53 protein-coding genes (2 of these 53 cut by a window edge) are annotated in these 57,534 nt (G+C 60.8%); 20 read left to right on the top strand and 33 right to left on the bottom strand.

Going from position 1 to position 57,534, the window contains the following annotated elements:
- A protein-coding gene (gene ctrA / locus J5278_RS06405; protein WP_111222509.1) for a response regulator transcription factor CtrA crosses the window boundary here: on the top strand, positions 1-280 show its end. Its footprint begins 422 nt before the window's first position; only the last 280 of its 702 coding nucleotides appear in the window; the start codon falls outside the window, past its left edge; its stop codon occupies positions 278-280.
- Between the two features lie 117 nt (positions 281-397).
- Here the strand turns inward: ctrA and J5278_RS06400 are convergent, their stop codons facing one another.
- Complete coding sequence (locus J5278_RS06400; protein ID WP_209184479.1) at positions 398-760, bottom strand: PleD family two-component system response regulator; 363 nt, start codon at positions 758-760, stop codon at positions 398-400.
- 110 nt (positions 761-870) lie between these two features.
- On the bottom strand, positions 871-1,518 hold the full coding sequence (gene chpT, locus J5278_RS06395) for a histidine phosphotransferase ChpT (protein ID WP_209184480.1): 648 nt from the start codon (positions 1,516-1,518) through the stop codon (positions 871-873).
- 278 nt (positions 1,519-1,796) lie between these two features.
- Between chpT and J5278_RS06390 the strand changes: the two genes are divergently transcribed.
- The gene (locus tag J5278_RS06390; RefSeq protein ID WP_224127810.1) at positions 1,797-2,309 is read left to right on the top strand and encodes a DUF1134 domain-containing protein; all 513 of its coding nucleotides are present in this window, start codon (positions 1,797-1,799) and stop codon (positions 2,307-2,309) included.
- Positions 2,310-2,425: 116 nt separating this feature from the next.
- Entirely contained in the window at positions 2,426-3,616 is a 1,191-nt protein-coding gene (locus tag J5278_RS06385) for a hypothetical protein (RefSeq protein WP_209184481.1), read from the top strand.
- Here J5278_RS06385 and J5278_RS06380 read toward each other — a convergent pair.
- Positions 3,613-4,443, bottom strand: coding sequence for an RNA methyltransferase (locus J5278_RS06380; RefSeq protein ID WP_209184482.1), 831 nt, complete (start codon positions 4,441-4,443; stop codon positions 3,613-3,615). The two genes, J5278_RS06385 and J5278_RS06380, sit on opposite strands and share 4 nt — an antisense overlap.
- A gap of 11 nt (positions 4,444-4,454) precedes the next feature.
- Entirely contained in the window at positions 4,455-4,829 is a 375-nt protein-coding gene (locus J5278_RS06375; RefSeq protein ID WP_142823525.1) for a hypothetical protein, read from the bottom strand.
- 38 nt (positions 4,830-4,867) lie between these two features.
- On the opposite strand from J5278_RS06375, the gene J5278_RS06370 reads away from it, so the two are divergent.
- Complete coding sequence (locus J5278_RS06370) at positions 4,868-5,893, top strand: RluA family pseudouridine synthase (protein ID WP_209184483.1); 1,026 nt, start codon at positions 4,868-4,870, stop codon at positions 5,891-5,893.
- A 292-nt stretch (positions 5,894-6,185) separates the two neighbouring features.
- Positions 6,186-7,094 (top strand): RNA polymerase sigma factor RpoH, encoded by a 909-nt coding sequence (gene rpoH, locus J5278_RS06365; protein WP_111222501.1) that lies wholly within the window; start codon positions 6,186-6,188, stop codon positions 7,092-7,094.
- A gap of 88 nt (positions 7,095-7,182) precedes the next feature.
- On the opposite strand, the gene J5278_RS06360 is transcribed toward rpoH, so the two are convergent.
- The 7 genes from J5278_RS06360 to J5278_RS06330 all read right to left on the bottom strand — a co-directional run bounded on the left by J5278_RS06360 (position 7,183) and on the right by J5278_RS06330 (position 16,152).
- A complete protein-coding gene (locus J5278_RS06360) occupies positions 7,183-9,558 on the bottom strand; it encodes a hypothetical protein (protein ID WP_209184484.1) in 2,376 nt (791 codons plus the stop codon).
- 60 nt (positions 9,559-9,618) lie between these two features.
- Positions 9,619-10,917, bottom strand: coding sequence for an adenylosuccinate synthase (locus tag J5278_RS06355; RefSeq protein WP_142823528.1), 1,299 nt, complete (start codon positions 10,915-10,917; stop codon positions 9,619-9,621).
- Positions 10,918-11,148: 231 nt separating this feature from the next.
- Entirely contained in the window at positions 11,149-11,841 is a 693-nt protein-coding gene (locus J5278_RS06350) for an aspartate/glutamate racemase family protein (RefSeq protein WP_209184485.1), read from the bottom strand.
- Positions 11,842-11,845: 4 nt separating this feature from the next.
- On the bottom strand, positions 11,846-12,688 hold the full coding sequence (locus J5278_RS06345) for an ABC transporter permease (protein ID WP_142823530.1): 843 nt from the start codon (positions 12,686-12,688) through the stop codon (positions 11,846-11,848).
- A gap of 1 nt (position 12,689) precedes the next feature.
- On the bottom strand, positions 12,690-13,589 hold the full coding sequence (locus J5278_RS06340; RefSeq protein WP_209184486.1) for an ABC transporter permease: 900 nt from the start codon (positions 13,587-13,589) through the stop codon (positions 12,690-12,692).
- A gap of 158 nt (positions 13,590-13,747) precedes the next feature.
- Positions 13,748-15,046 carry a PotD/PotF family extracellular solute-binding protein gene (locus tag J5278_RS06335; RefSeq protein ID WP_209184487.1) on the bottom strand — a complete coding sequence of 433 codons (1,299 nt, stop codon included), beginning with the start codon at positions 15,044-15,046 and terminating at the stop codon, positions 13,748-13,750.
- A 29-nt stretch (positions 15,047-15,075) separates the two neighbouring features.
- Entirely contained in the window at positions 15,076-16,152 is a 1,077-nt protein-coding gene (locus J5278_RS06330; protein WP_209184488.1) for an ABC transporter ATP-binding protein, read from the bottom strand.
- A 264-nt stretch (positions 16,153-16,416) separates the two neighbouring features.
- Here J5278_RS06330 and J5278_RS06325 point away from each other — a divergent pair, with 264 nt between their 5' ends.
- A complete protein-coding gene (locus J5278_RS06325) occupies positions 16,417-17,124 on the top strand; it encodes a GntR family transcriptional regulator (protein ID WP_209184489.1) in 708 nt (235 codons plus the stop codon).
- 16 nt (positions 17,125-17,140) lie between these two features.
- Here J5278_RS06325 and J5278_RS06320 read toward each other — a convergent pair whose 3' ends face one another.
- Positions 17,141-18,439, bottom strand: coding sequence for an amidohydrolase family protein (locus tag J5278_RS06320; RefSeq protein WP_209184490.1), 1,299 nt, complete (start codon positions 18,437-18,439; stop codon positions 17,141-17,143).
- A gap of 274 nt (positions 18,440-18,713) precedes the next feature.
- On the opposite strand from J5278_RS06320, the gene J5278_RS06315 reads away from it, so the two are divergent.
- A complete protein-coding gene (locus tag J5278_RS06315) occupies positions 18,714-19,718 on the top strand; it encodes an NAD-dependent epimerase (RefSeq protein ID WP_209184491.1) in 1,005 nt (334 codons plus the stop codon).
- 4 nt (positions 19,719-19,722) lie between these two features.
- Here the strand turns inward: J5278_RS06315 and rutF are convergent, their stop codons facing one another.
- Both rutF and J5278_RS06305 read right to left on the bottom strand, forming a co-directional pair.
- Positions 19,723-20,262, bottom strand: a complete 540-nt coding sequence (gene rutF, locus J5278_RS06310) for an NADH-dependent FMN reductase RutF (RefSeq protein ID WP_374108276.1) — start codon at positions 20,260-20,262, stop codon at positions 19,723-19,725.
- 185 nt (positions 20,263-20,447) lie between these two features.
- The gene (locus J5278_RS06305) at positions 20,448-21,344 is read right to left on the bottom strand and encodes a DMT family transporter (RefSeq protein WP_209184492.1); all 897 of its coding nucleotides are present in this window, start codon (positions 21,342-21,344) and stop codon (positions 20,448-20,450) included.
- A gap of 193 nt (positions 21,345-21,537) precedes the next feature.
- On the opposite strand from J5278_RS06305, the gene J5278_RS06300 reads away from it, so the two are divergent.
- Positions 21,538-21,966 carry a hypothetical protein gene (locus J5278_RS06300; protein ID WP_209184493.1) on the top strand — a complete coding sequence of 143 codons (429 nt, stop codon included), beginning with the start codon at positions 21,538-21,540 and terminating at the stop codon, positions 21,964-21,966.
- A gap of 58 nt (positions 21,967-22,024) precedes the next feature.
- Here the strand turns inward: J5278_RS06300 and J5278_RS06295 are convergent, their stop codons facing one another.
- The 3 genes from J5278_RS06295 to J5278_RS06285 form a co-directional block, all read right to left on the bottom strand.
- The gene (locus tag J5278_RS06295; RefSeq protein ID WP_247749168.1) at positions 22,025-22,633 is read right to left on the bottom strand and encodes an alpha/beta hydrolase; all 609 of its coding nucleotides are present in this window, start codon (positions 22,631-22,633) and stop codon (positions 22,025-22,027) included.
- 14 nt (positions 22,634-22,647) lie between these two features.
- Positions 22,648-23,580: a VOC family protein gene (locus tag J5278_RS06290; RefSeq protein ID WP_209184494.1), complete on the bottom strand. Its 933-nt coding sequence runs from the start codon at positions 23,578-23,580 to the stop codon at positions 22,648-22,650.
- A 249-nt stretch (positions 23,581-23,829) separates the two neighbouring features.
- Positions 23,830-24,132, bottom strand: coding sequence for a helix-turn-helix transcriptional regulator (locus J5278_RS06285; protein WP_209184495.1), 303 nt, complete (start codon positions 24,130-24,132; stop codon positions 23,830-23,832).
- 291 nt (positions 24,133-24,423) lie between these two features.
- Here J5278_RS06285 and J5278_RS06280 point away from each other — a divergent pair, with 291 nt between their 5' ends.
- A complete protein-coding gene (locus tag J5278_RS06280) occupies positions 24,424-25,503 on the top strand; it encodes an IS630 family transposase (protein ID WP_111223089.1) in 1,080 nt (359 codons plus the stop codon).
- Here the strand turns inward: J5278_RS06280 and J5278_RS06275 are convergent.
- The 5 genes from J5278_RS06275 to J5278_RS06255 all read right to left on the bottom strand — a co-directional run bounded on the left by J5278_RS06275 (position 25,500) and on the right by J5278_RS06255 (position 31,521).
- Positions 25,500-25,796 (bottom strand): helix-turn-helix transcriptional regulator, encoded by a 297-nt coding sequence (locus J5278_RS06275; protein WP_209184496.1) that lies wholly within the window; start codon positions 25,794-25,796, stop codon positions 25,500-25,502. The genes J5278_RS06280 and J5278_RS06275 overlap by 4 nt on opposite strands.
- Before the next feature lie 170 nt (positions 25,797-25,966).
- Entirely contained in the window at positions 25,967-26,986 is a 1,020-nt protein-coding gene (locus J5278_RS06270; protein WP_142823542.1) for a porin, read from the bottom strand.
- 448 nt (positions 26,987-27,434) lie between these two features.
- Complete coding sequence (gene ung, locus J5278_RS06265) at positions 27,435-28,142, bottom strand: uracil-DNA glycosylase (RefSeq protein ID WP_142823543.1); 708 nt, start codon at positions 28,140-28,142, stop codon at positions 27,435-27,437.
- 92 nt (positions 28,143-28,234) lie between these two features.
- Entirely contained in the window at positions 28,235-30,676 is a 2,442-nt protein-coding gene (locus J5278_RS06260) for an FAD-dependent oxidoreductase (protein ID WP_209184497.1), read from the bottom strand.
- Positions 30,673-31,521 (bottom strand): choline kinase family protein, encoded by an 849-nt coding sequence (locus J5278_RS06255; RefSeq protein ID WP_257623400.1) that lies wholly within the window; start codon positions 31,519-31,521, stop codon positions 30,673-30,675. Before J5278_RS06255 ends, J5278_RS06260 begins: the two co-directional genes overlap by 4 nt.
- Here J5278_RS06255 and J5278_RS30890 point away from each other — a divergent pair.
- Positions 31,402-31,650, top strand: coding sequence for a hypothetical protein (locus J5278_RS30890; RefSeq protein WP_244615303.1), 249 nt, complete (start codon positions 31,402-31,404; stop codon positions 31,648-31,650). The two genes, J5278_RS06255 and J5278_RS30890, sit on opposite strands and share 120 nt — an antisense overlap.
- A 27-nt stretch (positions 31,651-31,677) precedes the next feature.
- On the opposite strand, the gene J5278_RS06250 is transcribed toward J5278_RS30890, so the two are convergent.
- Positions 31,678-32,583 carry a LysR substrate-binding domain-containing protein gene (locus J5278_RS06250; RefSeq protein ID WP_209184498.1) on the bottom strand — a complete coding sequence of 302 codons (906 nt, stop codon included), beginning with the start codon at positions 32,581-32,583 and terminating at the stop codon, positions 31,678-31,680.
- Between the two features lie 104 nt (positions 32,584-32,687).
- On the opposite strand from J5278_RS06250, the gene J5278_RS06245 reads away from it, so the two are divergent.
- The gene (locus J5278_RS06245; RefSeq protein ID WP_209184499.1) at positions 32,688-33,701 is read left to right on the top strand and encodes a YeiH family protein; all 1,014 of its coding nucleotides are present in this window, start codon (positions 32,688-32,690) and stop codon (positions 33,699-33,701) included.
- Positions 33,702-33,724: 23 nt separating this feature from the next.
- On the opposite strand, the gene J5278_RS06240 is transcribed toward J5278_RS06245, so the two are convergent.
- The 4 genes from J5278_RS06240 to J5278_RS06225 all read right to left on the bottom strand — a co-directional run bounded on the left by J5278_RS06240 (position 33,725) and on the right by J5278_RS06225 (position 41,136).
- Positions 33,725-35,515, bottom strand: coding sequence for a putative bifunctional diguanylate cyclase/phosphodiesterase (locus tag J5278_RS06240; RefSeq protein WP_374108262.1), 1,791 nt, complete (start codon positions 35,513-35,515; stop codon positions 33,725-33,727).
- A 237-nt stretch (positions 35,516-35,752) separates the two neighbouring features.
- Positions 35,753-38,938: an efflux RND transporter permease subunit gene (locus tag J5278_RS06235; RefSeq protein ID WP_142823548.1), complete on the bottom strand. Its 3,186-nt coding sequence runs from the start codon at positions 38,936-38,938 to the stop codon at positions 35,753-35,755.
- Positions 38,939-39,064: 126 nt separating this feature from the next.
- Positions 39,065-40,267: an efflux RND transporter periplasmic adaptor subunit gene (locus J5278_RS06230; protein ID WP_209184500.1), complete on the bottom strand. Its 1,203-nt coding sequence runs from the start codon at positions 40,265-40,267 to the stop codon at positions 39,065-39,067.
- Between the two features lie 59 nt (positions 40,268-40,326).
- A complete protein-coding gene (locus J5278_RS06225; protein WP_209184501.1) occupies positions 40,327-41,136 on the bottom strand; it encodes an alpha/beta hydrolase fold domain-containing protein in 810 nt (269 codons plus the stop codon).
- Between the two features lie 171 nt (positions 41,137-41,307).
- Here J5278_RS06225 and J5278_RS06220 point away from each other — a divergent pair, with 171 nt between their 5' ends.
- Entirely contained in the window at positions 41,308-42,219 is a 912-nt protein-coding gene (locus tag J5278_RS06220) for a LysR family transcriptional regulator (protein WP_209184502.1), read from the top strand.
- An 18-nt stretch (positions 42,220-42,237) separates the two neighbouring features.
- Here J5278_RS06220 and J5278_RS06215 read toward each other — a convergent pair whose 3' ends face one another.
- Positions 42,238-43,005, bottom strand: a complete 768-nt coding sequence (locus J5278_RS06215; RefSeq protein WP_209184503.1) for a helix-turn-helix transcriptional regulator — start codon at positions 43,003-43,005, stop codon at positions 42,238-42,240.
- A 111-nt stretch (positions 43,006-43,116) separates the two neighbouring features.
- Here J5278_RS06215 and J5278_RS06210 point away from each other — a divergent pair, with 111 nt between their 5' ends.
- Both J5278_RS06210 and J5278_RS06205 read left to right on the top strand, forming a co-directional pair.
- The gene (locus J5278_RS06210; protein ID WP_209184504.1) at positions 43,117-44,073 is read left to right on the top strand and encodes a DMT family transporter; all 957 of its coding nucleotides are present in this window, start codon (positions 43,117-43,119) and stop codon (positions 44,071-44,073) included.
- A 480-nt stretch (positions 44,074-44,553) separates the two neighbouring features.
- A complete protein-coding gene (locus tag J5278_RS06205) occupies positions 44,554-45,834 on the top strand; it encodes a cysteine desulfurase-like protein (protein ID WP_209184505.1) in 1,281 nt (426 codons plus the stop codon).
- Positions 45,835-45,843: 9 nt separating this feature from the next.
- Here J5278_RS06205 and J5278_RS06200 read toward each other — a convergent pair whose 3' ends face one another.
- Positions 45,844-46,935, bottom strand: coding sequence for an LLM class flavin-dependent oxidoreductase (locus J5278_RS06200; protein WP_209184506.1), 1,092 nt, complete (start codon positions 46,933-46,935; stop codon positions 45,844-45,846).
- 134 nt (positions 46,936-47,069) lie between these two features.
- On the opposite strand from J5278_RS06200, the gene J5278_RS06195 reads away from it, so the two are divergent.
- The 4 genes from J5278_RS06195 (at position 47,070) to J5278_RS06180 (ending at position 50,882) form a co-directional block, all read left to right on the top strand.
- Positions 47,070-47,831, top strand: coding sequence for an HpcH/HpaI aldolase/citrate lyase family protein (locus J5278_RS06195; protein ID WP_209184507.1), 762 nt, complete (start codon positions 47,070-47,072; stop codon positions 47,829-47,831).
- A gap of 152 nt (positions 47,832-47,983) precedes the next feature.
- Positions 47,984-49,240 carry a pyridoxal phosphate-dependent aminotransferase gene (locus J5278_RS06190; protein WP_209184508.1) on the top strand — a complete coding sequence of 419 codons (1,257 nt, stop codon included), beginning with the start codon at positions 47,984-47,986 and terminating at the stop codon, positions 49,238-49,240.
- 80 nt (positions 49,241-49,320) lie between these two features.
- A complete protein-coding gene (locus tag J5278_RS06185) occupies positions 49,321-50,118 on the top strand; it encodes an ABC transporter substrate-binding protein (RefSeq protein WP_209184509.1) in 798 nt (265 codons plus the stop codon).
- An 89-nt stretch (positions 50,119-50,207) separates the two neighbouring features.
- Positions 50,208-50,882 carry an amino acid ABC transporter permease gene (locus J5278_RS06180; protein ID WP_209184510.1) on the top strand — a complete coding sequence of 225 codons (675 nt, stop codon included), beginning with the start codon at positions 50,208-50,210 and terminating at the stop codon, positions 50,880-50,882.
- Positions 50,883-50,990: 108 nt separating this feature from the next.
- Here J5278_RS06180 and J5278_RS06175 read toward each other — a convergent pair whose 3' ends face one another.
- The 4 genes from J5278_RS06175 to J5278_RS06160 form a co-directional block, all read right to left on the bottom strand.
- The gene (locus J5278_RS06175) at positions 50,991-52,274 is read right to left on the bottom strand and encodes an MFS transporter (RefSeq protein ID WP_209184511.1); all 1,284 of its coding nucleotides are present in this window, start codon (positions 52,272-52,274) and stop codon (positions 50,991-50,993) included.
- 237 nt (positions 52,275-52,511) lie between these two features.
- The gene (locus J5278_RS06170; RefSeq protein ID WP_209184512.1) at positions 52,512-52,709 is read right to left on the bottom strand and encodes a hypothetical protein; all 198 of its coding nucleotides are present in this window, start codon (positions 52,707-52,709) and stop codon (positions 52,512-52,514) included.
- Between the two features lie 381 nt (positions 52,710-53,090).
- Complete coding sequence (locus tag J5278_RS06165; RefSeq protein ID WP_111222465.1) at positions 53,091-53,606, bottom strand: MarR family winged helix-turn-helix transcriptional regulator; 516 nt, start codon at positions 53,604-53,606, stop codon at positions 53,091-53,093.
- 110 nt (positions 53,607-53,716) lie between these two features.
- Positions 53,717-55,288 (bottom strand): NAD(P)/FAD-dependent oxidoreductase, encoded by a 1,572-nt coding sequence (locus tag J5278_RS06160; protein WP_209184602.1) that lies wholly within the window; start codon positions 55,286-55,288, stop codon positions 53,717-53,719.
- 335 nt (positions 55,289-55,623) lie between these two features.
- Here J5278_RS06160 and J5278_RS06155 point away from each other — a divergent pair, with 335 nt between their 5' ends.
- Positions 55,624-56,409 carry a cyclase family protein gene (locus tag J5278_RS06155; protein ID WP_209184513.1) on the top strand — a complete coding sequence of 262 codons (786 nt, stop codon included), beginning with the start codon at positions 55,624-55,626 and terminating at the stop codon, positions 56,407-56,409.
- 698 nt (positions 56,410-57,107) lie between these two features.
- Positions 57,108-57,534, top strand: the 5' end (the start) of a protein-coding gene (locus J5278_RS06150; RefSeq protein ID WP_209184514.1) for an NAD(P)/FAD-dependent oxidoreductase. It continues 1,163 nt past the right edge of the window; the window shows 427 of its 1,590 coding nt (coding positions 1-427); the start codon lies at positions 57,108-57,110; its stop codon lies off the right edge, out of view.

Genomic DNA, 57,534 nt, shown 5'->3' with positions numbered 1-57,534 from the left:
CGAAGTCGGCGGCCAGCGTGTCCACCTGACCGGCAAGGAATACCAGATGCTGGAGTTGCTTTCGCTCCGCAAGGGTACGACCCTCACCAAGGAAATGTTCCTGAACCACCTTTATGGCGGCATGGACGAACCGGAACTGAAGATCATCGACGTCTTCATCTGCAAGCTTCGCAAGAAGCTCGCCAATGCGGCCGGCGGTGCGAACTACATCGAAACAGTCTGGGGCCGCGGCTATGTGCTGCGCGAACCGGAAAGCAGCAGCTACGCCGAAAGCGCCTGAGCTACCCGACGGAACCCGACCACTGCCACATATCAAAAATCCCGCCTCGGCAACGAAGCGGGATTTTTAGTGGCAATCGTTGGGGTGAAGGAGATCGGAAACTTGCCTGCTTGATCCTCAGGCGGCGATGGCGCGGTTGCCGAACACGGCCGTCAGGATCTTGCGGTCGAATGGCTTCAGCAGGAAATCTGTCGCCCCTGCCCGCTTGCCGGCCATCAGCTTCTTGAGATCGGCTTCGACGACGCAATAGTAGATCTTGACGTCCTTGCCCTCAGGCATGGCGCGGATCGCGGCGATAAGCTCGAGCACGCCGTCCATGCCGGCATCGACGATCATGTAATGCGGAATACCGGATTCGAAGCGGCTTAGCGCCTCGTGCGCGTTCGATGCCTCGCTGACAAGGAAATCGAGCTCGGACAGGATGCGCATGCCGACCTTGCGCACGACGTCGGATGTGTCGGCTATCATGAACCGCTGCATGGGCAACTCCTTTGCATCGAACCACCGTCCAAGGAACGCGTCTTCGCGAAAGACGATAGTGGCTCGACGCTAAAGAAATCGTTACTTTTCCCCGTCAGCGCAACGCAGGGTTAAGCCGTCCGCATCTCTGCGACGTAGGTTATCTCTTCGGCCGTTGCGGTGTAGGTGATGTCCATCCCGCTCTCGTCGGCCAGCAGCACCGTGTAATAGGGCTGCACGGAATGGGCATCGATCGCTTCCTCGATGACACCATTGCAGATCTCGGCGAATTTCGCCGGAACGCGCATTAGCTTGCCCTTGACGACAAGTGTGAACTTCGCGTCGAATTCTGGATTTTCGAGCGTCACGTCGATAGTGCCGCCGCGCGGGATGGACGCATAGGCGACCAGGAACAGGTTGAGAAGCAGCTTGACGCGATTCTTGGCGACAATCGCCCGCGGTCCGTTCCAGACGACGGTTGCCTTCTTCTCGGCCTCGGCGAAATCCTTGGCGGCGCGCTCGGCTTCGCCCGTATCGATGGAAGCACCGACAGACCCGGATGCACCGAAGGCGATGCGCGCAAACTTCAGCCGTACCGAGGCATTCAGCGCGCTCGTGCGGATGAGATCCATGGCATCCGCGTCAGCGCCGCCCTCGTCCAGCAGTTCCAGTCCGTTGTTGATGGCGCCGACGGGCGAAATGACATCGTGGCAAACGCGGCTGCACAGGAGCGCGGCCAGATCCGTCCCATTCAAAGTCAGATTCGGATTTCTTGACATTCATTGTCTCCTGTATGCCGGGCGAGGTTTCGTGACCTGAGATTGCCACGGCAAGTTTGCACGGGGATTACCAGTTTCGGCATCTGTTGCGCCATAAAGACACCATATTTGGTAAACCGATTGTTAAGAGGATCAACGCAAAATGCGGCCATCGTCGGGCGCATGCTTTGCGCCCACTGAGATGAACGGATGAGCCTATGCGCAATCAAATCCTACGCAGACTATTCGGCCTCGGAATGGTGGCTGCGTTCGCCGCCCTCGTCAGTGTTTCCTTGCCCATGCGCGCGGCGGAAGCAGCGCCCAACAGCGGCCAGTACACCGTTCAGGAGATCATCGACGCGGGCCATTCTTTCTTCGGCTCCACCAGCGGCGGCCTTGCCAAGGTTGTCGAGACCGCCTTTGAGCGCTACGGCCTGCCGAACGGCTACATTCTCGGACAGGAGGGCTCCGGCGCCTTTATCGCCGGCCTGACCTATGGCGAGGGCCAGCTCAATACCAAGAACGCAGGCGAGCACCCGCTCTACTGGCAGGGTCCATCGCTCGGCTTCGATTATGGCGGCCAGGGCACTCGCGTCATGATGCTGGTCTACAACCTTGCCAACACCGAAGCGATCTACACGCGCTTCGGAGGCATCAGCGGCCAGGCATTCGTGATCGCCGGCGTCGGCATGACCGCGCTGAAAAACAACAACATCGTCGTCGTGCCGATCCGCACCGGTATCGGTGCCCGTCTCGGCCTCAACCTCGGCTATCTCAAGGTCACGCCGCAACCGACCTGGAACCCGTTCTGACCGGGCGATCCCTACCGCGATATTAACTGCGCACAGACATGAAGCTTGCCCAATGGCAGGCTTCCTGCTTAATTTCCACCTCCGCTCTATGCCCAAGTACAGGTGATTGCCGCGCCGTGATACAATTTGCGCTACTGTTCGGTTTAGGCTTTCTGACGGCGGTGATCCTCGTATGCATGGTGGCGCCCGCCATCCATCGCCGCATCGTCCACTTCACGGAAAAGCGCCTGCGCGCCACGATGCCCCTCAGCGCCCAGGAGGTGCGTGCCCAGAAAGACATGGCACGGGCCCTCTATGCCGCAGAAAATGCCAAGACCGAGCAGGCCCTCTCCCGTCAGCGGGAAAAGAGCATCGCTCTTCAAATCGCGCAGGAAGTTGTGAAAAAGGAAGCCGGGCGTCTGGCGACGGAAAACGAACAGCTGCATGCCCAGATAAACGATATGAGCGTGGAGGCCAGCGACTTGCGCGCGCGCCTGCGCCGCGAGGAGAGCAACATCAGCCAGTTGCGGTCGGCCCTGCGCGTTTCCGAGCTGGCCCATGCGGAGAAGGAAGCGGATCTCGACAGCCTGCGTAAACGCATCGACAGGATGGCGGTCGATGCCGACAACACGAAGATCGACCTTGCCGCGCGCGAAGCAGAGATCGAGAACCTGCGTGTCCGCTTCAACGGTCTTCGCACCGAAAGGGATGCGGCGCGCAGTGAGCTCGAGACCTTTACGAGGCGCGCAACCGAAGCCGAGATGCGTCTCGGCGAGGAGCAGAACAAGGTAACCCGGCTCGAGGAAAAACTGAGCCGCGAAGTCGCATCCAACGCCGACCAGCAAAACCTTATCGCGCGCCGGGTCGAAGAAGTGACGCGCCTCAAACAGAAACTGAAGATGGCAACGATCGACGCCAGGGAAGCCGCGAAGTCGTCGAGACGTGCGGCAGGACCTGTGAAGGTGACCGCAGCCGATGGGACGAAAAACGTGAAATCCACCAGTAACGCACCGGCTGACACTGACACCGTTGCTGATGACGCCGAACCCGCTTTGGGAGCCGACATCGCGGTGCTCGCCGACGACGCCCGCAATCGCAGCACGGCCCTCTCGGACAGGCTGCTCAAATCCCGCTCGACCGCCCAGGATGGGGCTCTGCGCGAAGAGATCGCCACCATCGCCGCCAGCATGGTGGCGCTTACGGCGCTTACCGAGGGCAAGCAGTCGCCCATCCATGCCTTGCTTGAGAAAAATGGAGAGAGCGACTGCGGCGACCGCAGGAGCCTTGCCGATCGCGCCTCCGAACTGCTCGAGAAACCGTCGGCCTAGATCCTCCCGGCAGACGATGCCATGGCAAACAGCGCAATGCCGGTGGCCGTCGCCACGTTGAGGCTGTCCAGCCCCGGCGCCTGCGGAATGCGCGCGGTCCGGAAGCGCGAAAGGATGGAGCGGGGCAATCCCTCCCCTTCCGTGCCCACCACCAAGGCCAGCCGATCCGATGGCGGCACAACGGCAATCGACGTTTCGCCGCGTGGCGAAAGCCCCCAGATGGCAAAGCCACGGGCATCGAGCGCGTCGAGAATGGCAAGATCGGAGCCGGCCCGACAATAGGGCAAGGTCAGCACCGAGCCGACCGAGACCCGCACTGCCTTGCGATAAAGCGGGTCGCAACTCGTCTCGTCGAGAAGAATACCGTCGGCACCAAAGGCCGCAGCATTGCGAAACATCGAACCGACATTGTCATGATTGGAAATGCCGCACCCGACCAGCAGCAGGGCCGATTTCGGCAGACTGTCGATGAAGGCAAGCGGATCGTCCGTGACTACACGGCGCCCGAGTGCAAGCACGCCACGATGCAGATGGAAGCCGACGATGGCATCGAGCACCGGCGCCTCCGCCACATAGACCGGCACATCACGCGGCAGCGCCGCGATGATGTCGGCAAGTCCCGCCGCACGGTTGCACAGCAACAGCACCTTTTCAGCGACAAAGCCGCGCTCGGCCCGGTGCGCGTCGGCCAGAAGCCGCAACACCACTGTTCCCTCGGCAATGAAGCGGCTTTCACGGCCGGTCAGGTCGCGCTCGCGGATATCGCGGAATTCGGCGATGCGCGGATCGTCGGCATCCGCGATGATGGTCAACCGGTCCTCGCTCATCGGGCTATCCGTCAGGGCGTCGGCAGCGAGACCGTCGAGACGATGCGGCCAACGCCATAGTCGAACACGATCGCCTGTCGCTGGCCGGATATGGTCACGCCGTAAAACAGCATCTGGTTGCCGGAGAGACTGACCGACTGCACCGAAAAGCCCGCCGGCAGCGCCACGGAGGACGAAACCGGAGCATCCGAAGGCACGCCGCTCGTCGCAACACCCTTGGCCGCCGGCCGCATCGCCTTGTAGACAATGGCACCGAACACCGCCATAAGGCTCACCACCATGACGGCACCCGAGACGATCATCAGCCGTACCATCTTGCGCCGCACATTTTCCATTGCCGGATCGAGAGGCTTTTCGTCCTGGTCGTCTGGCTTGAGACTTGTCATGAATACGTCCTGTTCTTGATCTCGCCGGAGAGAAGCGTTTGAACGACCCCTTTAAAGAAGCCGATGCCATTAGCAAAGTGCTGATCGCCGACGAAGCCGCAGAAGGCCGCCTCGATGCCTGGTTGACCGCGCAACTCGGCGACGACATTTCGCGCAGTCGCGTCAAGGTGCTGATCAAGGAAGGTGCGGTACTGCGCAACGGCGAACCGATGACCGATCCGCAGCGCAAGGTCCGGCCGGGCGAGCGTTTCGAGATCACCATGCCGGAACCGGAAGATCCGACACCCCAGGGCGAGGACATTCCGCTCGACGTGCTCTACGAAGACAGCGACCTCATCGTCATCTCCAAGCCCGCCGGCCTCGTCGTTCATCCCGGCGCCGGCAACTGGACGGGGACGTTGGTCAATGCCCTCATTCATCACTGCGGCGACACCCTGTCTGGCATCGGCGGCGTCCGCCGTCCCGGCATCGTCCACCGGCTCGACAAGGACACCACCGGCGTCATGGTCGTCGCCAAGAACGACATCGCCCACCGCCACCTGTCGGCACAGTTTGCCGATCACGGTCGGACCATGCCACTGGAACGGGCCTACCGCGCCATCGTCTGGGGCCGGCCGCGCCAGCTCAACGGAACGATCGATGCGCCGCTTGGCCGCTCGACCGGCGACCGGACGAAACGCGCCGTGCAAAAGCCCGACCGCGATGATTCGGACGAGGCGATCACCCATTACACGGTGCTCGAACGCTTCCACGAGCAGCCGGATGCAACAGCGCTTGCCGCACTGGTCGACTGCCGCCTCGAAACCGGCCGCACCCACCAGATCCGCGTTCACATGGCCCATATCGGTCACCCGCTGCTCGGCGACACCGTGTATGGCGCCGGCTTCCGGACCAAGGCGAACCTTTTGGCGGATGAACGCAAGGACATCGTCAGCCGCTTCCCGCGCCAGGCGCTGCATGCCTACCTGCTGCAGTTCGAACATCCGCGCACCGGCGAAATCCTGCATTTCGAAGCCGCTCTGCCCGACGATATGCTGGAGCTGGCCGAGGCTCTGCGCAAATAGTGGGTGGATCTGGACATCTGAGCGCGAAGAGCTTATAAAAGCGCTGATTGTTCAGGATCTTCGCCAGCATGCCGGTTATGCGCTGGATAATTTCGATATCGCCGATAATAATTGGCCTTTGGTGCATCTCACCGGTCACACATGCGTGACACAGTTCTTGAATCCCAGTTTCGTCATACTTATTTATAACTAGACTTAGTGCGGGGTCTGCCAGAACCGCACGTGCTGGCCCGCTTTTCGCCATGTTGAATGGCGTCTCGAAGGGGCTGGTTTCCAACAAGGAGGGTGCTTCATGGCCCGCAATAACTTGCCATCCATTACCGCCGGCGAGACCGGCCTCAATCGCTATCTTGACGAGATCCGCAAGTTCCCAATGCTGGAACCGCAGGAAGAGTACATGCTCGCCAAGCGTTATGCCGAGCACGCCGACCGTCAGGCAGCCCATAGACTTGTCACAAGCCATCTCCGTCTGGTGGCAAAGATCGCCATGGGCTATCGCGGCTACGGCTTGCCGATCGGCGAAGTCGTGTCCGAAGGCAATGTCGGCCTTATGCAAGCCGTCAAGAAGTTCGATCCGGAACGTGGCTTCCGTCTGGCCACCTACGCCATGTGGTGGATCAAGGCCTCGATCCAGGAGTACATTCTGCGCTCGTGGTCGCTGGTGAAGATGGGGACGACCGCCAACCAGAAGCGGCTGTTCTTCAACCTTCGCCGCCTCAAGGGCAAGATCCAGGCAATCGACGAAGGCGACCTCAAGCCTCACCAGGTGACCGAGATTGCCACGACGCTGAAGGTATCCGAGGAGGAGGTCATTTCGATGAACCGCCGCCTTTCGGGCGACGCATCGCTGAATGCGCCGATCAAGGCTGCGGAAGGCGAAGGCGGCCAGTGGCAGGATTGGCTGGTGGACAACCACGAGAGCCAGGAAGCGGTTCTGATCGAACAGGACGAACTCGAGACACGTCGCAACATGCTGGCCCGCGCAATGAGCGTGCTCAACGACCGCGAACGCCGTATCTTCGAGGCTCGCCGCCTGTCGGAGGATGCCGTGACCTTGGAAGACCTGTCGTCCGAATTCGATATCAGCCGCGAACGTGTCCGCCAGATCGAAGTGCGCGCCTTTGAAAAGGTCCAGGAGGCTGTCCGCAAGGACGCCCTCGACCGCGCCAAGGGCCTGCGCGTCGTGGAAGCAACTGCATAAGCATCCGGTCCACAGACCGGATGTGTTGAACTGAAAAAGGCGGGCCCGTTCGGACCCGCCTTTTCTGTGTGGCTTGGAAATCCGCTCGTTACTGGCCGCTAGGACCGGCGATAGCGGCCCATTCGCCAATAACCTTGTTGAAGGCGTCGGTGCCGGTCGTGCCCTTGTCCATGGTCAAGAGGGCGCGACGGCCGTTACGGTAGGTGATCGGAATGTCGATCCAGTTGCGGTTGCGCAAGAGGTCCAAATTGGTCTTGCGAGCATCCGGGAAGTCGTTCAGCGCCACCATGTGGAAATCGTCTGTGATCTTGGCCGGCACACCGATCAGCGCATCGCCACGATCCTGCTCGGTCGCCTTCATCGCAACGCGCTGGACGCTGTCGATGGCACCGCCTTCGAAATTCGGCGGCAGCGAGAATACCAGTTCGATCAGATGGCTTGCCGGCAGCGACGGGTCGCTGTTGCGCTTGAAGGTCACCAGCGCGGTCATGCCACGTTCGGGCACGTTGATGCTGCCCTGGACAGTCGGAGATGGCTTGCCATCGTCGCCCTTGTCCTCATGGACGCTCCAAGTCACCGTACCCTCGATCGCGGTCGGCGACGTCTGGCCAAGACGTTCTTCGTACAGGAACATCTTCTCACCCGTGCCGACAGTCGCCGTCTGCGTCGCTGCCGGCGGCGTAGCCGACGGAACCATTGCGGTCGGCTGTGCGGGAGCCGGCGTCGGTGCAGCAGCTGTCGGCGCAGGCGTTGGAGCCTGTGCCGGCGGCGCGGATGCGGGAGCCGGTACGGATGGATTGGCAGCAGCCGCAGCGGGTGGCGGCGTCGCGGCTGCGACATTCTGCTGGGCGATGGACTTGCCCTCGGCAGCGACCGGTCCACCTGGGACAGGAGGCACGCCTGCATCCACCTCGCTGCCATCCGCCATCAGGCGCTGGGTAAATTTGCTGTTGACGGTGTTGCCGTCGTCAACCGGTGGAGTTTCCGGCGTCGTCGGCTTCGTGGCGACAGGCGTGGTTGCTGCCGGTGTTGCGGTCTTGTCTGCGACCGTTGCATTTTTCGGTGCGGAACTCACCAGTCCGGCGACCATCTCGTTGAGCGCGGTGCGGTTCATCCAGGCGGCATAACCACCGCCGGCGACAACAGCGACACCAGCCAGAGTAAGGAGGATACCTGCGACGCCAAAGCGGCGGCGCTTCGGCTCCATGCGGTAGCTCTTGCCCTGAAGCCCGGCGACACTGACCTGCCCCAGATCCGACGGTACCGAATCGCTGAAATCGGTCTCGGCGGCGAATTTCTCGTAGCCGGAAAGCTCCTTGATCTCGTTCCAGCCGTCCGACTGCCCGGATTGAACGGCAGGTTTGGCAGCATTACCGTGAACATCGGCAAACAGGTCGACATCGTCGAAGTCACCGGCAGGCGTCGGCGCGGCCTGCTTGACAGGCGCAGGCTCTGCGACGGGACCGGATTTTACCGGCGGCAGATCGTCGAACGTCGCAGCTTCCCAGGCGACGTGTTCGCCAGCATCCGGCATGCGGGCGGAGGGATGTTCCTCAGCCGCAAAGCCGGCATCCGGTGGATAGTGAACGGGAATGGCCGTCGGTGCCGGCTGTCCGCCCGGTGCCGCCGTTGGCCACTCATGATGCGGCGAGCCAGCATCCTCTGGTTCCGGGGTTGCGGTTTTCGCCCAGACGTCGTCGAAATGGCCGGCATTGTCCGAATGAGCGGGATCGCTATGCGTCTCGGTGATGCCGTAGCCGGCGTGGTCGGCGGCATCCAGTTCCGGCGCCGGCTCGTGGACCTCGCGTGGGACCTCGTCGACGGAAGAGGAGTGATATGCCTCCGGCTCCGGCTGCCATTCGGCATGCACGGGCTCAACTGCAACCGGCTCGACCTGCTCACGATAGTGCTCGTGCTCGGGCGCTTCGTAAACGGCCTCCAGCGCTTCCAGAGGCTGCGGTTCCCTGTCCGCCTGCCAGTCATCTTCGGCGCGCCAATTATCGTCGACGGTCGGAGCGGTGTCCGGATGTGCACTCTCTTCTGCGTGGTGCACCTCGGCAGGCGCCACGGGCGCGGGTTCCTCGATATGTGTCGGTTCTTCCTGTGCCGCTGCCGGCTCTGACTGCACCGCCGGCTCTGGCTCCGGCTCTGGAACATGCTCCGCCACCGGTTCCGGCTGATGATATGCCTCGTCCGGCTGGGCGTGGAACTCCTCCGCGGCGGCTTCCTCTGCGATTGCAGGCGGCACTCCGGCTTCGGCATGCTCGGCCTCGACGTCGCGAATGGCGGCTTCGAGCTTCTCGAGCTGGCGCTGCAGCATCGTCTCCGGCGGTCGCGGCTTCATGCTTTCCAGCTGGCGCTGTACGGCACCGCGAGCGCGGGCATAAACTTTCACCCGCATTTCGGGTGTATTGTCGGACAAGCCATCTACGGCACGTCGGATGACTGCTACAAAATCCGCCATCAGTACTTTCTCGTGATGTCCAGCAGTAAGGCCGAACAGCGTTTTATCGTTGGCGCGACATTAATCCTCAAACGGATCAGTCACAAGTATGGTGTCGTCGCGCTCCGGGCTGGTCGAAAGAAGCGCTACCGGGGCACCGATCAGCTCTTCCACCTGTCGCACATATTTGATTGCCTGAGCTGGCAGGTCGGCCCATTTGCGGGCGCCGACGGTCGATTCTTTCCAACCCTCAAGCGTAATATAAACCGGCTCGACCCGGGCTTGCGCACCCTGGCTAGCCGGCAGGTGGTCGATCTGTACGCCGTCGAGCATGTAGCCCACGCAGATCTTCAGTTCTTCCAGTCCGTCCAGCACGTCGAGCTTGGTCAGCGCGATGCCGGTAATGCCGTTGGTGGCGACCGACTGGCGCACCAACGCCGCATCGAACCAGCCACATCGACGTTTACGCCCGGTAACTGTGCCGAATTCATGACCTTTCTCGCCGAGAAACTGGCCAATCTCGTCTGTCAGCTCTGTGGGGAACGGCCCTTCGCCAACGCGGGTGGTGTAGGCCTTGGTGATGCCGAGGATGTAACCGAGCGATCCCGGCCCCATGCCGGAACCGGCCGACGCCTGCCCTGCAACGGTGTTCGACGAGGTAACGAACGGATAGGTGCCGTGGTCGATGTCGAGCAGCGACCCCTGCGCGCCCTCGAATAGGATGCGCGCACCGCGACGGCGCTCCTTGTCGAGAAGAAGCCAGACGGTCTCGCGGAATGGCAGCACGCGGTCGGCGACCGACGTCAGTTCTTCCATGATGGTTTCGTGGCTGACCTCGGCAACGCCGAGACCGCGACGCAGCGCATTGTGGTGCGTAAGGATGCGGTCGACCTTGGCGGGCAGGGTTTCGAGATCGGCAAGATCCATGAAGCGGATCGACCGACGGCCGACCTTGTCTTCGTAGGCAGGGCCGATGCCGCGACGTGTGGTCCCGATCTTGGTGCCGCTGTTGCTCGCAGCATCTTCGCGCAGTGCATCGAGTTCACGGTGCAGCGACAGGATCAGCGTGGCATTGTCGGCAACGCGCAGGTTTTCAGGTGTGATCTTGACGCCCTGGACCGCGAGCCTGTCGATTTCGGCCAGCAGCGCATGCGGATCGACGACCACGCCGTTGCCGATGACGCCCATCTTACCCGGCCGCACGACGCCGGAAGGCAGCAGCGACAGCTTGTAGCTGATGCCGTCGATGACGAGTGTGTGGCCGGCATTGTGGCCGCCCTGGAAGCGGACAACGATGTCCGCGCGCTCCGAAAGCCAGTCAACAATCTTGCCCTTGCCTTCGTCACCCCATTGCGAACCGATCACGACCACGTTCGTCATTTGTCTCTTCCTGCTTCCTGCGCAAAGATGCGCCTTGCCCAAACCCGCGCATCTATAAAGCGTTGCTTTTCGGAAAGCGACCCCGTTGTCGGCGGAGATCGCGCTTTTGCAGGGCAAATCAAGAGGAACGACAACAGCCGGCTAGCGACTTCGCCGTGTCTTTGGCCAGTGAGGGGGATGACGGGACCGACGGAACTCTGGAACAGGGCTTGGAGCCTGGCAGGGTCCGGGTCACGCAACCTTGCGAAACGGACCAGCCTGCGAGGTCTGCAGTCCCAGCGCATGCAGCATTTCGGCAAGTTTTACCGCCGCAGCCACACCGTCGATCACGGGCACGCCGTGTTCGAGGCTAAGCTGCCGGGCAAGATCCGCCATGCCGGCGCAACCAAGCACGATGGCATCGGCATCGTCCTTCGCCAATGCGGTTGCAATCTCGAGCGAGATGGTGCGGCAGGCATCGGAGCCTTCACGCTCGAGTTCCAGCACCGGTACTTCGGAAGCCCTCACCCGGGCACATCGGAGACTGAAACCGTAGGCACGAACATTGTCCTCGATGACAGGCACCGACACGGACAGCGTCGTCACGACGCTAAATCTCGACGCAACCAGCGTGGCTGCATGAAAGGCCGCCTCGCCGATGCCGATCACGGGCCGCGCAGTTCGCCCGCGCGCCTCGTAGAGCCCGGTATCGTCGAAGCAGGCGATGATGACGGCGTCGAAATCCTCGACATTGGACCGCTCGATTTCATACAGCAGCCCAGGCAAGGCCGCCTCGCCGTCCTCGGGTCCCTGAATGCTGACGGGGCCGATAACGGGATTGCGGGCAACGACTTCCGTCCCCGGGCTTGCAACCGCCCGCGCCGCGATGCCGATCTTGTCCGTCATCGACGCCGTCGTGTTGGGGTTGATCACCAGGATCCGCATGCGCTCAGACCCCCTTGCCGGCATCCGAACCCACGGCAGCGCGCCGCCGGCTGACATACATGCCGATGCCGACGCAGGAGAGGATGATGGTGAAGGAGAACAGCGTCGTCACCGTGCCGAGCGCATAAAGAACCGGCGTGGTGACATTGGTGGTCATCCCATAGATCTCCAGCGGCAGCGTATTGAACGAGCCCGACGTCATCAGCGTCCGGGCAAACTCGTCGTAGGAGAGCGAAAAGCCGAACAGCCCGACGCCGATCAGGCTCGGCGCGATCATCGGCAGCACGACGTGGCGGAACGTCTGCCACGAACTCGCACCGAGGTCGCGCGCCGCTTCCTCATACGATGGCGAAAAACGGTTGAAGACGGCAAACATGATCAGCACGCCGAACGGCAGTGTCCAGGTCAGGTGGGCGCCGAAGGCCGAGGAGTACCAGGCCGGCGCAAATCCGAGCTGCTGGAAGACGACGCCGATGCCGAGCGAGATGATAATCGACGGCACCACGAGGCTGGCGACCGTTCCGTAGAAGACCAGCGATGCGCCACGGAACTTGCGCCGGAAGGCAAGACCAGCCAGCAGCGACACCACGACGGTCACGACCATCACCATAAGGCCGAGAAAGAAGGAGCGCTGGAAAGCCGCACCGAAATCACCGACCGACTGCTTTTCGAACAGGTTTGCGAACCAGTGGAACGATACGCCGTTGAGCGGAAACGTCAGCCCGCCGTCAGGCCCCTGGAAAGACAGGATGAAGATCGCCGAAAACGGCCCGTACAGGAACAGCACGAACAGGATGAAGAAGGCGGTGAGCACGTAGAACTCGAGAGGGCGTTTGTCGGCGTTCATCTCAAAGCTCCTTGCGGATGTCGACGACGCGCAGGATGGCGGCAACCATCAGCAGCACGAGGACCAGCAGCACCACGGCGTTGGCGGCAGCGGCCGGATATTGCAGCAGCGACATCTGGTTCTTCATCATCAGCGCCACCGAGGCACTCTGGCCTCCGGACATCACCTGCACGGTGGAGAAGTCCGCCATGACAAGCGTCACCACGAAAATCGAGCCGATGGCGATGCCGGGCTTGGCAAGCGGGATCACCACGTTCCAGAGGATCTGCCAACCGGTCGCCCCGGCATCGCGGGCCGCTTCGAACAGCGAGCGATCGATGCGCATCAGCGTGTTGAAGATCGGCGTCACCATGAACAGCGTGTAGAGATGGACCATGGCGAGTACCACGGCGAAATCGGAATAGAGCAGCCACTCGATGGGCTTTGGAATGATACCGGCACTGATCAGCGCAGAGTTGATCAGCCCGTTTCGCCCCAGCACCGGGATCCAGGAGATCATGCGGATGATGTTCGATGTCAGGAAAGGCACCGTGCAGATGAGAAACAGCACCATCTGCGTGGACGGCTTGCGGATGTGGAAGGCGAGGTAATAGGCAACCCAGAACCCGATGAACAGGGTGATCGCCCAGACGATCAGCATGAATTCTATGGTGTGGAGATAGGTCTTCCAGGTAACCCACGATTCAAGGCTGTCCGAATAGTTGGTGAGCAGCATCGCCGGATAGATGCCGGCAAAATCATAGTCCCAGAAGCTGACGACAGCGATCATCAGGATCGGCAGGATGAAGAAGAAGCCGAGAATTGCAAGCAGCGGCAGCGCCTGAAGATAGGACACGAGACCGAGCGGAACCGTCAAGTTGCGCTTCTGAGGCCTGTCCGTCGATGTCGTTGCTAATGCCATTATTCGGTGTCTCCGATTTTTCCTGATCTCCCCCCTTGTGGGGAAGATGTCGGCAGAGCCGACAGAGGGGTGATGGCCGCAGATCTGGAGTTTGCCGCACCGCCCCCCTTTGTCACTTCGTGACATCTCCCCCACAAGGAGGGAGATGAAAAGGTGCCTTAGGCAGCGATGAATTCGTTCCAGCGCTTTACCATGTAGCGGTCCTCGTCCATGACCGAGTTCCAGCAGGCGACGTGGCCCATGCGCTCTTCGAACGAGCCGCCGTCGCGGACTGCTCCGGCCTTCTCCATGACCTTGCCTTCAGGCGACATGATATCGCCCTGTGCCGGCTTGCCCTCGATCCAGTAGCCCCACTCGTCGGCCGTCATGAAGTTCTTGGCGGTGTCCATGCAGGCAGAGTAATAGCCCTGGCGGTTGAGGTAGCCGCCGACCCAGCCGGACGTGTACCAGTTGATGTACTCGTAGGCCGCGTCGAGTTCGGCGCCCTTCAGGTGCTTGGCAAGGCCGAGACCGCCACCCCACGAGCGATAGCCTTCCTTCAGCGGCTGGAACTTGCAGGCGATGCCCTTGGAGCGCACAGCGGCAACGGCCGGCGACCACATCGACTGGATGACGACTTCGCCCGAGGCCATCAGGTTAACGCTCTCGTCGAAGGACTTCCAGAAAGCGCGGAACTGGCCGGCCTGCTTGGTCTTGATCAGGAAGTCGATCGTCTTGTCGATCTCCGCCTTGGTCATGTTGCCCTTGTCGGCATATTTCAGCTGACCGGAGGCTTCCATGATCATGGCAGCGTCCATGATGCCGATCGACGGAATGTTGAGGATCGCCGTCTTGCCCTTGAAGGCAGGGTCGAGGATGTCGGCCCAGGAGGTGATATCGCGACCGACGAGGTCCGGCCGGATGCCCAGCGTGTCGGCGTTGTAGATGGTCGGGACCATCGTCATCCATTCGGTCGGTGTCTTCGAGAACTTCTTGGAGTCCGGGCCGTCGACGAAGCCGACAGTGTGCGGCGCCGTGCCCTGTGCGATGACGCTGTCGGGCTTCAGCTTGCCGGTGATGAAGAGCGGCACGATCTTGTCGAAGTATTTGAGCTTCTTGGTGTTCATCGGCTGCATCACGCCGGCTGGGTAGACCTTCTTGGCGATCCAGTATTCGATATCGGCGATGTCGTAGGAGTTCGGCTGGGTGACGGCGCGCTGGGCGGCAGCGTCCGAATCCGTTGCCGTCATCTGCAGCGTGATGCCGAGGTCGGCCTTGCACTTGTCGGCGATGGCATTGAGGTTCGACACGCCGGTGCCGAACTGGCGCAGCGTGATCGGGTTCTGAGCCCAGATGGTCGGGAAGCCGGTGACGAGGCCGGAGCCGACGACGGCGCCGAGCCCGGCAGCGCCGGTCTTCAGGAGATTACGGCGGGAAATACCCTTGGCCGGCTTGGTAGACTTTGTGTCCTTGGTCATGCTCAGTTCCCCTTCAGGTGGTTGATGGATCAGCCGCGGCCGAGGAGGACTGCGTCCTCCAGGGCCCAGCTCAGTGACAGTGCATCGCCGACCGAAACCGGCTTGGCGAAATAATCGGTGTCGCGAATGATCGCCGTGAAGTCCTCGCTACCGGCGCCGATGACGGTGATTTTCACGGTGGCGCCGCGATATTCGACGTTGGAAACGATGCCGTTGAAGCCGAGGCCCTTCTGCGATGGCTCGGCGAGGCGAACCCGGTCTGTGCGGATACCGATATCCACGGGCGCGCCGACTTCCGTCTGGCCGCGAACGGAAAATGTCTGGCCCTCAGGCGCTTCCAGCGTCACGACCCCGTCCTGGCTGTGGGTCGCGCGACCGGAGAGAACATTGTGATCGCCCATGAAACGGGCGACGAAGGCGGTGGCAGGCCGCTCGAAGACCTCGCGCGCAGAGGCTGCCTGCTCGATGCGGCCGTTGTTCATCACCACGATCAGGTCCGACAACGCCATCGCCTCTTCCTGACTATGGGTGACGTGGACGAAGGTGATGCCCAGCGTCTTCTGCAGCTTCTTCAACTCGGCACGCATGCGAATCTTCAGGAACGGATCGAGCGCCGACAGCGGCTCGTCGAGCAGCAACGCTTCCGGATCGGTGATCAATGCGCGAGCCAGCGCCACGCGTTGCTGCTGGCCGCCGGAGAGTTGCGCCGGACGCCGGGTGGCATAGGGCTCCATCTGCATCAGCGTCAGCATCTCGAGCGCCTTGGCCTGGCGCGCCTGCTTGTCGACGCCCTTCATCTTCAGGCTGAAGGCGACGTTGTCGATGAGATCGAGATGCGGAAACAGTGCGTAGCTCTGGAACATCATAGCCGTCCCGCGCTCCGCCGGACGGGCGTGGGTGATCTGGCTTTCGGAGAGAACGACATCGCCGCCGGAGACACTTTCATGGCCGGCCGCCATGCGAAGCGTCGAAGACTTGCCGCAGCCGGACGGGCCCAGCAAGCAGCAATAGGTGCCGGCTGGCACTTTCAGATCGATCGCGTCGACGGCAACCGTGCCACCGTAACGCTTGGTCAGCCTGATAAGTTCTAGATCGCCCTTAGCCATCGGCCCCTCTTCCGCTTCTTCACAGGAAAGAGGGATTGCAAGGCCCATGCCAAATCTTAAATATTAATTAACATACTGAAATCGTTGACTTCGAAGATAGGTAGCCAACCATAGCATAAAGAATATGCCCATTTATTAGATGCGGCAAATTCAGCAGATGCACACAACGTAAGCAAATATTGTATACAAAACTCACATGGTATTGGACGCAATAATCAGTTATGCTCTCGGCCAAGATCAATACTCGGATTCCGGCACCGCGCCATGCTTGAAAAATCCATCAGGGCCAGAGCGGCGGGGCAACCGCCAGTGCAACAGTCGCCTGTGTATCTCGGCATTCGCAGCGCCATTCTCGGCCACAGCGTGGCGCCTGGAATGAAGCTGCCGGAAGACGAGTTGGCCGAGATCTATTCTGTCAGCCGCACAGTGATACGCGCAGCCCTGCAGGCACTGGCACTCGACCATCTCGTCACGCTCGAAGTCAATCGCGGCGCTTTCGTCGCCAAGCCGACACGGCTGGAGGCCCGCGAGGTTTTCGAGGCTCGCGCGCTGCTCGAGCCGAAAGTCGCCGCCATGGCTGCCGAGATCGCCAAGCCGGCCGACATCGTCCTGCTGGAGCGCCACATCGCCGAGGAACATGCGGCGGTCGCCGCCGGCCGGGACGGCGAAGCGGTCCAGCTCTCAGGTCAGTTTCATGTGGCCATCGCCGAAATTGCCAATCATTCTATCTACATCGACTTCGTCCGCAGGCTTTGCTCACGCTCGTCGCTGATCGTCGCCCTCTACTGGCGCCGCCGCGATGCCATCTGCGAGCACCACGCTCACCATGCGCTGGTCAATGCGATTGCCAGCAACAAGCCGAAGGACGCGTCCGAGCTGATGGTCAGCCATCTCGTCGACCTGTTTTCGGGCCTCGATTTGTCAGAGCGAGAGCCCGGTTCCCGCCGCCTCGCGGAGATCCTCAAGGCGTGACCGACACTGCTTCGCTTCAATGCTCGCTGGCGACCGGCGCGTAGGCAGCAGGATCGACGAAATCGGGCCGCCCGTCGAGCGACAGCCTTGCGCCTCTCGCCGGCGTCTCGCTGATCACCATGCCACGACGAACGACGAACAAACGCGTTGCGCGCAGCCGGATTGCCTCGATCGGGTCTTTCGCCTGCAGCACCACCAGATCGCCGTTGCAGCCGATATCGAGACCATAGCCTTCCAGCCCCATCAGCTTGGCGGGATTTCTGGTGACCGCGTCGAAACAGAAGCGCATTGCCTCGCGAGCCGACAGCTGTCCGACATGCAGGCCCATATGCGCGACGTCGAGCATGTCGCCGCTGCCAAGCGAATACCACGGGTCCATGCAGCAATCCTGGCCGAAGGCGATGTTGATGCCATGCTCGCGCATCTCCCTCACCCGAGTCATGCCGCGCCGCTTCGGGTAGCTGTCGTGGCGCCCCTGCAGCATGATGTTGATCAGCGGGTTGGCGACCACCTGGACATCCGCCTCGGCTATCAGCGGCAGCAGCTTCGACACATAGTAATTGTCCATCGAATGCATCGAGGTCAGATGGGAGCCGGTCGCGCGGCCCTGCAGTCCCAGCCGCTGCGTCTCACAGGCAAGTGTCTCTATGTGACGCGAAAGCGGATCGTCCGTTTCGTCGCAATGCAGGTCGACGCGCAGGCCCCGCCTCGCTGCGATCTCGCAAAGCGCCCGCACCGACCGCGCGCCGTCTTCCATCGTCCGCTCGAAGTGCGGAATGCCTCCAACGATGTCGACACCCAGATCCAGCGCCCGCTCGAGATTGGCGGCGGCCGTCGGCGAACGGTAATATCCATCCTGCGGAAAGGCGACGAGTTGCAGATCGAGATAGGGCGCGACGGCCTTTTTCACGTGCAGCAGCGCCTCGACAGCCAGAAGCCGGTTGTCGCAGATATCGACATGGGTCCGTACCGCCAGCAACCCTTGCGATACGGCGAGATCGCAATAGCGCAGTGCCCGCTCGACCACCGCCTCCTGCGTCAGCAACGGCTTCAGTTCACCCCACAGCGCGATGCCCTCGAGGAGTGTACCGGACGTGTTCAAGCGCGGCAGGCCCAGCGACAGGGTGGCATCCATGTGAAAATGACAATCGACGAAAGGGCTCGAGACCAGCTGGCCGCCGGCATCGATTTCGCGCCCGGCGTTCGCAGCGATCTTCGGCTCGATTGCAGCGATCCTGCCGCCGGCGATACCGATGTCGATCCCCGTGCGGCCATCGGCAAGCGTTGCGTTTCGGATGAGTAGATCGAACGTCATGAACCGGCCCCTTGCTCGACAGGCGCTGCGCCTGAACGTGACAAATTTTTAGCACGCCGACACCACATGCCAACCGTTGAATACGCCGAACATCATGGACAAACTGCATTTTTTCAAACGAGGGCGAAGCCGGGCGACGCTTCCCGCCTATAGGCGGCGGCGGAAACGCTGTGTATAAGCGCAGGCAATCAACTGCTCCTGAAAGCCGGGACCGCTCTACCACGCTCCCGAAGCGTTGACCGGGTGCGACCGGCGCCATCACGAAGGACCTGACATGCGCTACCTGATCACCGGCACCGGTGGCTTCATCGGATTCCATCTCGCCAAGCGACTGCTTGACGAAGGCAATTTCGTTGTCGGCTTCGACGGCATGACTCCGTATTACGATGTGGCGCTGAAGGAAAAACGGCACGCCATCCTCGCGCGCTCGAACGGTTTCAAGCCGGTCATCGCAATGCTGGAAGACAAGGCGGCGCTCGATCGGGCGGCCGAATTGGCGGAGCCTGATGTCATCGTCCACCTCGCCGCCCAGGCCGGCGTTCGCTACAGCCTCGAAAATCCGAAATCCTACGTCGATTCCAACGTCACCGGTTCGTTCAACATTCTCGAACTCGCCCGCGCCATCAAGCCGAAGCACGTCCTGCTCGCCTCGACCTCATCGGTCTACGGCGCCAACGAGAAGATGCCGTTTGCCGAAAGCGACAAGGCCGACGAGCAGATGACGATCTATGCGGCGACGAAGAAAAGCATGGAGCTGATGGCCCACAGCTACGCCCATCTCTTCGACATCCCGACGACGGCGTTCCGCTTCTTCACCGTCTACGGCCCCTGGGGCCGGCCGGACATGGCGCTGTTCAAGTTCGTCGACGCCATCAGGAACGATCGCCCGATCGATATCTACGGCGAAGGCCGGATGAGCCGCGACTTCACCTATATCGACGACCTCGTCGAGGGCATCGTCCGCCTGATCGCGGTGCCGCCGGCGGAGGCCAACCGCATCGTCTCCGATACCGTCATCGATTCGCTGTCGAGCACCGCCCCGTTCCGGATCGTCAACATTGGCGGCGGCGCGCCGGTCGAGCTGATGCACTATGTCGAGACGATAGAGGCAGCGCTCGGCAAGAAGGCCATCCGAAACATGCTGCCGATGCAGCCGGGCGACGTGCATCATACCTACGCCGAACCCGGCCTGCTCGTCGCCCTGACGGGCTACAAGCCTGAGCTGGGCGTCGAGGAAGGCGTCCGCCGCTTTGTCGAATGGTATCTGGAAAACTACTGAGGGGTCAGCCGGCCGTGTGATAATTTCGGTCGAAATAGACGAGGCCCTGCCCGCCATCGCGACGACGGATCGCCTCGACTTCGCACATCAGCACTTCGTGGGTACCCACCTCCGCGCGCTGGGCGATCCGGCAATCGAACGACACCAGCGCGTCCTCGAGCGCCGGCGAGCCGGTCACCAGTTCGGACCACTCGGCGGCTGCAAAGCGCTCGGCAACCGGCGTCTTGCCGCCGAAGAGGCGCGACAGATCCTGATGGCTCTCCGACAGGACGTTCACGCAGAGCACGCCATTGGCAGCGACAGCGGGATAAACGGAGGCATTGCGGTTCAGGCACACCAGAAGCGTGGGCGGGCTGTCGGTGACACTGCACACGGCAGTCGCGGCAAAGCCGGCAAGACCTCCCGGACCGTTGCTGGTGACGATATTGACGGCTGCTGCCATGCGCGCCATGGCATCGCGGAAGGTGAGCCGCAGCGCTTCGGCATCAGCCACGGGTATCTTCTGGTCGGTGGCTGCAGACGTTTTCATGTTCATCCCCATAATTTCATGCGGCAGGTGCTGTTCCGGGCCGCAAACTAGACGCCGGATCGGTGCGTCTCAAGCAAAAGCATTTCGCCCAACGGCGGGCACGAGACAATACATTCCCCTGAATCCTCCATCGTCAACAGCATACTTCGAAAAATGTTGCGATGCACAATGTCGATGACGGCTCTGAAGCCTTCCGGCGCTCAGCCGGGATTGACGACCATCGGCGCCCGGTTGCGCCGGACCTCCGTGAAAATGTGGCCAAACAATGCGACAAGCACGATCGGCCCGCCGATCATCGTCGCGCTCGATGGCGTCTCGCTGAAGAATATCCACACCCAGAGCGGCGTCAAAGGCACCTCGAGCGCGGTCAGCAGGCTGGCATCGGCAGCGGGAATGAGACGGGATCCGAATGTGTAGAGGCTAAGCCCAAGCGCATTCTGGATCAATCCGAAGGCCACGATCAGCCCGGCGTCACTTCCCGAGACGGACCCTGGCGATGCGAACCAGAAACACACCAGTGAGCACAGCCAGCCGGATGCAGCCATGGCCGGCAGCATCGGCACATCGCGGTGACGGCGCATGACGACTGCAAGTCCGGCTACCATCAGGGTCATGATGGCCGCAAGGGCGCGCCCGAACCAGCTTCCACTGCCGGTGCTATCGCCCATTAGCATCACCAGGACCCCGACCAGCGCCACTCCCGCCGCAATCATCGTCGCGGCACTGGGGCGCTCGCGGATATACAGGAAGGCGACGCCGGCGGTGATGAAGGGCACCGTGGCGTAGATCACCATCGAGTCGGCGACGGAGGTGTAATAGATGGAGCCGATGCCGCTGATCATCGCGCCCGTCGAGAAAAACATCGCGGCAAACGACGGCCCGCGCATCGCCCCGATGATGCGCCACGCGCCACCGCGTTCGATGAACAGGAAAAGCAGGAATACCCCGCCGCCCGAGACGATGCCGCGATAGAAGAGGATGGTCATCAGATCGGCGTGGATCGCCCGCATGAACAGCCCGGCCGAGGACCAGGCCAGCGCAGACAGCGCCACATAGAGAACGCCCAGACGATATTGGCTCTGCTCGGCAAGCGTCACAACGATTCCCCCTGGACTTGAGGGCTGACCATTAGCGAGCTACGCAAACACCTGCAAGCAGGCGTTGCGCCCTTTGGGATAACGGATCAGATAACGGCGATTGGTGGCCCAACTGCCACTGGTGACCGCCGTGCTTCTCCATGTCCACGCAAGGCTTTTCATGGTCTTATCGGCAGCGATTCGGGAGAGTAGTATGAATGCTTTGATGGCTGGGCTTATGGCATGTGGCTGCGTCAGCCTGATCGACGCTCCCCTTTGGCCGCCTGCAAGCGACTACATCAACGCCGCCGTCGATTGCCGCCAGAGCAGCAATGCGACAGGATGTGAAAGCGCGCGCAAAAGCTGGAACGGCGATTTCAGAGATGCGATCGCCGGCAAATATCAGGCACAAAGCACCGTCGCCACGTGCCTCAGCACCGGTTGCGACGGCGCCATCAAGCCCGACCCGATGCTCGGCTGCGCCTGGCGCAAGGTGGCGATCAGGACCGCCCACGGGCAAGCGGATGCGCGCGACACCGCAGGCCTGGAGCAATATTGCAGCCAGCCCTATCTCGACGCGGCCGGCCAGCACGCGGCTGACGAAGAAGCACTGGCGCTCCAGCAAATGCTGAGCGCAAAGTAGAGGTGGCTCGCACCGGCGCAACGGCCCTTGAACCGCAGCGCCGGATTGCAGGCCTCATTCAGGCATAGGCTGCAAGCAGCGTCCGCACCGCATCTATCTCGTTCGGCCGGATATCGTGACCGCCCGGGTGCCATTCGAGCGTCGCATCCGCTTTCTGCCGGACAAAGTAGTCCGCAAGCGCCTTCGTCAGGGAAGCCGGTGCAATCGGGTCTCGCGCGCCGGCCGTGATCAGCACCTTCGAGCCCGCCAGTCCGGCATTGTCGCGCGGTTCGAACGGGATGAGCGGATGCATCAGCACAGATGCGTCGAAAAGTTTGCCTTCCTCGATCAGGACATTGGCAAGGATATTGGCTCCATTCGAAAAGCCGAGGCCTATGACTGCCGACGCCTTGTGCTCATCCGCCAGGCTTTTGACGTAGCCGACCATCTTCGTCGTCGCCCGGGCGAGATCGTCCATGTCATAGACGCCCTCGCCGGTGCGACGGAAAAAACGGGCAGCGCCATGTTCGGTAACGTCGCCGCGCGGCGAGACGATGGTCGCCTCCGGCAGCAGCTGGCTGGCAAAGTCGAAAAACTGGTTCTCATCGCCGCCTGTGCCGTGAAAGACGAAGAATGTCGGCTTCCCCGGCGCACCGGCTCGCAGCCGGTGCACATATGTCGATGTCATGATGACCTCCTGCCTCAAGCGTCGAGTGGCTCGAGATGTTCTTCAAGCAGTGGGCGCAGATGCGCGTGCTGCGGTGGCAGCTTTAGTGCCTCGCCGAGATGTGCCGTATCCTCGTCGCGATCGAAGCCAGGTTCATTGGTTGCAATCTCGAACAGGACGCCGCCCGGTGTGCGGAAGTAGATCGCCCAGAAGTAGTCGCGATCGATGACCGGCGTCACCTGATGGCCGGTATCCATCAGCAGCTTGCGCACTTCGAGTTGCTTGGCGCGGTTTTCGACCGAGAAGGCTACGTGGTGGACCGACCCTGCCCCCGGCAGTGAACGGGCGATGTTCGGCATGGTTTCGAGATCGATGAAATCGGCACCATTGCCGCCTGGGATGACCAGCCGCTTTGTGCCCTCATGGGTGTCGGCAACCTGATAGCCCATGTATCGCAGCAGTTCGTCCGTCGCACCGTCGTCGCGCAGGCGCATCGACACGGAGTGAAAGCCGCGGATGGCATGATCGGCCTCTATGCCTCCATGCAGCCAGGGCTGGCGAAGATCGTCCCGGACCTCGACAAGCGCAAGGTCGTCACCATCAGGACCGGCAAAGTGCAGGCGCTTCTGGCCGAAGGATTCGTCGGCCTTCAAACCCCTAATGCCCTGCGCTGCCAGACGGTCCGTCCAGAAACCCAGCGAACCTTCGGGGACCGAGAACACCGTGGTGCCGACCTCGCCCGTACCGGGACGACCACGCGCCATCTTCGGGAACGGAAAATAGGTCATTACCGAGCCGGGTGCGCCGACTTCATCGCCGTAATAAAGATGATACACATCCGGCGCGTCGAAATTGACGGTCTTCTTGACGCGGCGAAGGCCCAGCGTCTGCGTGAAGAACTTATTGTTTGTGCGGGCATTCTCTGCCATCGACGTGACGTGGTGGAGGCCTTTGATCTGGTCAAGCATGTCAAACCCCTTTGTTCTGCCCGGTCGTATCGACCGGTTCCATGGGGTGAAGATGGTCGCTGTCAGGCTTTTGCGATAGACCGCAAGACCCGGACGGATTGTCTCCAGATCGTGAACGATCCATCGATGTCGTTCACGCTACGCGCGATCCGGAACAGTCCAAAGCGTAGTCGGCGCAATTTGCAGCCTTCGATCAAACGCTTGCAGCTCAGGTGCCGCAGCTTCGGATGACGCAGAACACGAACCCGCCTATTCCTCCTCGACCTCTTTATCGCGCTGGCAACAGATTTCGGCGATGGCTTTCACCATCTGGACTGTGTTCGGACATGTGAGGGAATAGCGGACGTTCTTGCCGCAGCGGCGGCTGCGGACGATGTTGTTGTCACGAAGGATCGTCAGGTGACGCGAGACGCCAACCGGAGTTTCATTCAGCTCCCGCATCAGATCGCGAACAGAATGCTCGCTTTCGAGCAACAAAAACAGGATGTGCAGGCGATGGCGGTTTGCCATGATCCCAAGAAAATCGGATTGCGCTGCAGCGGCCCTCTGCATCTCTTCCCCATATATGCCAAAATCATCGTCCCCCGACGGTACCACCAAGAAATCTCCCCAAATCCCGCCTCCGGAATTTTAAACTATTGCTGCTGTTCCACTTCTATTTTCTATTGATTAGAGGAACAAAAGGCAACTTGGCCTTAGAAAAATAAATATCGGGATTTATAGCTATATTTTATATTTGACATGAAAGTATTTAATCGAAGAATTCGCCAACTAGTGGTTACCGCCTGACATAAGAGTCCTGTATGGGATTCCATTTGCTGGGTTGGCATGCGAGTCTGGCGCATGCGCACAGGAATATCGTTCACCGTTTCGCCAACAGATCACCAACGCCTGATGGCCTTGACCAGGGATCGCAATGCGCCCCAAAAGCACGTCTGGCGGGCCGAGATCATCCTGCTGAGTGCCGATGGCGTCGGAACTGTCGAGATTATGCGCCAGACCGGCAAATCGAAGACCTGCGTATGGCGCTGGCAAGAGCGCTTCGCCACAGAAGGCGTCGAGGGTCTCCTGCGCGACAAGACGCGGCCGTCGCGTATTGTGCGGCTCGGACCCGATGTCGCCGAGCGTGTGGTGGCCCTGACGCTGGCTGATCCGCCGGGCGAGACGACGCACTGGACGGCCGACATGATGGCGACGGCCGCCGGCATCAGCGCCAGCGCAGTCAGGCGTATCTGGAAAGCGCATGGCCTCGCACCTCATCGGTGGCGGCAGTTCAAATTGTCCAACGACCCGAAATTCGTCGACAAGCTGCGAGACGTTGTCGGCCTCTATGTTGATCCGCCAGCCCACGCCGTCGTGTTGTCGGTCGATGAGAAAAGCCAAATCCAGGCGCTCGACCGCACCCAGCCGGGCCTGCCGATGAAGAAGGGTCGGCTCGGCACCATGACCCACGACTACAAGCGGCACGGCACAACCACGCTGTTTGCCGCCCTCAACGTGCTCGACGGCACCGTCATCGGCCGCAACATGCAGCGTCATCGTCATCAGGAGTTCATCCGCTTCCTCAACGCCATTAACGCCCAGGTGCCGGACGACAAGGCCGTCCACGTCATCCTCGACAACTATGCTGCCCACAAGCATCCCAAGGTGAGAGCCTGGCTCGACCGTCACGAGCGTTTCACCTTCCACTTCACTCCGACTTCAAGCTCATGGCTCAACGCGGTGGAGGGTTTCTTCGCCAGGCTGTCGAAGCGGCGTCTGAAACGCGGCGTTTTCCATTCCGTCGTCGATCTCCAGGCCGCCATCAACCGTTTCCTCGTTGAGCACAACAAAAAGCCAAAGCCCTTCACTTGGACCGCCGATCCCGACAAAATCATCGCCGCCGTTAAACGCGGGCACCAAGCGTTAGATTCCATCCACTAGAAATTATGCGATATCGCGTCCAGAGCATTCAGGATGACAACCACGTTGATCGATTTCGCGGCGTAAAAGATGTTTTGAGCTTTCCTGTTGGTGGTGACGACCCGTCCCCGTCTCAGCTTTGCCAGGTGCATGGAGGTGGCATTTTCGCTTAGCCCAACTTGCGTGGCCAGCTGCCCGACCGATCTCTCTTCCTCGAGAAGAAGTCGCAGGATAGTCAGTCTCGCCGGGTTGGCCATCATCGCCAGGAGCGAGGCTTGATCACGCATCAGTTTTTCCTGCTGCTCGGCACCCATGGTCTGCTCCTGTGCTTGTTTTTAATTTCCAATATCTTCCAGGATGAAACAGAAAAGGCCCAGCTGGGATGCCGGACCTTTTCCGTTCGGACCGGAGGTCAACCGATCAGTCTTTCCCCGCAGGCATTCACCCACGGGATCCTCAGCCTGGCAGACGCCAGGTGTCGGGATTAGAAGTTGCGCTGGACGCGGAGAACGCCTGCCCAAACGCTTTTATCGACGTTGTCATAGTTGACGTAGGTGATTTCCGGCTGGAGCTTGAGGCCCTTGACCGGGAAGAAGGCAAGGTTGGTGGTTGCTTCGAAGGTCTTGTTGTCAGCATATGCCAGCTGCACGTTCCAGCTCAGCTTTTCGCTGAACTTTGCAGTGCCGCCGCCCCAGACAGCCCAGTCACCCGTGGTGCCAAAGGGGTCGCCATTGGCGTACTTGTTGGTCGTGTTGCCGTCGGTGTTCCAGGCACCCATCAGGAATGCGCTGACTGTGCCGAAGTCTGCATCGAGGCGTACCTTGACTGCGCCTTCTTCGGCGACGGAGTCATAACCGCCCGCAACCTTGATCCCGAATGCGCCGGCCTTGTAGCCGAGTCCGGCAACGACGTCGGGAGCATAGTGGTCATAGGCTACGCTGGAATAGGAATCTTCGAGCGAGATCACACCGGTGAAGCCGGTGCCGGAGTCGTAGGAATAGGTGAGCTGGTTCAGCTCGTAAGGTCCATCTCCGATCACATCATCGTTGATGACGTTGCCGGCATAACCCATGTATTCGTTATACTGCGAGTCCTGCCGACCGATGAGGAAACCGCCGAGCGAAATATAGGCGATCAGCGGAGAGGCATCCGAATTTACGCCTTCCGAATAGTTGAAGCGCAGCGTCGTCGCCGTCTTCAAGGGACCATATTCAGTGTCCGTTGCGGAGTTGAACGAGAGTTCAGCGCGGGTGTAGTTCTTGGTCCCAAAGGCACCAAAAGGATTGTAGGCATCGTGCCAGTAAGTATCGTTGCGGATCATGCCGCCGATCTTGAGGCAAGTTTCGCTGCCTGGAATGTAGAAGTAGCCGGCGCCGTATGCGTCGCAGATGCGGACATATTCCAGCGGTTCCGGTTCGGCAGCGACGATTGCGTCGGCCGCATGTGCACCAGATACAACAGCGAGCGCTGCAGCGGATCCGAGAAGAAGAGATTTGATATTCATGAAAGCTCCCGATGTGTTATCTCGGCACAATTCTTCGCTTGCGTAAATCAATACACAATTTTGAAAGCACCAATTTGTTGAGACCCTTACAGATCAAAACCGAAGCAGAAGTCTTCGATTTACAATTCGAATATCATCGCATCACGATAATATGACAACAAAGATTTTGTATTAGGTGCGCACTTGAACAATATAAACTTGGATCTATGTTGCAGCCATGTAACTTATTATTATAGTAAATATGTTTGTTATTCTAATAAATTCCCGTAATTGTATTTTATCAAGTCAATATATCGAAAACAAACATATCTGTATCTCTAATATTTTAATTTTTACTTGAGAATCATCGGTAAGGCTGAGCGCTAGTCCGCATCGGGCTAGCGCTGGCCGCCATGGCGTTCGGCACGCCTGGAATTTCGGTGGGAGATCTCTGGCGTCGATTGCGGCCCTAAGCCTGGCCGGCGCCTGGATTTTCCGGGAGCGCCCAGTCAATCGGCGTGCGTCCGTGTTGCTCAAGATAGGCGTTGGCCTTGGAGAAAGGTCTGGATCCGAGAAATCCGTTATGGGCCGAAAGCGGCGACGGATGTGCGGATTTCAGCACCAGATGGCGCGACGCGTCGACGAATGCGGCTTTCTTCTGCGCATAGGCACCCCATAGAAGGAAGACGACATGCTCGCATTGATCGTTGACGGCCCGGATCACGGCATCGGAAAACCTTTCCCAACCCTTGCCCTGATGGGACGCGGCGCGAGACTCCTCGACGGTCAGCACGCTGTTCAGCAAAAGTACGCCCTGCCGGGCCCAGCTTTCGAGAAACCCGTGGCGTGCCGGTGGAATGCCGAGATCGGCCTGCATCTCCTTGTAGATATTGACCAGCGACGGCGGCGTGCGCACACCCGGCCGGACGCTGAAGCAAAGGCCGTGCGCCTGCCCGAGGCCGTGATAGGGATCCTGACCGAGGATCACCACCTTGACATCATGCAAGGGCGTCAGGTCGAGCGCGCGGAAATATTCAGGCCCGCGCGGAAAGATGGTCTTGCCGTTTTGCCTTTCCTCAACCAGGAAGGCCTTGAGCTTTTCCATGTAGGGGCTGGAGAATTCCGCCGACAGCGCATTCTTCCAGCTTTCCTCCAGCTTTACTCCCGCCTCCGGCATTCACTTGGCTCCTTGTTAGGCCTCCACCGTGATGGCGAAATGCTGCCCAAGTCAACAAAACGACGTCGGGGATGTCCTTAAAGCCACAGCCTTTAGGCTCTGATACGAGCCATCTGCGGATCGTAGAGCGGCTTCAGCGAGACAGTACAGGGCACGCGTCGCATCGCAACGTCGAGCGTATAGCGTCCCGACATGACGAAATCGGCTGTGACCCCGGCAGCGTTGCGGACGTACCCGTAGCCGATCGGCCGGTCGACCGTGTATCCGAAGCCACCGCTCGACAGCCACCCGACGCGTTGGCCACCGCGGTAGATGGTTTCCCGTCCGAGCAGCACCGTATCGCGGTCCTCCGGCACGAAACAGGCCAGCAGCTTCTTGACGCCGGACTTGCGCTGCTCCTCGATGGCCGCCCGCCCCCTGAAATCAGCGTTCTTCTTTACGGCCCAGCCAAGCCCGGCTTCGATCGGCGTGTGGTCCGGGCCGATGTCGGCACCCCAGGCCCGATAACCCTTTTCCAGCCGGCAGCTTTCGATCGCCCGGTATCCGGCATTGACCAGATGGTGCGCGGCACCGGCCGTCATCAGTGCATCGTAGACCGCCCCGGCATTTTCCACCGGCACATGCAGCTCGAAGCCGAGTTCACCTACATAGGTAATGCGCAGCGCCCGCACAGGTGCCCCGGCGATACCGATGGTGCGCACTTGGCCAAACGGAAAGGCGGCATTCGAGACGTCGGCGCGGGTCACCTGCTGGAGCACGGCGCGCGATTGCGGCCCCATCAGCGACAGCACGCAGTAGCCCGATGTCACCTCCACCAGTTCGGCCTGCAGACCCTTGGGGATATTGCGGCTGATCCAGTCGAAGTCGTGAGTGGCAAAGCCGGTACCGGTGGTGATGTAGTATTCGTTGTCTGCCAGGCGAGCGACCGTCAGATCGCATTCGATGCCGCCCCGGTCGTTGAGCATCTGGGTGTAGATCAGCGATCCGACCGGCCTCGCCACGTCGTTGGAGGCGATCCAAGTGAGCGCCGCTTCGGCATCTCTCCCCTTCAGCACGAATTTCGCAAACGACGTCTGGTCGAAGATGACGACGGATTCGCGCACGGCCTTATGTTCGCGGCCAACGGCATGGAACCAGTTCTGCCGACCGTAGGTGTAGATATCGCGGGGCTCCTCCCCGGCAAAAAGGTCGGCAAACCAGTTCGGCCGCTCCCAGCCGAGTTTTTCTCCGAAGCAGGCCCCTTGCGCCTTCAGGCGGTCATAGAGCGGCGATTTGCGGCAGGGACGTCCGCTCGCATGTTCCTCGAACGGCCAGGCCATGGTGTAGTGCTTGCCGTAAGCCTCCAGCGTCCGGCTGCGCACGCAGTCGGTGTCGAAATGCGGCCGGCCGAAGCGACGAATGTCGACAGGCCAGAGGTCGTAGGGAGGCTGTCCCTTCGAGACCCATTCCGCCAGAGCCATGCCGGCACCGCCGGCAGATGCAATGCCGAAGGCATTAAAGCCGGCGCCGACGAAAAAGTTACGCAGCTCCGGCGCCTCGCCGAGGATGAAATTGCCGTCGGGCGTAAAACTTTCCGGCCCGTTCAGCAGTTGCTTGATACCTGCCGTTTCCAGTGCCGGAACGCGGGCGAGTGCCTGCTCCATGATCGGCCCGAAATGATCGAAATTGGAATCGAGCAGAGAGAAATGGAAATCCTTAGGTATGCCGTCGACTGCCCAGGCGATCGGGTTGGGCTCGTAGCCGCCCATGACGAGACCGCCGACCTCCTCTTTGTAATAGGTGAGCCGATCCGGGTCGCGCAATGTCGGCAGGTTCGAGGGCACGCCGAAGGATTCGGTGATGATATATTGATGCTCGACCGAGACAAGCGGCACGTTGACGCCGAAGCGGGCCGCGAAATCCCGCGTCCACTGGCCAGCGCAGACGACGACCCGCTCGCACTCGATCCGACCGCGATCGGTGAGGACGGCGCGGATGCGGCCCTTGTCGATTTCGATGTCGAGCACTTCCGTATCCTCGAAGATCGCAGCGCCGGCCATGCGCGCACCGCGCGCCAGCGCCTGGGTGATATCGGAGGGATTTGCCTGCCCGTCGGTGGGAAGGTAGGCAGCACCGATGAGGTCGTCGACCTGCATCAGCGGCCAGAGCGACAGCGCCTCCGATGGCGTCAGCAACTGCATGTCGAGGCCGAACGACTGGGCGGTCGTCGCCTGGCGCTTGACCTCGATCCAGCGCTCCTCGTTGCAGGCAAGGCGCAGACCGCCATTCATCTTCCAGCCGGTCGCAAGACCCGTCTCCGCCTCCAGCCGCTTGTAGAGATCGACGGAATAGCCGAGCAGCTGGGTGATGTTGGCGTTGGAGCGCAACTGGCCGACTAGTCCCGCCGCGTGAAACGTCGTCCCGGACGTCAGCTTCCGGCGCTCGAGAAGAACGGTATCCGTCCAGCCGAGCTTGGCGAGGTGATAGGCGGTAGAACAACCGATGATGCCGCCGCCGATGACGACTGCTTTTGCTGTCCCGGGCAGTTCCTTCATCGACGTTCCTCGATATCAAACAGCTGATAGGCGCGCTCGAAACGCGCCATGTTGTCGGCGGTATAGGCGACGTAGTCGAACTCTATCGTGGAATAGGCTTCGGACACCATGCTCCAGAGCGTTTCGCGCAAAAGCGATGCACATTTCATCGCCTCGTAGCGGCGCTTCAATCCTCTTTCCCCGACGCCGTCGTGGTAGATATCCAGCATGGCGGCCTCCTGATCGGCGGAAAATCCGGCATTGGAGGCAAGCCCGCCGAGATCGAACAGCGGCGTATTGAAGCCGGCATAGTCCCAGTCGATAAGCCAAAGCCGGTGACCGTCGTCAAGAAAATTGCTGGCCAGCAGGTCGTTATGGCAGAAGACGATGTCAAACGGTCCCGCCGCCTTCTCCAGCCTCCTCATCTTGTCCAGCGATCCGTGCATCAGGGGCTCGTAGCGGCTCCCGATATCCCGGAGCGTCGATGCGTAGTCGGCAATGATATGAAACGACCAGAACATCCCGGCAGCGCCGCGCAGGTGGCCGCCAACCCTGCGATGAGCATCGCGCACCAGCAGCACGACACGCTCCAGCATATCCGGCCGCCCGAGCACCTCGGCCGACAGCGCCGGCGCGTCGATGTAGTCGAGTACGAGAATGCCGGGCTCATGATAGACGACATCGGGAGACAAGCCGGCAGCATGGGCAGCCAGGCTGGCCGCCAGCTCGTTGGCACGGACGATATGATGAACCGGAATATCGGAGCCGAGACGCACGACACGGCGCCGCGAACCGTCCCTTACAAGATAGTTGCGGTTGGTGATGCCGCCGGTCAGGGCAGCGATCTCGATTGGCCCATGCCAGATATCGAGCGCGCGAATACGATCCTCGGGCTTGTCGATAATGCCGGTTCTCCCATTGCAGAAGAGCTGACCCGAAATTTCGTCACAATTGCCGGACTGTCAAGGATAATGCCGGAAAGTCAAGCATTCTGACCAATTTGGAGCCGCACCGCAGGCGTCTCAAGAGGCGCTGGCTCGAGGTGTAACAACGCGGCACATCTGTTCCAGCGCGATGGACGCCTTGCTGGCGTGCCGTTCCTTGTGGCGCAGCAGGCGAAAACTGCGGGCCGGTAGCTCGAAGGCCGCCTTCACCAAAAGCCCCTGTTGCAGATAGAGACTGGCCGAGACGCTGGAAATCGCCGCCGCGCAGGCGCCTGCCTGCACAGCCGATAGAACCGCTTCGTTGGATGGAAAGACCAGCGCGACCTGCATGTCCTGCGGCACGATGCCGAAGCCCCGCATAGCCTCCTCGAAGGCCGAGCGGGTGCCCGACCCTTTCTCGCGCATCACCCAGAGACTGTCGGCAACGAGGTTGGCTGCTGACAGCGCCCGGCCATCCGCCCACGGGTGGTCCGGCGCCACCACCACCGATAGCGCATCGCTTGCAACAACGGCGGACGACAGTTCCGGTGCGTCGATCTCCCCCTCCACCAGCCCGAGTTCCGCCTCGCCGGCGATGACTGCATCCGCGACGGTGCGGGTATTGCCGATGGTCAGGCTGAGGTCGATGCCGGGATAGGCCTGGTGGAAGCGCATCATGACCGGCGGCAACCAGTAGCTGGCGATGGTCTGGCTGGCATAGAGATTGAGTTGGCCGCGCTGCAGCCCGCCGAGCTCCGACAGCATCAGTTCGGCCGCGCGTACGCGCGCCAATGTCGCCCGCGCCTCGTTCAGAAACACCCGTCCCGTCTGCGTCAGCTCGATCCGCCGTCCGACGCGATGAAAGAGTTCCACGCCATAGAATGCCTCGAGGTTCTTGATCGAGGCGCTGACGGCTGACGGCGTCAGCCGTATGGCTTGCGCGGCGCGGGTCAGGTGCTCCCGCTCGGCAACGGCGACGAAGATGGCCAGCTGTTCAAACGTCATAAGCCAACCGTTCGTTTTAATCGAACGAAACATGCCATAATATTCGATGGAAATCTACAACTCGCTGTAGGACAGTCCGGGCACCAGACCAAAGAAGGTGACCCATGTCTATCGCCTCGCGCTCACGTCACATCCTGCCGGGATTGGCACTTTGTCTTGCCGTCGCACTGGCTGCAGTGGCGGTCGAAAAGCTTGAGGTTGTGCTGCTTGGCGGCCGATGGATCGAAGGTCTCATCCTGGCGATTGGCTTCGGCATCGCCGTTCGAACCGCACTGCCGCACATGCCCTCGATGCGCGCGGGTATCGATTTCAGCGCCAAGATCCTGCTGGAAGTGGCTATCGTGCTGCTGGGTGCATCGATCAGCCTGTCGGCAATCCGGGGTGCCGGGTTACCGTTGATCGGCGCGATTGCCGGGCTGGTCCTGCTGTCGATAGCCATCAGTTACGCCATCGGCAGGCTGCTGGGGCTTCCGGGCAAGCTGGCGACGCTGATCGCCTGCGGCAATGCCATCTGCGGCAACTCTGCCATTGTCGCCGTAGCGCCGGTCATCGAGGCCGACGCCGAGGAAATCACTGCCGCACTGGCCTTCACCGCCGTGCTCGGCGTTTTCGCGGTGTTCCTGCTGCCGGTGCTGTTCGTCAGGGCGGGTCTCAGCCCGTCGCAATACGGCGTGCTTGCCGGCTTGACGGTTTATGCCGTCCCGCAGGTGCTGGCTGCAACGGCACCTGCCGGCTTGCTGGCCGTCCAGACGGGCACCTTGGTCAAGCTCGTGCGCGTGCTGATGCTCGGCCCCGTCATCGTCATGATCGGCACGATGATGAAGGGCGTGAAGACGGAACTCCCGGCACAGCACCACTCCATCGTACCGTGGTTCATCGTCGGCTTCGTGCTGATGATGGGCTTGCGTTCATTCGGCCTCATCCCGGAGGTTGCCTTTGTACCGATGAACCTAGTCTCCAACACGCTGACGCTGGTCGCCATGGCAGCACTGGGATTGTCGGTGGACGTTCGGGTCGTCGGCCACGCCGGTGGCCGGGTGATCGCGGCAGCGACGCTATCGTTGCTCGTTCTCGGCGGGCTGAGTTGGATCGTCATCACGTTTCTGCAGATCCAGTAGAACGCCTGCGTCTTCAGCGTGGTCTATGCGCTGTCTGCTGGCATCTTTGACAGCAGCATGAAGATGTCAGCTGCCGGGCTCGGATAACCCAGAGCAAAACCCTGCAAACCGTCGCAACCGATCTCTCCCAGCACCCGGGCATGCTCCTCGGATTCGACACCCTCGGCAATGACTTCGACATTCAGTGTCTTGGCAATCTCGACGATCGACGCGACAAGGCGCCGCTGTTCTTCCGACACGGTAATGTTGGTGACAAGCTGGCGATCGATCTTCAGCCGCTTCGGCCGCAAGCTGACCAAGCCGATCAGCGACGCATGCCCCGACCCGAAATCGTCTATCTCGATATCGACACCTAGCGTCTTCAGACCCGCGATGTTCGAGACGACGATATCTTCGCAATCATCGAGGAAAATCGTTTCAACCAGCTCGAAAACGATAGATTCCGGAGGGATATCGAGCCTGTTCAATTTCTGGATCAGTTGCGGGTCGTTGAGCCGTTTGGCAGACACATTGACCGCAATGCGCGGCGGCACGATACCTTCCGCCCGCCATCGTCCGTAGTCAGCAAGGGCCTGCTCCAGAACCGCGGCATCAATTTCGGCTTCCAGACCGTATTCCTGGGCAACCTTGAGGAAGGTCCCCGGAAGCATCAGGCCATGCACGGGATGCTTCCAGCGCGCCAGGGCCTCGAGGCCAAAGATGCGCCGCGTGCGCGCATCCACCTGCACTTGATAATAGGGGATGATTTCATGGCGCTGCAGTGCCAGCTTGAGGTCGCCGGCCAATTGCCTTTTGCCCAGCAAATCGGATTGCAGCTTCGCACTGAAAAACTGCACCCTGTTGCGACCGAGTTTCTTCGCCTGGTACAGCGCCAGATCGGATTCCGCCAGAATATTCCCGGCCTTTGACGTCATGTTCCAGGCGATACCGACCGAGGCATTCGTCTGCACGACGCCGGCTGCGAAAGGCACATCGGCGCGCAGCGCAGAGAGGGCGCCGTCGGCCAGCGTCTCCAGCGCGCCGGCCTCGGCCACGTTGGTCAGCAGGATCACGAATTCGTCGCCGCCGATGCGGGCAACCATGCTCGCTCCGGAAACGGCGCCGGAAAGACGCGCGGCGGTGGCCTTCAGCATTGCGTCGCCGGCGGCATGGCCAAGCTTGTCGTTGATCTCCTTGAACCGGTCGAGATCGATATGGATCACAGCGAGGCTCTCGACCGTCGGATCGCTCAACAGTTCGGCAAGACGGCGGTCGAAATAGCGGCGATTGGGCAAGCCGGTGAGATAATCGTGGTTGGCAGCGTGCTCGACCAACCCCTTGCTGCGCTCGACCGCAACCGCCCTCGCCTCTGCCACCGACTTTTGCTCCGCCAACTCACGGGTCAGGATGACATCGGCGGTGACGTCCCACTCGGCGCCGATGATTGACAGGGAACCGTCCGGCCCCTCGTAGAAACGCGCGCTCGAGCGGATGTGGCGCGTCTGGCCGTCGGCGAGAATGATGCGGAAATGTGAGTTGTATCGGCCTCTGGAGGCCACGGCTGCATCGAATTCGGCAGAGGCCCTGTCGCGGTCGTCGGGATGAACCGCATTCAGCCAGATGTCACCGGTCACTCTGCCCGACAGGCCTGTCCCGTAGAGCCTGTGCATGGAAAGGTCCCAGACGACGGTGTCATCCCGAAGATCATGCTCCCAGACACCAATTTGCGATGTCTCCAGCGCCAGCTCCAATCTCCTCACGAGATCCTGGAACTCCTGCTCTGTCCGACCTGCATCGATAGATGGTTTCGCGATCGCCGCTCCTCCCGACGCCAAGGCAATGTGACACGCCTTGCCGACATCAGATCACATAGCTTTTAATTAGCTAATTTTAATAAACACAGGAAACGCGAGCGTCTATCTTCGTGATACATCAGACGGGCAAAGCCATGGCATTCCGTGCCTTGATCCTCAAACGAAGATATATCTTATTCCAGAAACGACAATGGGCGGACCCTTGCGGATCCGCCCATTCTGTCTGTTCGAGGAGGTCAAGCGCCGAACAGGCAACTTTTATTCGGCAGCAATCCGGATGATCTCGGCGTTATGCTCTTCATGCTGCTTCAGCGGACGGTTGCCCGATAGCTTGCGGATCAACACATAGAACACCGGCGTCATGAAGATGCCGAAGAATGTCACCCCGATCATGCCGGAGAATACCGCCACGCCCATGGCCGCACGCATCTCGGCGCCCGCACCCGTCGAGGTGATCAGCGGCACGACGCCCATGATAAAGGCCATCGAGGTCATCAGGATCGGCCGCAGTCGCAGACGGCTGGCTTCCATGGCAGCCTGAACGGGCGTCCTGCCGACAAACTCCAGCTCGCGGGCAAATTCGACGATCAGGATGGCGTTCTTCGCCGATAGCCCGACCAGCACCATCAACCCGATCTGGGTGAAGATGTTGTTGTCACCGCCCATCAGCCACACACCGGTTAGCGCCGCAAAGACACCCATAGGCACGATCATGACGATCGCCAGCGGCAGGGCGAGGCTTTCGTACTGCGCGGCAAGCACGAGGTACACGAGCAGCAAGGCCAGCGGGAAGATGATCAGTCCGGAATTGCCGGCGATGATCTGCTGGTAGGTCAGGTCCGTCCACTCATAGCCGATACCCTTTGGCAGAGTGTCGGCCGCAATCCGCTCGACTGCTGCCTGCGCCTGGCCGGATGAAAATCCGGGGGCTGCGCCGCCGTTGATGTCGGCAGCCAGGAAGCCGTTGTAGCGCGTCGTCCGCTCAGGTCCGGTGCTGGCCTCGACCTTCAGCAGCGCCGAAAGCGGGATCATCTGCCCTGTCGACGAGCGCACCTTCAACTGCCCAATATCACCGGGATGGGCCCGAAACTTCGCATCCGCCTGCACCCGGACGCTGTAGGTGCGGCCGAAAGCGTTGAAGTCGTTGACGTAGAGCGAGCCGAGATAGATCTGCAGCGTGTCGAAGACATCCGTTACCGAGACACCCAGCTGCTCTGCCTTGGCGCGATCAAGGTCGGCGTAAAGCTGCGGCACGTTGATCTGGAAGCTCGAGAACAGACCCGCAAGCTCAGGCGCCTGATAGGCCTTGGCCAGAAACGCCTTGTTGGCTTCGTCTAGGGCCTGGTAGCCAAGCCCCGCCTTGTCCTCCAGCTGCAGCTTGAAGCCGCCGGTGGTGCCGAGACCTTGCACGGGCGGCGGCGGGAACATAGCGATGAACGCTTCCTGGATGCCGCCGAACTTCTTGTTCAACTGCATGGCGATGGCGCCGCTCGACAAATCGGGTGTCGTACGCTCCTCGAACGGCTTCAGCTTGACGAAGATAACGCCGGCATTCGAGGAGTTGGTAAAGCCGTTGATCGACAGGCCGGGGAAAGCGATCGAATGCTCGACGCCCGGTTCCTTCATCGCGATCTCGCTCATGCGCTCGATGACATTCTGCGTCCGGTCGAGACTGGCCGCATCCGGCAGCTGGGCAAAACCGATCAGATACTGCTTGTCCTGGGCCGGCACAAACCCGCCCGGCACCGCCTGGAACAGGAAGTAGGTGGCACCGATCAGGGCGAGATAGACGACCATGACGACGCTTTTCATCGACAGGATGCCGCCGACCCCACGGCCATAGCCATTTGAACCGCGCTGGAAGACCGTGTTGAATCCACGGAAGAACCAGCCAAGGCCCTTGTCCATCACCCGCGTCAGCCAGTCCTTCGGGGCATGGTGGTCCCTGAGCAGCAGCGAGGCCAGCGCCGGCGACAGCGTCAGCGAGTTGAACGCGGAGATCACCGTCGAAATGGCGATCGTCAGCGCGAATTGCCGATAGAACTGGCCGGACAGGCCGGAGATAAAGGCGAGCGGCACGAACACTGCGACCAGCACCAGGGCGATGGCAACGATCGGGCCCGACACTTCCTTCATGGCCCGGTAGGTGGCATCCCTCGGCGACAGGCCGTTCTCGATATTGCGCTCGACATTTTCGACCACGACGATGGCGTCGTCGACGACGATACCGATGGCCAGCACCAGCCCGAAGAGGCTAAGCGCATTGATCGAGAAGCCGAACATATACATGACGCCGAAGGTACCGATGATCGACACCGGCACTGCCACCAGCGGAATGATCGACGCCCGCCATGTCTGCAGGAATAGGATGACGACAACGACAACCAGCGCGATGGCTTCGAGCAACGTGTGCACGACCTTGTCGATCGAGGTGCGGACAAACTCGGTGGTATCGTAGACGATCTCGTACTTCACGCCGTCAGGCATCGCCTGCTGCAGCTCGTTCATGGTCTTGTGGACCTCGTCCGAGATGGTGATGGCGTTGGAGCCGGGCGCCTGGAAAACTGGGATTGCGACAGCCGACTTGCCGTCCAGCAGCGAGCGCAGCGAATAGTCGGATGCACCGAGCTCGACGCGGGCGACATCGCGCAGGCGGGTGATCTCGCCATTGGTGCCGCTCTTGACGATGATGTTGCCGAACTCCTCCGGCGTCTGCAGGCGACCCTGTGCATTGACGTTGAGCTGCACGTCGATGCCGGTAAGGTTCGGAGAAGCGCCGATGACGCCGGCGGCAGCCTGAACGTTCTGCGCCCGGATGGCATTGGCGATATCGTCGGCCGCAAGCCCGCGCTCGGCGGTCTTCTGCGGATCGACCCAGACGCGCATGGCATAGTCGCCCGAGCCGAAGATCTCGACCTGGCCGACGCCCTGGATGCGTGCAAGCCGATCCTTTACGTTAAGGACCGCATAGTTGCGCAAGTATGTGATGTCGTAGCGATTATCCGGCGACACCAGATGCACGACCATCATCAGGTCGGGCGAACTCTTGACGGTGTTGATGCCGAGATCGCGGACGTTCTGCGGCAACCTTGGCTCGGCCTGCGAAACGCGGTTCTGCACCAGCTGTTGCGCCTTGTCCGGGTCGGTGCCGAGCTTGAAGGTGACAGTCAGCGTCATCAGGCCGTTGGATGTGGCCTGGCTGGACATGTAGAGCATGCCCTCGACGCCGTTGATCTGCTCTTCGATCGGCGTTGCCACCGTCTCGGATATGACCTTCGGGTTGGCGCCCGGATATTGCGCGGTAACGACAATCGACGGCGGCACGACTTCCGGATATTCCGAAATCGGCAGCAGCCCCATGCCGATCAATCCTCCGACGAGGATCAGGACCGACAGCACACCAGCAAACACCGGTCGGTCGACGAAAAAGCGAGACATGTTCATGATGTGGCCCTCTCCAGGGATAACGGTGGACGCACTGCGCAGGACCACGCGGCAACTCCGCCGCAGGTCTCATGCCATTTGCAATTTTTAACTGACCGGGAGGCCCCCTCCCGGTCTTCAAGGCGCCTACTTCGAAGCGGCGACCTTCTGCTCGGGCTTCTGTTCAGGCTGCGGATCGACAAGTGCACCCGGGCGCACCCGCTGCAGGCCGTTGACGACGATCCGGTCGCCGACCTTGAGGCCCGATTCGACGATGCGCTGGCCGTCATTGAGATCGCCGAGCGTCACCTGCCGATAGACGAGCTTGTTGTCGGCGCCGACAAGAAACACGAACTTCTTGTCCTGATCGGTGCCCACGGCCCTGTCGTTGATGACGATCTTGTTTTCAGACTTCGGCTGGCCCATTCGCACCCGAACGAACTGCCCGGGGATGAGATGGCCGCCCGGATTGGCAAAGACGGCGCGCACACCGATGGTGCCGCTGGCCGTATCGACCTCGTTGCCGATCAGTTGCAGCTTGCCGGTGATCGGCGTGCCGCTGTCGCGTGTCGTACCGATCTCAACCGGGATCTGCTCGACTGGCGGCGCAACGCCGTCATTGGCCGTCAGTTGTCCGAGGGCGCTGGTCACGGCCTGCTCGTCGGCATTGAAGCTTGCGTAGATCGGATCGACCGAAACCAGCGTCGTCAGCGCCGGCGACGCCGAGCCAGCAGCGACGAGATTGCCAACAGTCACCTCAAGCTTGCCGACACGACCGGCAATCGGTGCGCGGACCTGCGTGTAGTCGAGGTTGAGCTGGGCGGTCTGCAGGGCTGCCTGGGCCGCCTGAACATTCGCCTGCGCTTCTGAATAGGCGCTCGCCCTTGTGTCGAGGTCGCTCTGCGAAATCGTCTTGTTGTCGGAAAGGCGACGACCGCGGTCGAGCTCGAGTTTGGCAAGATCGACGCGCGAAGCGGCGGCCTCGACCTGCGCCTTTGCCTGGGCTACGGCCGCCAGATAAGGCGCCGGATCAATGGTCAGCAACAGGTAGCCGGGTTTGACGAGTGCGCCCTCGCGGAAATTGACCGACTGGATGGCACCGGCAACGCGCGGACGGATGGACACCCGTTCGATCGCTTCGAGCCGCCCGGAAAACTCCTCCCAGGCCGTGACATCCGCAGCCGCAACCGTAGCGACTGTCACCGGAACGGCCGCAGGCGCCGCAGCCTTGGCAGGCTCACTGGCAACCGCACCGCGCGGCAGGTCGAGATAGAAGGCTGCCCCGAAAACGGACGCAGCAAGGCTTATGCCGGCGCCCCACAGGGCCCAGCGCTTGTCTTTGGTTGTCATTGCATTCTCTCCTTTTCAGCCCCGGCTTGGGATCCCGGGCTGCAGATCACTGGCTCTAATCAGCCAGGCCGAACACGAATATCGTCTACGAAGCTCTTGAAACTCTTGCAGATATCACCCTGCCAAGTTTGCTCGTCGGCCGATTGTCCGCCATAAATTCTTGCCCAGCCCATACCGGCGGACAGGATACGCTGCTGGACAGAAACGCCTGCCTTTTCCAGCAATTTTCCATATTCCACGCTCTCGTCGCGCAACGGATCATCCTCCGCCGTCAGCAGCAAGGTCGGCGCCACGCCTGAAAGCCGCGAACAGAACCGCGGCGCGGCATAGGGATGGCAGACACCACCGAGGAAACCCAGATAGTGGTTCCAGCCCTCGCTCCAGCGTTCACGCATCCCGCTCTTGTCGGCGCACTGAAACGACTTGCTGCCCATGAAAGGGTCGAGCAGAGGCGAGATCAGCACCTGTCCGTCAAGCATCCCTGGCATCTGGTCGCGCGCCTTTAGAGCGACGCCAGCCGCAAGGTTTCCGCCCGACTCTTCGCCGGCAACAAGCAATAGCGACTTCTTGCCACCCAGCTCGCGCTTGCGGGCAAGATATTCCAGTACGCCGTAGGCATATTCGAGCGACTTCGGAAAACCGTTGTCGGTCGGCCCACTGCAATCCGCGTCAACGACGATGGCACCGGCATCTGCCAGGCACTCCGCAACCGGACGGCCGACATAGACCGCCTTGTCCAGAAACGCGCCGCCGTGAAGATATAGCACGACCGGCGCATTCTTGTCGTCAAGCGAGTCACAGAACACACGTGCGGAAACCGGACCTGTAGCCACGCCTTCCAACACAACTTCCTTAAACGGGGCACGCATCGAGGGGCTCCCAACTGAGTGGACCGATCAAACGAGATCAATTCCGCCTCATCTCTTGGGTGGAACATATTGTTATTCCGTTTTACAGATAAGTCCCCTATATTCGATCAGACTATTCACGATCTCGAACAATGGGCAGCTTTCCGTAAACCGGCTCAGGATTATTACAGGATGGACCAGCTTTCCGCCATGCGCGCTTTCGCCCGTGTTGTCGAAACCGGCAATTTCACGCGCGCAGCCACGACCCTGTCGATGCCGAAGGCGACGGTAACGACACTCATCCAGGGGCTCGAACAGCACCTGCACACGAAATTGCTGAACCGCACGACCCGCCGTGTCATGGTGACCACCGACGGCGCCCTTTACTACGAGCGCGCGATCCAGATCCTTTCGGAAATCGAGGAGCTCGACGGCAGCGTCAGCAATTCGCAGAGCCTGCCGAGCGGCCGGCTGCGGGTCGAAATGGCTGGCGCCTTTGCCGACGAGATCGTTATCCCGGCGCTGTGCGACTTCCACCTGCGCTATCCCGATATCCGCATCGACATGGGTGTCGGCGACCGGCTGGTGGATTATCTCGCCGAGAACGTCGATTGCGCCCTGCGCGCAGGCACCCCCACGGATCAGTCCCTGATTGCCCGGCGCGTCGGCGAAATTCCGATGGTCACCTGCGCGTCACCGCGTTACATCGAAAAATTCGGCACGCTTCAGTCCCCTCAAGACATCGAAACCGGACACTTCGCCGTCAGCTACTTTCGCGCCCAGACGGGAAAGACGATACCGTTCGAGTTCTCCCGTGCCAATGAGACGTTCGAGATCAGCCCCACATACATCCTGTCGGTCAATGATAGCAGAAGCTTCGTCAACGCGGCTCTGAGCGGTCTCGGCATCATCCAGGCTCCTGCCTTCATGATCCGCGAAGCGTTGGCGGATGGGAAGCTTGTGCGAATGCTTCCTGATTGGCACCGCGACCCCTTGCCCCTGCACATCGTCTATCCGCCGAACCGGCATCTCAGCAACAAGGTCCGCGTCTTCGTCGACTGGCTGGCAAAGCTGCTGGTCACCTCCCGCATCGGCGATCTCTGATACATGGCATCGGCAGCGTCACCTGCGCCGCATCTGGGTGGGGCTGCTGCCTGTCAGGCGTCGGAACATGGCAATGAAGGCCGAGGCGCTGCCGTAGCCCAATTCTTGCGCCACCTGCCGCACCGGCATGTCGGCTTCGAGCATCGCCAGCGCCGCAACCAGCTTCAATCGCTGCCGCCAGTCGTTGAACGACATTCCCAGCTCGTCCTGGCATCGCCTCGAAAGCGTCCGCTCGGTGGTTTTCATCATCCGCGCCCATTCTTCCAGGGACCGGCGATCGCCGGGCGCCTCCTGCAAGGCAGACAAAACGGGTCCAAGCAACGCATCGACGGAAAGCGGCAGATAGCTTTCGCAGCGCTCCGCCAGCCGTATCTGGTCGACCAGCACCTGCGCCAGCCGTAGATCCTCCGTCGTTTGTGGCACGCCGACGTCGCGGATCGCAAAGTCCGCCAGTATAGCCTTCAACAGCGGACTGAGGCTGAGCGTCTGCGGAACGGGCGGCAGATCCGCACACAACTCCCGCGCGACATACACCGTGACGTAGCGAACATCATGCCTGATCCACGCTTCATGCAGGGTGTAGGGCGGCAGCCATATGCCGTAATGCGGTGGGGAGAGATAGCGGATACCTTCGATGTCCAGTTCCGCGACGCCGACAAGCGCATAGTTCAGCTCGCCCCACTCCTGGCTCTTGGCCGGAAAGACCGTACCTCCAACGTAACTCTCGGTTCGGAAGGAAACCGGGGCTGGCGGCTCTCCGTCAAGGCGTGGCGATCGAGCGGACATGGCGGAATTCCGGGACTGGCTTTCTGGAATTCGCTATATACCACTAATCGGACAAACGCTAAACACACCCCTGCAGCAGGCATCTCCCTTATTCGTTTTGCGGGAACATCCATGGCCGACGGAAAATCCATCGAGACAGCGACGCCGCTGACCCCGGCTTCGGCCTTCGCGCCGTTTGCAACCGTGCTGATCTGGTCCGGCAACGTCATTGTCACGGAGGCGGCATTCGGCGTCATCGCTCCGGGATCGATCGCATTCTACCGCTGGCTGATCGCTCTCCTCGTCCTGCTGCCCTTTGTCGCCAAGGTAGCCTGGCAACAGCGAGCCGTCGCGGCGCGTCACTGGTTGCAACTGGCAGTGCTAGGAGCGCTTGGCATGGTCGTCTACCAGAGCCTTGCCTATGAGGCGGCGAAGACCACGACCGCCGTCAACATGGGCGTTATGCTGGCACTGATGCCGCTGATGTCGGCGCTGCTTGCAAGCCTGCTTGCCGCCGAAAGACTGTCGTTCAACCGCCTCGCCGGCGGCGGCGTCTCGCTCGCCGGCCTTGTCTATCTCACGTCGCACGGCGACCCCGCCACGCTTCTGACCGGTGGATTTCACATCGGCGATGGCCTTATGCTGATCGCGATAGCAGCAAACTCGCTCTACGGCGTTCTGCTGAAGCGCTGGACAATTCCGCTGTCGCTCTGGCTGCAGCTGTTCTGGCAGATCGCCTTTGCGACCTTGATGCTAGTTCCCGTCTGGCTGATGGGGACGATTTCGCCGATCACGACGGCAAACCTGCCGCTCATCCTCTACGCCGCCATCCCCACATCCCTGATCGCGCCACTCTATTGGATGACAGCGATCCGCAGCCTTGGCGCCGCCCGCACCGCCCTCTTCATCAACCTGCTGCCGGTCGTCGTCGCCATTCTCGCCTGGGCTATCCTGAAAGAGGAGTTGCACGCCTACCACGCCATCGGTGGTGCGCTTGCACTAGCGGGCGTCGGCATCGGCCTTCGCCAGCGCAAGCCCTCTCGCATAATGACAAAAGCCGTCACCAACCCTGCTCAACACAGGTCGTGATCTTCCACCGAATGCAATCTTAAGGCGATTTTTCTATCTTACCCTCATCTACTTCGACTATGCCTGATAGAGTCGGTAGCGAAAGCAGCAGGCACCGTGGCCAGCGGTGCATCGAGGAAGACGGGCCTCCTCGACCCAGGCGAGGGCCTCGTTACTGAAAACGGAGGTGATCTATGTGGTATATACCGCTTAGTTTCACGTTTGTGGTAAGAAAAACCCGCACAGGCTGGTCAATGACGGTGCGGGTTAACTTTTTATCATAAACAAAACGGTGGGTGGAGTTAGCGCTCCGTCCACCACTCCAAGATATGTCGAAACAACCAGTTTTGCAAGTACAGTATCGAGCTCACCGAGCCGATCCCAAGACCAGCCGCGAATTTAGTTGAACTATAAAATATCTCGTGATCATATGCTTGCGAGACGGCAGGGGACCCCGCCTCAAACCGACCAAACGAAACGGCGCCCCCCCGCGAGACACCCATGAACGCTGCAGCTTCCGACACGACGTTTACCGGCGAAAACGGCTTTCCGGTCGAGGAACTGCGCGGCATGTTTCCAGCACTGCAGAAGGCCGGCGATTTTGTCTTTCTCGACAATGCCGGCGGCGCGCAGGTGCCGCAGGCTGTTGTCGACGCGGTTGCAAACCACCTCATCGACTTCAACGTCCAGCGCATGGCCAAATACCAGCACAGCCAAGGTGTCGACCGTAATCTCGATGAGGCACGCGAGACCGTTGGCTTGCTCGTCAACGCCTACCGACCGGAAGAAATCTCCTTCGGCCTGAACGCCACATCTTTCATCCGGCTCGTTAGCCTTGGCATTGCCAGGATGCTGGAGACACGCAACGAGATCATCGTCACCGACATGGACCATGACGCAAACATCGCCACCTGGATGGCGCTGGAGGCCGATGGCGCAACGATCGTCTGGTGGCACATGCGCGAAGACGGTACGCTGCATACGGATGACTTGAAGCCGCTCCTCTCGGAGCGCACCCGCCTAGTAGCCTGCACCGTCACGGCCCATTCGATCGGCACCATCGTCGATGTCAAGACGGTCGGGCAGCTGGCCCATGCGGCCGGCGCCGAAGTCTTTCTCGACAGCGTCCACTACGGCCCGCACGGCCTGATCGACGTGCAGGACTGGAACTGCGACTATCTCGTCTGCTCCGGCTACAAGAATTTCTCGCCGCACATGGGTTTCCTCTGGGGCCGCTACGATGCGCTGGTCAAGCTGCCGACGTTCAAGGAAGACTTCATTCCGGATGTCCCGCCCTACAAGATCGAGGTCGGCACCTTCGCCTACGAGAACGTGGCCGGCATGAACGCTGCCGTCAAATATCTAGAAACCCTCGGCCGCCGCTTCCTGCCCGCCGGAGAACACTCCCGACGCGCTGCCATAGCCGCCGCCATGGGCGCCATCCGCGCCTATGAAACGACCCTGTCGCGCGAATTGCTGGCAATCCTCAAGCGTCACGGCGCAGTGATCTACGGCATCTCCGACGAGACCAACATTGCCGGTCGCGTGCCGACAATATGCTTCAACATCCCCGGCATCACGCCCCAGCAGATTGCCGGTGAGATGGGCGAAGCCGGCATCGGCCTGCGCGACGGCCACATGTTCGCCCCGCGTCTGATGAGACGTCTCGGGCTGACCATGGAACAGGGTGCGCTCAGGATTTCCATGGTGCACTACAACACCCTGGCAGAAGCCGCCCGCTTCGACCTGGTCCTCGGCAACATCATCGCCCGCCATCGGTGAAATGCATTCTCACATCCGATACCCCGCCTGCTGCAGGATCGGCAGCACGCGGTCGCAGAAATATGGCAGTTCCTGCGTGTAGTTGACGAAGGAAAGGGCTATGCCGGCATAGCCTTTTTCGCTGACCTCGATCATTTCAGCGGCGATGCTCTCCGGCGTCCCGATCAGCGGATAGCTGCCGGCACCGCCTGCAAAGCGTTGGCGATAGCGATCATAGGCTCCGGCATCATGCGATTGTGAGAACTCCTTCTTGCCTGCCATATGGGCATCGACCGCCTCGTGATCGGCCATGTTGACGGCGTAGCGCACGTAATAATCCTGCGCTTCCTGCCGGCTCTCGCGGCAGACGACATGGCAGACGGTGTAGACGCCGACATCTCGGCCTTTGGCCTCCGCCCGCTCGCGGATATCGGCAACCGGCTTTCCGGCATCCGCCATCTCCGTGAACGTGGTGAAGAGGTAATCGCAATGGGCTGCGGCGAAATCTCGACCCGGACCGCCGAATGCTGCATTCATGGTCACCGGGCGAGGTATTTGCAGGCTTGCCGGCCGGCTGACTGCATCCTTCAGGCTGTAGTAGACACCGTTGAAATCGAAGGGCTGATCGGGGCCGTAGGCGCGCTCGACAATATCGAGCCACTCGGCTGCCTGATCATAGCCCTTCTCGACCAGCGGCGTGCCGAACATGCCGAATTCCTTCGGGTTCCAGCCGCAAACGATGTTGAGGCCTGCCCTGCCGCCGCTGACATGGTCGACCGTCGCCAGCGATTTTGCGGCGTAAAGCGGATGAACGAGTGGCACGTGGACTGTCATGAACAGGCCGATCTGCTTGGTCGAGGCGGCCAGCGCCGCTGCCCATGTGAAAGTCTCGAACGACCATTCGCGCACCCGATTGCGGCCACCGAAACCGCGCCAGCGGGCAATCGGCAGCAGGAATTCCAGCCCGGCGCGGTCGGCGATCTTTGCCGCAGCAAGATTATCCTCCCAGCTTGCCGTCCACCGCTCCGGCACATCGGTGATCGCCAGCCCACCATCGGCATTGGTCGAAAACACGCCAAGCTTCAGCCTATTCGGCCCCTTGAGCGGATGCTGCTTGATCATGGTTTCTCCCTCACCTTATCAGTCAGGCTACGTGCAGGATAAAATATTTCAAGCCTAAAATAGATTTCGCTTTCGCAGACTTTGCGTTTAGGTTTATCGGTGAACAAACCAATGCCGCCATCCGGGGATCCACCATGACCAGTTTTCGCCAGCGCTGCCTCGACCGCGCTCCGCTGATCGGCACGTTTTCGGCCATCCCCCATCCTGTCGCGGTGGAAGTCGTGGCGATGGCGGGCGTCGATTTTCTCTGCATCGACTGGGAGCACGCGCAGATCAGTCGCGAGCGCATCGAGGATCTCATTCGCGCCGCCGACGTGCATCGCGTGCCTGCAATTGTCCGGGTGCCCGGCCATGCGCCGGAATCCATCGCCGCCGTTCTCGATGCTGGAGCAGCCGGCGTGCTGGTGCCGCGCATCTCCAATGCCGCAGAGGCCACGGCCGCAGTGATGGCAACGCGGTACCCGCCGGTCGGCGAGCGAGGCGTCGGCCCAGGTCGCGCCGCAGCCTACGGCTACCGCATCCCGGACTACTTGGCGAAAGCCAATGGATCGCTCGTTCTCGCCATCCAGGTCGAGACGGCTGAAGGCCTTGCCAACATCGCGGAGATCGCGGCCGTCGAGGGCGTCGATGTCATTTTCATCGGCCCCGGCGACCTGTCGGTGTCCATCGATGCACTCGGGCCAGATGGCAAGGACAGGCTCGACAAAGCCATCCGCACCATCACCGAAACATCACTTGCAGCCGGCAGGACTGTTGGCATTTTCCGTCCCTCGACATCGGATATCGCGACTTGGTCGGCGGCCGGCATCAGTTTCTTCCTGCTGGCCAGCGACACAATGTTTCTTGGAGCCGCCATGGCGGAAAACGCTGCAAAAGCGCGCAATTCTTGCGCTTAGCAACAACCGATATTTAAGTTAGCAACATCAACGACTTGAAGCCAATTTTCAAACGTCAAAAATATGCTTTTTTCTTAGACTTTTTAAGCTTCAAATTTTTTTCTTGAAATGCCCTTCGTTTTGGATAACCATTCGAAATCAAGGGGTGATCCATGCGTCTTCCGAAACTATCGGCGACGTTCCGACATCTGAATTTCAAGGAAAAGACCGTGCCTTTACGAGCATCACCCGCAGCCGACAACGACCGTTACGCTTTCGACGGCATCCGCGCCCAGATCCGCGACCTGCACACCGAGAATATTGCCGAACTCGCCATGCGCGCCCGCGAACTCGGAGATGTGATCCCGCTCTGGTATGGCGAAGGCGACATGGTAACGCCGGCTTTCATCCGCGATGCCGCCAAGCAGGCACTCGATGACGGCACCACCTTCTACATCCCCAATATGCGCGGCTCCGGTCCGCTCAACGAAGCCCTTTCGGCCTATCAGTCGCGGCTGCACGACCGCGACATTCCGATCCAGCGCACGACGATTGCGCCGGGCGGCATGCAGGCGCTTTATCTCGCCCTCCAGCTGCTGGTCGATGTCGGCAGCAATGTCGTCTACGTCGCGCCGCAGTGGCCGAACATCCACAACGCCATCCATCTGATCGGCGGCGAGCCACGCCCCGTACCGCTCGACTTCGACACCGACTGGCACCTCGATCTCGACAAGCTGTTTGCCCGCTGCGACGCCCGCACACGCGCCATCTGCCTGTCGACACCATCCAATCCGACCGGCTGGACGGCTTCGCGCGACGAGATGCAGGCGCTGCTGGAATTCAGCCGCCGGACCGGCATCTGGATCATCTCGGACGAGGTTTACGCGCGGCTCTATTTCGAAGGCATAGTCGCACCCTCGATCCTCCAGGTTGCCGACGATGGCGACCGGGTGATCTCGGTGAACAGCTTTTCGAAAGCCTGGGCGATGACCGGCTGGCGCATTGGCTGGCTCACCCACCCCTCCGGCGTCGCCGACCAACTGGCTGCGATGACGCAGTATATCAACAGCGGAACGGCCGGCATGATCCAGGCTGGAGCACTGGCTGCCGTCAGGGATGGCGAGCCGCTGGTCGAGGATGTCAGGCAGAAGATCAAGGCCGGCCTCGACCTCGCCTACGAGAAACTTCCGCAGATTCCGGGAATCGTCCTGCCGGTAAAACCGCGCGGCGGCATGTACGCCTTCTTCGCGCTCGAGGGCGAGAGCGATGCCCGCGCTGCCTGCACCCGCATCCTGGAGACCTCGCGCGTCGGCCTGGCCCCGGGCTATCTCTTCGGAGACAGCTCCCGCGCCTTCCTGCGCATGTGCATCTTCCGCGACATCGAACAGATCCGCACTGCGCTCGACCGGATGGTCGGCGCCATGACATGACGGCCAGCCCTTGAGGGCGCGCCGATGCTACCCCCGTGGGCCAACGATGCCTTCGGGTCCATAACCAGAGGGAAACAGACATGAGCCTTACGCGTCGTAATCTATTGGTGCTCGCCGCCGCCATCAGCCTTGCCGGCGGGTCGTCCATTGCCCATGCGGCAGAGACGTTGAACGTCGGTTCCTACCCGAGCAACCCGCCGTTTGAGTACAAGACAGACTCGGGCACCTTCGAGGGCTTCGAGGTCGACATCGTCAAGGAAGCCGCCAAGCGCGCCGAAATGACCCCCGAAATCGCCGACTATGGCTTCCAGGCGCTGTTCGCCGGAACCTCGTCCAAGCGCATCGACGTTGCGATCTCGTCGATCACCATCACGCCGGAGCGGCTGAAGTCGCAGTCCTTCACCCAGCCCTACTACGATTCCGACATGGGCATCGCCGCCAAGGCCGACAGCGCCATCAAGGGCATTGCCGATCTCAAGGGCAAGACCATCGGCGTGCTGTCCGGCTCGACCGGTGCAAAATGGGTCGACGAGCATAAGGCCGCAGATGGCTTCGCAGACGTCAAGGGCTACAATGCCCAGCAGGAAATGTTCCTCGATCTCGGCGCCGGCCGGGTCGATGCCGTGGTCAGCGACGTGCCCGGCATGGAATACCTGTTCGTCAAGATGAAGGGCTTTGCCGTAAAGGAGCGCATCAAGACAGGCGAACAGTACGGCCTGATGATGACGAAGGATTCCCCGCTGCTCGGCAAGCTTAACGATGCCCTGACAGCGATGAAAAAAGACGGCACCTTGCAGGCGATCCACAAGAAGTGGTTCGGCAGCGATGCACCGGCTGGCTCCTCCACGGTCGTCGAAATGCCGATCCCCAAGGCGTGATCGAACCATAACCTGCCATGATCCATGCCGGTCGCCCAGAAGCCGGCATGGATATGACGGACTGAACGCTTGCAAGACCGGTGGATACCATGTCGCTCGTCGAGACCTTCTTCAACTACGACGTCCTGATGTCGTCCATACCGGCCCTGCTGCGGGGTTTGTGGAACACCATCCTGCTCGGCATGATGAGCATCGTCATCGGCGTGCCCTTCGGCCTCGTCATCAGCCTCGTCAGGCTCTATGCGCCGAAACCATTCCGGCTGCTCGCCGTCGGCTATATCGACATCCTGCGGGCAACACCGGTCCTCGTCGTCCTCATCCTGATCTATTATGCCTTGCCGTTCCTTGGCATCAGGCTGACGTCCTGGGCATCGGCCGTCATCGCCTTTTCCATCGTCATGGCCGCCTACTCCGCCGAGGTCTTTCGCTCCGGCATCGAGAGTGTCGCGAGGGGTCAGTTCGAGGCGGCCTCGGCCCTCGGCCTGCCCTTCATCGTCACGCTCTACAAGGTGGTTTTGCCGCAGGCGATACGCATAGTCATCCCGCCGATGACCAGCAATTGCGTGTCGATGTTCAAGGATACCTCGCTGGCCTCAACCGTCGCCCTGCCGGAATTGCTGAAGGAAGCGCAGGACGCCCAGGCCCTCTACGCCAACCCCTCGCCCCTGATCGGCGCAGCACTCGTCTACATCATCCTGTTGTGGCCAATGGTGCGACTGGTGAGCATGCTGGAAAAGCGCTTCAAGACCGAAAAGGCCCATTGAAGGCTGCGGTTGCCTGGACGGCAGACGTAGCCTCTTGGACAGCACCGCCAGCAATCATTGCGGAGTGCCTCCGCAAGAAGGCACTCCAGAGCGGAAAACATTCAGCTCCTACACCGAGCCGACTTCTGCCTTACGGCCAAGCGCGCGTTCGACCACGATCACCAGCACGCCTGCGGCTGCCAGGCATGCGGCAAGGAAGAACATCGGCACGATCTTGCTTCCGGTGGCATCGCTGATCCACGGCACCACGTTCTGTGCGATGAAGCCACCGAGATTACCGACCGAGTTGATGGCGGCCAGGCCTGCTGCGGCACCGGCACCCCGGAGGAAGCGCGATGGCAGGCTCCAGAACACCGGCTGCCCGGCAAAAATCCCCGCCGCGGCGATGCAGAGAAAGATGAACTGCAGCAGCGGCGAAGTAACAAGGGCGGATAGCGTCAGGGCGATGGCGCCGACGAAAGCAGGTCCGGCGATGTAGGGTGTCTTTGCTTCCGTCTTGTCGGCAGCGGCAGGCACGACCCAGAGGGCAATCGCCACGACCACCCAAGGGATGATGTTGATGAAGCCGTTGACGGTGTTGGTAACGCCGAAGCCCTTGACGATGGTCGGCAGCCAATAACTCAGCCCATAGGCTGCCAGCGGGAAGCCGATGTAGCAGATAGCCATCAGCATCACCCGCGGGTTGATAAGCGCCTTGAAACCGTCATCTGCGGTGCCGTCCATGCCCTGGTTTTCCTGCGCCAGCCGCTCTTTCAGCCAAAGCTTTTCAGCGTCGTTGAGGAATTTTGCCTCTTCCGGCCGGTCGTCCAGATAGAAGAACGTTACCAGACCCACCACAACGGCGGGGATACCGGTGGCGAGGAACACCCACTCCCAACCGGCAAGGCCCAGGAAGCCGTGCAGATCCAGCAACATGCCGCCAAGCGGCGCGCCGACAGCATTGGCGATGGCGCTGAAGATCATGAACAGACCGACCATGCGCCCTCGATAGTTCCGGGGAAACCAGAGGGTCAGGAGAAACAGCACGCCCGGGAAGAAGCCGGCTTCGGCGACGCCGAGCAGGAAGCGCAGGATGTAGAACATCGTCATATTCTGTGTGAAGGCCAGCGCAATCGTCACCAGACCCCAGCTGACCATGATCCGCGTGAACCAGACACGGGCTCCGAACCGCGTCAGGAACAGGTTTGCAGGGATTTCGAAAATGAAATAACCGACGAAGAACAGGGACGCACCGAGGCCATAGGCGTATTCGCTCATGCCGAGCGCATCGACCATCTGGAGCTTCGCATAGCTGACATTTTGCCGGTCGATATAGGCGATGAGGTAGAGGAGACCCAGAAACGGCATGAGCCGCCAGGTGATCTTCCTGATAAGTGCCTGTTCCGAAACCATGCCGCGTCTCCTCCTCGCAAAATAACAATCAGCCTCCCGTCACCTAGTGCCGGCGTAAAGGCTGGCAACCCTGTAAGGGAAACTTACAGTTGTGTCGCGGATTTGGTGGAGCGCCGTTTGATGCGTTAGTAGATAGAGCTGATAGTGGCAGCCCAAGTCAAATTCGGAGAGAAGTGTTTCATACGTATATAGTCGTGAAATAAAATAATTAAAGCGATTGAGCGAATGTCGACCTGCTCACTTTATGGCCTGCCAGTAAAGATAATCCGTGTATTCCTCAGTAGTCATCTCCCGATAAACAACACCCATCGGTGAGGATTTCTTCATGAGGGGGCCATCAAGCGAGATGCCGGATTCAAGCTCAACAACACCGGTGGCAACACAAGGCTCCCACTTCTCTGTAACCCCAAATAACCTGTTCAAAACCGCGATCATATCATCCCCTAGCTGAAATTCATGCTTAACAAACAACTAACGCGAATTGCTAGCCATCAGATTTAAGCTGGGGACAAATTTGCAAAAGTGGTATTATTGCAACTATATTTGCAATGCCAAATTTTAGAGATAACAATGCATGTTTCACGAAAATTTTGAGAACAGGCCAGCACCGGCTGTAATTTATAAGCGAAATTATATTTATAATATTATATATAAATGAAACTTATTAGAGTAAATAATACAACAGCAGGCCTGCTAAGGCAAAATATACATAATAACAGAAGAAAAATCCACTATAAACTCTTTAATTGACGCCGCCATGCGACATCGACTGCCAATAACGTCCACTATATTGGGCTGCTGCTCTGCCGCCGACTCTTAATCAAACTCCCCGCCTGAAAGGTGGTTGCTGACGGAGGCCTTGACGGTGCCGATGTCGGTCCAGAGTTCTGCGATGATGGACGGGTCTACGTCTCCCAGCATGTCGCGCAGCCAGCCTTCGTGGGCGGCGGCCATGGCGGTGAACAGCTTTTCGCCCTTGGCCGTCAACTTGGCGACGGTCACGCGCCGGTCGCCGTGGGGCGTTTCGCGCAGAACCATACCGTCGATTTCCAGCCGCTCGACCAGCCCCGTGACGTTGCCGTTGGTGACCATCGTCCGTTTTGAGAGTTCGCCGAGCCTCAGCCCGTCGCTTTCGCGATAAAGCTGCGCCATCAGGTCGAACTGCGGCAGCGTCGCGCCGAATTCGGCCCGCAGCCGGCGGCGCACTTCCTGCGAGATCAGCTTCGTGGTCGACAGCATGCGCAGCCAGAGGCGCAGTTCCTGCTTCTTGCCATCCTGGGCGCCGTGCGCAATCGCCTCCAGGTCGACAGTTTCGCTTTCTGCTTCGGCCATGATCCCCGCTCGAATTCCTGGACCGCAATCCGTGTTCCCATGGCATACGAAGCAATATTTGAAATGTCAAAGGTTTCGGATCGGGCCGTGTCGCACGCCAGTGGATAGCCTCATTTGGCCAGCATCCGGGCAAGCAGGAAGCCGGAGCCAGCTCCCGTTCCAGCCCCCGGCCAGGTGGAAGCACCGCACATGTAGAGGCCGGCGACAGGCGTCCTGTAGCGCGAATATCCGGCGACGGGCCGGAACAGGAAATTCTGGTCCAGGTGATGGCTGCCCGAAAGGCTGTCGCCGCCGATGAGATTGGGGTTTTCGCGCTCGAGGTCCAAAGGCGAGACGACGGTCCGGGCGAGGATCTTGGCCCGCAGGCCCGGCGCATGGGCCTCGATGATATCGATCACCCGGTCGGCATAGTCCTCCTTGGCCGCATCCCAGCTGCGCGCGCCGATCTGCCCGGCGGCATCGCCGAGGATCTCGGCCGGAAGAACCCGCACCTGCACCCAGAGCACATGCTTTCCGGCAGGCGCCCGCGACGGATCGATAGCGGTCGGCTGGCCGACGACCAGCGCCGGCTCTATCGGCAACAGACCGGCCGCCGCTTCCGCATAGACTTTCGACATCATCTCGAGATCAGGCGCGATATGCACATAGGCAAAGCTCTTCAGCGCCTCTCCGGCCGTCCAGTCCGGCAGGCTGTCCAGCGCCAGATGGATCATCATCGTGCCGGGTCCGGCACGGAACCGGCTGACCTTGCGATCGAAATCTCGGCGTTTCGGATCGGCATCGAGCAGCTTGCCGAACAGGTTCTTCGGATTGACGTTGGCGATGACGGCGCGGCTCGCCTCCAGCCGACGACCATCGGCCAGCAGCACGCCGGTCGCCTTGCCGCCGGACACCAGCACCTTGTCCACCGCCGTCCCGAGCAGGATCTCGCCCCCGCGCGCGGTCAGCATGCCCGTCATCGCCTTGATGATCGTATCCGCACCGCCTTGTCCAATGACCATGCCAAAGGCCTGGTTGGCCATCGATTCCAGATAGGGAAACAGCGCACCGCCTGCGACATCCGGTGCAAAATCGAGGTGTAGCCCCCAGGCGGCCATCATCGTCTTCAGCTTCGCGTGACGAAACCGGGCATCGAGGAAACCGCGCGGGGAGGAAAGCAGCATGCGCACCGTGTCGTAGAGCCAGCCGCTGCCCTTTTGCCGCCAGGCCTTCCAAAGGACGTTCGCTGCTGCAAGCGAGGGCATGGGTGCACCGAGCAGCCCGAAGATGTGCCGCGCATCGGTGGTGAATTCGGCAAGCATTGCCCGCCAGGCCTCCGCGTCCTCCGGCGAAAGGGCCGCAATCGCAGCCGCCGTCTTTTCGAGATCGGTGCTGACGCCGAGATACGTGCCGTCGCGGAAGACGCTGGCGAAACAATCGGCGGCCGGCACGAAACCGAGACCGTTGGCGACGAGCTCCTGCCGGTATTGGGCAAGGAATGCCGAGCCCGCAAACATCGAGAGGTTCATGGCGCAGAGATCGTGCCGAAAACCCGGCAGCGTCACCTCCGCAGTCTTGACTGCGCCGCCGGCGGTCGTGCTGCCTTCGACGACCGCAACCTTCCAGCCTTTGGCGGCCAGATGTACCGCTGCCGCAAGCCCGTTATGCCCCGCCCCCACCACCACCGCGTCGTATGCCATGATCCACCTTCCGTTCCCTTATTATTTTATACCTCACATGCATACATTCTGCGCCGCCGGCATCAAGGGCAGCGGCCTCGAAATCCCGTCATGGACTGCAATACGATGCGGAATTTGGCTGGAATAACCCCGTTGGATAGCCTGTTTTATAGGCCATATGTCCGCATTTGCCCAATTGTCGGGCGGCCTGAAACTTGACGCCCGAGCCGCCCCGCAAATGCTTGCAATATCATATGGTGTGACATAGGCTTGCCCCATTCAGCCGCCTGCCTGGGCGCAAGAAGGGTAGATCAATGCCCCATCCAGCACGGCGGTTTTCGTTCAAGGGGAACACAGGAATGACGTCGAACACGCTTGCCAGCCTGGCCACCGCCCTCGTTTCGGGCTCCATCAAGGTCGTCGATCTCACCGCATCGCTCGGCCCCGACACCCCGGTGCTCTACCTGCCGCCGCAGTTCGGCAAGAACACGCCGAAGGTCAAGGTCCACACCATCTCGGAGTACAACGAGGATGGGCCGTTCTGGGCCTGGAACTGGCTGGAACTCGGCGAGCATACCGGCACACATTTCGATGCGCCAAGCCACTGGATCACCGGCAAGGACAACCCCCAGAACACCACCGACACCATCCCACCGCAAAACTTCGTCGCCCCCGTTAATGTCATCGATCGCTCGAAGGAGGCAGCCGCCAATCCGGACTATTTGCTGACCGTCGACAGCATCAAGGAATGGGAAGCCGAGTACGGCGACATCGAAGCCGGATCCTGGGTATTGCTGCGTACCGACTGGTACAAGCGCAACGGTTCGACCGAGACATTCCTGAACGCCGACGAGAACGGCCCGCATTCGCCGGGTCCGACTGCCGAGGCGATCGAATATCTGCTCACCAAGGACATCATCGGCTGGGGCCAGGAAACTATCGGCACCGATGCCGGCTCGGCCGGTGGCATGAACCCGCCCTTCCCGGCCCACAACCTGATGCACAAGAACAACCGTTACGGTCTCGCCAGCCTCTGCCAGCTTGATCTTCTGCCGCCAAAGGGCGCCATTCTCATCGCCGCCCCACTGAAGATCGTCTCCGGCACCGGCTCCCCCGTGCGCGCCCTCGCGCTGATCGCCCAATAGACGACGCCCATGCCCCTAGGCGCTCCCTCTCTCCGCCACCGGCAAGGCTCTTGGCCCGGGAGAGCGTCCGCCAAAGGGCACCGGGCGCTTTCGAGCCCTGCTGCGGTGAAGGGACTGGCGGAAGCAGAATCGCTGCCTCCGCCCTCCGCCGCTAGGCAAGCCGCCGCCCCATACATCCCCCACCCTCATTCCTGTGCTCGTCACAGGAATCCAGCCACGGCGCGTCTGCGCCGTGAAAAAACACTTGACCGTCCGCCACAAGCCCTCCCGCGCCCAAGGACTTGGGCGCACTGGATTCCTGTGACAAGCACAGGAATGAGGGAAACCGTGGCAACCTCCCGCCCTCCCGCAAAAGCCAGACTGGCGGAGACAGTGGAAGCAGAGGCAGCAGAGGCAGCAGAGGCAGCAGAGGCAGCAGAGGCAGCAGAGGCAGCAGAGGCAGCAGAGGCAGCAGAGGCAGCAGAGGCAGCAGAGGCAGCAGAGGCAGCAGAGGCAGCAGAGGCAGCATCATTGCAAGCGCCTATCCCACTAAGGCAAGCCATCGGAAGCGCCACTTCCCTCCCTCATTCCTGTGCACGTCACAGGAATCCAGCCACGGTACGTCCGCGCCGTGAAGGGACGTCTCTGGGCTCGTCATATACCCTCCCGGCCTCGACGAGCGGGCCCCATCCTCCAACCACTCTTTGCGGGACAACGGCATGAGCAGCCATGACTACATAATCGTTGGCAGCGGCATCAATGCGCTGGTTGCGGCGGCCATGCTGGGCAAGAAGGGTCGCAAGGTTCTGATCCTCGAGCGCAACGAGCGTATCGGCGGATGCCTGCGCACCGAGGAGATTACCGAGCCCGGCTTCGTCCACGACGTCATGGCGACAACGATGGTGCTGTTTCTGACCTCGCCGGCCTACGGGGCGCTCGGTAAGGATCTGGAGGCGCGCGGCCTTGCTTTCTCGCATGCCGACCTGCCAACCGGCGTGCTGCGTCCGGACGGATCGAACGTCATCTTTTCCAGGGATCGCCAGCGCAACATAGCCACATTCGAAGCCCTCTCGGCAGGCGACGGCAAGACTTTCTCCGACGAAATGGACAGGCTCGGAGCGGATGCGCCGTTCTTGTTCTCCCTGC

Origin of the sequence: Rhizobium sp. B21/90 (assembly GCF_019355815.1) — a bacterium.
Classification (GTDB): domain Bacteria; phylum Pseudomonadota; class Alphaproteobacteria; order Rhizobiales; family Rhizobiaceae; genus Rhizobium; species Rhizobium rhododendri.
Note: the sequence above shows the minus strand (reverse complement) of the source record. Positions and strands in the feature narration are given on the sequence as shown.

Excerpts from the sequence above, each read along its gene's own strand:
- J5278_RS06400 (WP_209184479.1), bottom strand. The coding sequence starts at position 760 with ATGCAGCGGTTCATGATAGCCGACACATCCGACGTCGTGCGCAAGGTC.
- chpT (WP_209184480.1), bottom strand. The coding sequence starts at position 1,518 with ATGTCAAGAAATCCGAATCTGACTTTGAATGGGACGGATCTGGCCGCG.
- J5278_RS06390 (WP_224127810.1), top strand. The coding sequence starts at position 1,797 with ATGCGCGCGGCGGAAGCAGCGCCCAACAGCGGCCAGTACACCGTTCAG.
- J5278_RS06380 (WP_209184482.1), bottom strand. The coding sequence starts at position 4,443 with ATGAGCGAGGACCGGTTGACCATCATCGCGGATGCCGACGATCCGCGC.
- J5278_RS06375 (WP_142823525.1), bottom strand. The coding sequence starts at position 4,829 with ATGACAAGTCTCAAGCCAGACGACCAGGACGAAAAGCCTCTCGATCCG.
- rpoH (WP_111222501.1), top strand. The coding sequence starts at position 6,186 with ATGGCCCGCAATAACTTGCCATCCATTACCGCCGGCGAGACCGGCCTC.
- J5278_RS06360 (WP_209184484.1), bottom strand. The coding sequence starts at position 9,558 with ATGGCGGATTTTGTAGCAGTCATCCGACGTGCCGTAGATGGCTTGTCC.
- J5278_RS06355 (WP_142823528.1), bottom strand. The coding sequence starts at position 10,917 with ATGACGAACGTGGTCGTGATCGGTTCGCAATGGGGTGACGAAGGCAAG.
- J5278_RS06350 (WP_209184485.1), bottom strand. The coding sequence starts at position 11,841 with ATGCGGATCCTGGTGATCAACCCCAACACGACGGCGTCGATGACGGAC.
- J5278_RS06345 (WP_142823530.1), bottom strand. The coding sequence starts at position 12,688 with ATGAACGCCGACAAACGCCCTCTCGAGTTCTACGTGCTCACCGCCTTC.
- J5278_RS06340 (WP_209184486.1), bottom strand. The coding sequence starts at position 13,589 with ATGGCATTAGCAACGACATCGACGGACAGGCCTCAGAAGCGCAACTTG.
- J5278_RS06335 (WP_209184487.1), bottom strand. The coding sequence starts at position 15,046 with ATGACCAAGGACACAAAGTCTACCAAGCCGGCCAAGGGTATTTCCCGC.
- J5278_RS06330 (WP_209184488.1), bottom strand. The coding sequence starts at position 16,152 with ATGGCTAAGGGCGATCTAGAACTTATCAGGCTGACCAAGCGTTACGGT.
- J5278_RS06325 (WP_209184489.1), top strand. The coding sequence starts at position 16,417 with ATGCTTGAAAAATCCATCAGGGCCAGAGCGGCGGGGCAACCGCCAGTG.
- J5278_RS06320 (WP_209184490.1), bottom strand. The coding sequence starts at position 18,439 with ATGACGTTCGATCTACTCATCCGAAACGCAACGCTTGCCGATGGCCGC.
- J5278_RS06315 (WP_209184491.1), top strand. The coding sequence starts at position 18,714 with ATGCGCTACCTGATCACCGGCACCGGTGGCTTCATCGGATTCCATCTC.
- J5278_RS06300 (WP_209184493.1), top strand. The coding sequence starts at position 21,538 with ATGAATGCTTTGATGGCTGGGCTTATGGCATGTGGCTGCGTCAGCCTG.
- J5278_RS06295 (WP_247749168.1), bottom strand. The coding sequence starts at position 22,633 with ATGACATCGACATATGTGCACCGGCTGCGAGCCGGTGCGCCGGGGAAG.
- J5278_RS06290 (WP_209184494.1), bottom strand. The coding sequence starts at position 23,580 with ATGCTTGACCAGATCAAAGGCCTCCACCACGTCACGTCGATGGCAGAG.
- J5278_RS06285 (WP_209184495.1), bottom strand. The coding sequence starts at position 24,132 with ATGCAGAGGGCCGCTGCAGCGCAATCCGATTTTCTTGGGATCATGGCA.
- J5278_RS06280 (WP_111223089.1), top strand. The coding sequence starts at position 24,424 with ATGCGCACAGGAATATCGTTCACCGTTTCGCCAACAGATCACCAACGC.
- J5278_RS06275 (WP_209184496.1), bottom strand. The coding sequence starts at position 25,796 with ATGGGTGCCGAGCAGCAGGAAAAACTGATGCGTGATCAAGCCTCGCTC.
- J5278_RS06270 (WP_142823542.1), bottom strand. The coding sequence starts at position 26,986 with ATGAATATCAAATCTCTTCTTCTCGGATCCGCTGCAGCGCTCGCTGTT.
- ung (WP_142823543.1), bottom strand. The coding sequence starts at position 28,142 with ATGCCGGAGGCGGGAGTAAAGCTGGAGGAAAGCTGGAAGAATGCGCTG.
- J5278_RS06260 (WP_209184497.1), bottom strand. The coding sequence starts at position 30,676 with ATGAAGGAACTGCCCGGGACAGCAAAAGCAGTCGTCATCGGCGGCGGC.
- J5278_RS30890 (WP_244615303.1), top strand. The coding sequence starts at position 31,402 with ATGAACCGGAATATCGGAGCCGAGACGCACGACACGGCGCCGCGAACC.
- J5278_RS06250 (WP_209184498.1), bottom strand. The coding sequence starts at position 32,583 with ATGACGTTTGAACAGCTGGCCATCTTCGTCGCCGTTGCCGAGCGGGAG.
- J5278_RS06245 (WP_209184499.1), top strand. The coding sequence starts at position 32,688 with ATGTCTATCGCCTCGCGCTCACGTCACATCCTGCCGGGATTGGCACTT.
- J5278_RS06235 (WP_142823548.1), bottom strand. The coding sequence starts at position 38,938 with ATGAACATGTCTCGCTTTTTCGTCGACCGACCGGTGTTTGCTGGTGTG.
- J5278_RS06230 (WP_209184500.1), bottom strand. The coding sequence starts at position 40,267 with ATGACAACCAAAGACAAGCGCTGGGCCCTGTGGGGCGCCGGCATAAGC.
- J5278_RS06225 (WP_209184501.1), bottom strand. The coding sequence starts at position 41,136 with ATGCGTGCCCCGTTTAAGGAAGTTGTGTTGGAAGGCGTGGCTACAGGT.
- J5278_RS06220 (WP_209184502.1), top strand. The coding sequence starts at position 41,308 with ATGGACCAGCTTTCCGCCATGCGCGCTTTCGCCCGTGTTGTCGAAACC.
- J5278_RS06215 (WP_209184503.1), bottom strand. The coding sequence starts at position 43,005 with ATGTCCGCTCGATCGCCACGCCTTGACGGAGAGCCGCCAGCCCCGGTT.
- J5278_RS06210 (WP_209184504.1), top strand. The coding sequence starts at position 43,117 with ATGGCCGACGGAAAATCCATCGAGACAGCGACGCCGCTGACCCCGGCT.
- J5278_RS06205 (WP_209184505.1), top strand. The coding sequence starts at position 44,554 with ATGAACGCTGCAGCTTCCGACACGACGTTTACCGGCGAAAACGGCTTT.
- J5278_RS06200 (WP_209184506.1), bottom strand. The coding sequence starts at position 46,935 with ATGATCAAGCAGCATCCGCTCAAGGGGCCGAATAGGCTGAAGCTTGGC.
- J5278_RS06195 (WP_209184507.1), top strand. The coding sequence starts at position 47,070 with ATGACCAGTTTTCGCCAGCGCTGCCTCGACCGCGCTCCGCTGATCGGC.
- J5278_RS06190 (WP_209184508.1), top strand. The coding sequence starts at position 47,984 with ATGCGTCTTCCGAAACTATCGGCGACGTTCCGACATCTGAATTTCAAG.
- J5278_RS06185 (WP_209184509.1), top strand. The coding sequence starts at position 49,321 with ATGAGCCTTACGCGTCGTAATCTATTGGTGCTCGCCGCCGCCATCAGC.
- J5278_RS06180 (WP_209184510.1), top strand. The coding sequence starts at position 50,208 with ATGTCGCTCGTCGAGACCTTCTTCAACTACGACGTCCTGATGTCGTCC.
- J5278_RS06175 (WP_209184511.1), bottom strand. The coding sequence starts at position 52,274 with ATGGTTTCGGAACAGGCACTTATCAGGAAGATCACCTGGCGGCTCATG.
- J5278_RS06170 (WP_209184512.1), bottom strand. The coding sequence starts at position 52,709 with ATGATCGCGGTTTTGAACAGGTTATTTGGGGTTACAGAGAAGTGGGAG.
- J5278_RS06165 (WP_111222465.1), bottom strand. The coding sequence starts at position 53,606 with ATGGCCGAAGCAGAAAGCGAAACTGTCGACCTGGAGGCGATTGCGCAC.
- J5278_RS06155 (WP_209184513.1), top strand. The coding sequence starts at position 55,624 with ATGACGTCGAACACGCTTGCCAGCCTGGCCACCGCCCTCGTTTCGGGC.